Below are 56545 nucleotides of genomic sequence, written 5' to 3' on the forward strand. Positions count from 1 at the left end.
GAAGCCGGCCCTGCGCGTCCAGCGCCCGTGCCGGGCCCGGACGAAAGACCGCGATGCATGGGTGGGGGAGCGTGGGGTAGGCGCGCGCGTGAACGGGGGAACGAAGGTGGATCTGGTGCAGTCAGGTTCCGGCAGCGAGGAAGGCGGAGGCGGGATGCCGGCTTCCCTACCGACCAAGACCTCCGTCGCTCTCGAAGGTGATGGCGCCTGCATCGCCGAGGCCCGACGTTTCGCGGCCGCATTTCTCACCGGCGTCCAGGCCGAACAGGGCATCCCGGTGTCAGCGCGGGCGATGGACCTGACCCAGCTGGTGGTCAGCGAACTGGTCACCAACGCCCGCAAGTACGCCCCCGGGCCCGTGCTGCTGGAACTGCGCATCGTCGATTCCGCGGTGGAGGTGACCGTGTGGGACAGCGATCCGCATCTTCCGGAGGCCCGGGACGCCGACCCCGGCCGGGTCGGACAGCACGGTCTGGAGATCGTCATGGCCGTCACGTCCGGCTTCGAGGTCGAGCGGGAGCCGGTCGGCAAGCGCATCACCGCTCGCCTCGCCCTGTCGGACGAGGCCGAAGGAAAGCCCCGCGCACGCCCGTAGTGGCGAGTCCGGACATGGGCGGCCGACCGGGGCGGCCCGAGCGTACGAGGCCGGCACGGCCGGGCGGCCTGCACGGTGGGCCGTGGGCACGCGTCGGCCCTCCCGTGGGGAGGGCGCGGGAGGGACGGCGCGGTCCCGTCCGGACAACCGGGCACGGACAGGACCAGGTGGTTTCCGCCCCGGAGGGGGAGGATCACCGCGATCCCAGCATGGCACTGCATTCGGCCACACAACAGTGTTGTGACCGAAACCTGTCGCGGGGAGACAGACCGGTCCGCGCGCTCGGAGCGGCCCGGAGCCGGCCGCCGCGGCCGTCCCCGGCGCGTCGTCACCCGGGCGCCGCGCCCGGTCGCGCGGGTCCCGGCGGGCCAGGTGCCGTCAGGTGCGGGCCCGGCGGCTGATCAGCCGCGTACGCAGCCGTTGCAGCGGCGGCAGGAGACCGTAGATGACGATCGGCACCGCTACGGTGGCCAGGACCAGGGTGCGCAGGATCAACGGCGCTCCGTCGAGCAGGCCGAGACCGCGCAGCAGCAGTTGCAGCACGGTGAGGGTGGGGAAGACGGCCAGCCAGATCATCAGCGCCATGTGATGTCTGGGCGGTGGGCCGACGCGCGGGGCCGGTCGGGTGGGGGAGTACTCGCTCATGTCGGGTTGATCCTCACTGGCTGACGGGAAGGTGCGGAGGGACGGGGTCGACGCGCGGGTGCGGTTTCACAAGCCGTGCCGGCGGTCGCCGAGGACGGCTTCGGTGACCTGCCGTTCCATCTCCGGTGAGAGTGCCGGGAGTCGGGCGCTGTGGTCCCCGGGGGCGCGCGGGACGTCACCGCTCGTCGAGTCGGAGTCGTCGACCGTGGCGGTGGACCCGCCGGCTTCGGTGTGGCCATTTTCTGTCATGCCGCCAGGTTGCGTGCCGGGAGGACCCCGTCCCACTTTTGTTGCTGTTTCCGGGACAAGTTTGCTGTTCCGGCGAACAGGGCGGTGCAATGAGTACGTGGAACCCCTGTCCCCTGTCGCCTCAGTCCTGGCCGACGTCGCCCCGCGGCTCAGACGCCTGCGTGCCCGGCGGGGAGTCACCCTGACGGCGCTGGCCGAGGTCACCGGCATCTCCAGGAGCACCCTGTCCCGCCTGGAGACCGGCCGACGTCGCCCGAGTCTGGAACTGCTGCTGCCCCTCGCGCGGGCGTACCGGGTGTCACTTGACGAACTCGTCGCTGCCCCGGACGGCGACGGTCCCCGGGTGGGCCCGGGCCTCCGCCACCGGGTCGGCAGCCGCACCGCGCTGCCGCTGGCGCGGCAGTCCACTGCCCGGGAAGCCTGGAAGGTGATCATCCCGGTGACTGTCCGGGAGCCGGACCTCCGGGTGCACGCGGGCTACGAGTGGCTGTACGTCCTCTCCGGGCGGTTGCGCCTCGTCCTGGGCTCTCACGACCTGGTGCTCGGCCCCGGCGAGGCCGCCCAGTTCGACACCCGGCTCCCGCACTGGTTCGGCAGCACCGGCGGACACCCCGTGGAGATCCTCAGCCTCTTCGACCACCGGGGCGAGCACATACGCGTACGTACCCGGCCCCGCTGACGCGCCCGAAAACCGGTGGAGCGCCGCCGCCCCGCGCCACTACCGTGCTGGCGAACCACGTCGTCTGAGCAAGGACGCCCCGTTGTACACCCTGTGAGACCTCCCGAGCGATGAATCGTCGCGCGTCGCGCATGCGCGCCGCGCTCCTTTTTGCTGCGGACTTCTCACTGAAACCGGTGTACTTCTGTGCTCGAAAACTGGGTGGTCATACCCACCTGCCTGCCGCTCGTTCTCCGTCGTTGCCACGCGTGCGCGTCCGAACGCTTCCGGGCGGACGGCAAGTTCCGCGTCAACGCACATCACAAGCGCATCGACGCCTGGCTCCTCGTGCTCTGTACCGCCTGCGGTGAAACCGCGAAGCTCACGGTCCTGGAGCGCGTGAACGTGCGCTCCGTACGGTCCGAACTGCTCGACCGGCTGCACACCAACGACCCTGTCCTGGCAGCCGAGTTGCTCCAGGACCCGGACATACGGCGTCGCAGTCGCATCGCCCTCGACTGGGACAACGCCTGGCGCCTCGAAACCGGAGGATCGGATCACCCGGACCGTGAGGTGATCGACGTTTCGGTCCGCTTCGCGGTGCGGATCCCTGTCCGGCCGGCCCGACTGATCGCCGAAGGGTGCGGCCTCTCGCGGGCCGAGGTCGAAAGACTCCTCACGGAAGGGAAGCTCGTTTCGGCGGTCCGCCTGAGCGGCAAGCTCTCCGACGACTTCACGTTCACGCTCAAACGCTGAGCCCTCACCGGGACTTGAAGGTCCTGCGGTGGCACAGGTGGAGCGCCCCCCGACCGGCCGGTACCGCCGATGGCCGGTACCGTCCGGTCGGGGCGGCCGTGCACGTGCCGATCACCGTCATCGAGGACGGCTGCGACCTGTCCTCGATGACGGCATCGTGACCGACACCGCCTACCGCCTACCCTCTGCCGCCCGCCGGGCGGCCCAACTCACTTCAGGTGCCGGTCCAAGAACCGGCACCCGTCCTCCAGCTCGAACCACGGGGTGCCGGTGTGCCCTCCCAGATTGGCGTGCAGCGTCTTCTCCTTGCTGCCGAAGGCGTCGAACAGGTCCAGGGCCCGTTGCCGGGGGTTCGCGTGGTCGTCCCACTGCAACAGGAACAGCAGCGGAATGGTGACCTGCCGGGCCTCCTCGCGCTGGGCACGGGGCACGTACCCCCCGGCGAAGAAGCCCGCGGCCGCGATGCGCGACTCGACCACCGCCAGCCGGATGCCGAGGGCGGTCCACCCCCCGGAGTACCCGACAGGGCCGCCGATCTCGGGCAGCTCAAGAAGAGCGTCCAGAGTGGTCCGCCATTCCGGGACCGCGTTTTCGACCAGCGGGCCGATGAAGGACTCGAAGATCTCGTCGACCGGCTCGCCGGCCTGCATCGCCCGCCGGAGGTCGGCACGGGCCTGCTCGTCGGCGGCGGAACGGGGCCGCTCACCGCATCCGGCGGCGTCGATGGTGGCCACCGCGTAACCGCGCGCCGCGGTGTACCGGGCCCGGGCCACCAGCCGGGGTTCCGCCTTGGGCAGGCCGTTGTTGTGGGCCATCAGGACCAGCGGGGCCGGTGCGGCGGATCCGTGCGTCCACAGGGTGCCGGGGATCTCGCCGAGGGTGAATTCGCGCTCGATGACGCCGTCGTCGAGGCGCTTTTCAGAAGTGACGTGCATGGTCGTGCCTTTCGGGAGTGCCCTTGAACGGCGCTCCCGGACGACCTATCGCCCGACCGTGACCCCGGAGGGGAGCACCCATGTCGATACTGCGTTCACGGGTACCACCTCCTCGTTCTCTCGCACGGCCTCCGGGAGACTAGCAACGGTCGCCGTGGTCCGCCAACGATTTCTCGCGAAGGCAGCCGGATGCGACCAGGCGTTGGGGCGACCGCTTGTTACTCCGTGATCCCGCCCCAGACGCTCAGTCGATGCAGAACTCGTTGCCCTCGATGTCCAGCATGGGGATGCACGAATCATTGCCGTCATACAGCGTTTGCACGTGTACTGCGCCGAGCGGGACCAGGCGTGCGCATTCGGCCTCAAGTGCGGCGAGGCGTTCTTTCCCCACGAGTCCGGTGCCGACCCGTACATCGAGATGCACCCGGTTCTTGACGGTCTTCCCTTCGGGGACGCGCTGGAAGTACAGCCGCGGGCCCACACCCGAGGGATCTATGCAGGCGAACCATGAATCCTGCTGCTCAGGTGGCTGCGAACGCTTGAAATCATCCCAAGTGGCAAACCCCTCTGGTGGCGGCGGTAGGACGTACCCCAACACCTCGCACCAGAAGCGAGCGAGACGCTCAGGTTCTGCGCAGTCAAAGGTGACCTGGAACTTCTTGATCGCTGACATCGGTACACCGTACCGAGGGGACATCGAGGGATCGGACCGGACAGCCCGCGAGGGCGACGGGACCCTGGTGGCGGAGTCCACCGGTGGCACCAGGATTTCGAACCCCGGCGACTGTCCGCATGCCAAGGATCAGTTACGGGACAGCCTAAGCTCACCGCATGACCTTGGAATGGGAACAGGTAGTCGTTCACTCCGTGGATCCGATGGCCTTGGGACAGTGGTGGGCCGAGGCTCTCGGCTGGGTTGTCGTCCACTCCTCCGACGAGGAGTTCGAGATCCGCCAGGAGCCGGATCGCCTGCCGGGACTGGACTTCGTCCGGATCGATGAGAGCAGGAAGGCCAAGAGCCGACTGCATCTCGACTTCAGGCCTGATGACCAGGACGCCGAGGTGGCTCGGCTGGTGGCCCACGGCGCACGGCGTGTCGACATCGGCCAGGGCGTTCAGTCGTGGGTCGTACTGGCGGACCCCGAAGGCAACGAGTTCTGCGTCCTCGGCCAACGGCGTCAGTAAGGGCCAACGCCACACTGCGAGGCGGGGTCCCGGACAAGCGGGGGAGACGCCCGGCTGCGAGCGGGGTCCCGGACAAGCGGGCAGACGCTCGGCTGCAAGGCGGGGCCGTGACAGGCGCCGGCGTCACAGGCCGCGGGCGTCGGCGAGGCCCGCGGCCCGACCGAGCACGCGGAGCGGGACGCGACCCGTGCTGTGCGCGTCGTTGAAGGACGCGACCGAGTCGACGGTGTCGCCGAACTGACGGCGGATGGTGTCCAGCACGACGCGTGCGGCGTCCGCTTCCAGGCCCCGGTCGCCGCCCGCCTCCCTGCGGAGCGCTCCGAGCAGACAGACCGCACCGTCTTCGTCGGTCAGCGCACCGGCACACCAGCCGTCCGTCTGCACCCGGTGGTGAGCGCGCTGCAGGAGCGCGGCCACCGGCGTAAGGTACGGCGCTGCCGACGAGGGGAGGGCCGGGGGCAGCGGGACGGTGACGACGTCGGCGAGGTCGACCGGCTCGGTGGGGATGTGGGCGGTGCGCACCTCGTGGGCGACGGCGGCTTCCTCCAGCCGGACGGTCATGGCCGCGTCCGCGGCGGCCATGCGGGCCTCCAGGGTGAGTTCTGCGGACGCCGGAGCGCTGGGTGCCGCGGGCTGCCGGTGCCGAGCGGTGAATGGGGCGTGCGCGGGGTCTGGCATCAGGTCCTCCCGGGACGTCGAGAGCGCTGCCGGGGCCGGTCGTCTCACCTCGTTGTGCTGGAGCGGGCCATTCAGCGGCGTGCGCCACGCTGGTCCGAGAGCGGAAATTCAGCCGGTCGGCGCGCCGGAAGCGGGCCGAGGCAGGTACCGGGACTGCGCGAAGGGGCCGAGCCCACCGGCGGACGGCCGGTGGCAGGCCCTGACCCTTTCGGCAGCGATGCCCGACCCTGCCGTTACCGCACCCTCCACCTAGTCGTTCTTGTAGCGCGTTGCCGACTCAGGGGGCGTCTTCTGCCCCTGTGGTGGGCCGAAGGGCGCTGCTCGACTCACGGAACAGGGGGCTTTGTGGTGAGCGGGTGGGTCACTGTAGGTCTCGGAGTTGCGGCCCTGTGTCCGCTGCCCGGCTTCTCCGGCGCGGCCACCGGCGTCGAGATCGATCACGCCGCCGCCCACATCGTCGTATGCGCTCCAGGGGTGTGGGTCGAGATCGGCGCGACACCGGCCGCCCCGGAGGCCAAGCCCCCCACCCCGGCGCCCGTACCGGCCTCGCCGGCCCCGGCGCCGCCACCGGTTCCTCCCGGCCCGCCCGCGGCTGCGCCCCCGCCGGCCCCGCCGCCCCCGCACGGCGCGCCGCCACGAGCGGCACCACCGAGGACACCGGCGCCCGCTCCCGAGCCGCCGTCGGTCCACCGGGTACGGCCGGCCAGACCCGCACCGCCGGACGCGGCGGTCTTCCGCTGGGTGCCCCGACGCCACTACACCGGCGGCCCACGGCGCCCCGTCCCCGTCGGCATGTCGACGGTCATGACCACGACCGTCGTCACCACACCCGCGATCCTGGCCGCCGCCGCCCTGCGGCCCGGCTCCCGTCGGCGCAGCCGCGGCTGACCGCGGCCCACCACCGTCAGCCGCGGCTGACCGCCGTCCACCACCCCCACTCACGTAGTCCTGGAGTTCTCCCGTGCCGGAATGGATGATCTACACCCTGGCTTCCGTGCTGGTCTGCGCCCTGGTGATCGCGGTCACCGTGATGCGCCATCGCCGCCTCGCCGACGAGGACACGTCGCAGACACCCGACGTGCTGGAGTACATGGTGATGATGGTGGGCGTCGTCTACGCCATCGTCCTGGGCCTGGCCATCGCCGGCGTGTGGGAGGCCCGCAGCGCCGCGGAGGACACCGTCCAGCGCGAGGCGCAGGCCCTCTACGAGATCAACCAGCGCCTGGATGTCTACCCCGCCGCCTTCCGCGGTCAGGTGCGCGACCACATCGACACCTACGCCCGCCATGCCGTCACGGCCGAATGGCCGGCCATCCAGGACGACGAGGACCCCGGAGCCGAGGGCGCCCGGCTGATGGGCCGCATCCGGGCCGACATCGCCCACCACTCTCCCGCCGACGAACTACAGGCCCAGTCCTATCAGCCGTTGTTGGACCAGGTGGCCGCCGCGGACGACGCCCGGCATCAGCGCCTCGACAGCGCCGGCACCACTCTTCCCGGCGTGGTCTGGTTCGGCCTCATCGCCGGGGGAGCCGTCACCCTCGGCCTGCTCTACACCCTGCAGATCCGCCACTCGCCGCGCGAACTGCTCCTGGCCACCACCTTCAGCGCGCTGGTGGTCCTCCTGCTGTTCATGGTGTGGAGCTTCGACGCCCCCTTCGGACACTCCGGAGCGGACTCGGCGCAGCCCCTGCGGGATCTGTACGCCACCAGTGCCTGACGAGCGCCATCGGCTCAGGCGCCGAGGAAGCCGCCCGGGTCGGCAAACGGTCACCGACACCTGCCGGATCACGGTCAACGGGCGGGCATGAACGTCGCTCCTCTCCCTCCTGCGAGGGCGACGTCTGGGGCACGGGTCACCGGGACGACGTAAGGCAAACACGAGCTTCACACGCCGGCGATTCTCGCAAGCCGGCTCTCGAAGCGGACGGGTCGATCCGGCGTTGTTGTTTGATTCGCCCGGATCCGGGTGCTCGTCACAGTGGCCACACATCGCGAACCGATTTTCCGGACGCACTGACCGACTTCGTTCAGGAGTGAACCATGACGACCGGACTGGAACCGCGCCCGCGAGCCGAGGGGCCTCCAGACGAGGACCCGTCCGACGCCCGTCGAGCGCGCAACGGCTCGCCCGGTGTCCTTCGGCACGATCCGCTCGTCCGCCGGCTCGGGTGGGCCAGCGTGCTGCTCGGAGTGCCCCAGGTGGCCAACCCCGGGCCGTTCGCACGCGGCCTTGGCGTGGCCGAAGAGCCCCGCCACCGCCTGGCCACCGTGGCGGTGGGCGTACGCGAGCTGACGGCGGCGGCCGGCCTGCTCGGCCGGCCGCGGCCCGTCTGGCTGTGGGCCCGCGTCGGTGGCGACGTCATCGACCTGACATTGCTGGCCAGAGCACTGAAGAACCAGGACGGCCGCGAGAGTGGCCGCACCGCACTCGCCACCGCGGCGGTCGCGGCGATCACCGCCACCGACCTCTACGCGGCCGTGACCCGTTCGAGCAGGAGCACGCCCATGGAACTCACCGCGAGCACGACCGTGATCCGATCTCCGCAGGAGGTGTACGCGCACTGGCAGCAGTTGGACAGGATGCCGACCTTCATGGCCCACCTGGACGAGGTGCGGTCCACCGGAGGACGCACCAGTCACTGGAAGGCGTCCGCACCGTTCGGCACCAGCGTGGAGTGGGACGCCGAGATCGTCAAGGACGTACCCGGACAGATCCTGGCCTGGCGGTCCCTGGAGGGCGCCGACATCGACAACTCCGGCGAGGTCCGGTTCGTCCCCGCGCCCGGCGACCGGGGGACCGAGGTCCACGTCACCCTCCGCTACGACATCCCGGGCCGCGCGCTCGGCAAGGCCGTGGCGCGCTACTTCGGTGAGGAGCCCTCCCAGCAACTCGACGACGACCTGCGCCGGTTCAAACAGGTCGTGGAGACCGGCGAGGTAGTCCGTTCGGAAGGGGCGCCCGGCGGCAAGCGGGCCCGCCAGGAGTTCCCCCAGCACCCAGCCCAGCCGCTCACCAAGACCGAGCTCAAGGAGGCACTGTCGTGAAGGCGACCTGCTGGATGGGAAAGAACAAGGTCAAGGTCAAGAAGGTTCCCGACCCGTCGATCCTGAACAGTCGCGACGCCGTCATCAAGGTCTCCTCGACGGCGATCTGCGGATCCGACCTCCACCTGCTCGACGGGTACGTCCCCAGCATGCAGAAGGGGGACATCCTGGGGCACGAGTTCATGGGCGAGGTCGTCGAGGTCGGCCCCGGAGTCGACGGCAGCAAGCTCCAGGTCGGCGACCGTGTCGTGGTGCCGTTCCCGATCGCCTGCGGCTCCTGCGCGGCGTGCCAGGCGGAGTTGTACTCCTGCTGTGAGAACTCCAATCCCAACGCGGGCATCGCGGAGAAACTCTTCGGTCACCCCACGGCCGGGATCTTCGGCTACTCGCACCTCACCGGCGGCTACGCCGGGGGCCAGGCGGAGTACGCGCGCGTGCCCTTCGCCGACTTCAACCCGTTGAAGATCGAGTCCAACCTCTCCGACGAGCAGGTCCTGTTCCTCTCGGACATCCTCCCGACCGGGTACATGGGCGCCGAGATGTGCGATATCCAGGACGGGGACGTGGTCGCCGTGTGGGGCGCCGGACCGGTGGGGCAGTTCGCCATGGACAGTGCCCGGATGCTCGGCGCGGCGAAGGTCATCGCGATCGACAAGGTGGGCTACCGGCTCGACATGGCCGCCGCCGAGGGTTACACCACCATCAACTTCGAGGACGTCGACGTGCGTTCGGCCCTGCTGGACCTGACCGGCGGGCGCGGGCCGGACAAGTGCATCGACGCTGTGGGCCTGGAGGCGACCCACGGCTCGGGGCACGTGCATCTCTACGACAAGGCCAAGCAGACGGCGCGCGCGGAGACCGACCGTCCGCACGTGCTGCGTCAGGCGATCATGTCGTGCCGTAGCGGAGGCATCGTCTCGGTCGTCGGCGTCTACGGCGGATTCGTCGACAAGTTCCCGGCCGGGGCCTGGATGAACAGGTCGCTGACCCTGCGCACCGGTCAGTGCCACGCCCAGCGGTACATGAAGCCCCTCCTGGAGCGCATCGAGCGGGGAGAGATCGATCCGACGCGGGTGATCACCCACACCATGCCGCTCAGTGAAGCGCCCCACGGCTACGACATCTTCAAGAACAAGCAGGACAACTGCGAGAAGGTCGTCCTGAAGGCCTGACCGGAACCCGGGCCGACCGCCCGACCGCACGGCAGCACGACCGCACGGCAGCACGACCGCACGGCAGCGGCACGGCCGCACGGGCCGCGACGGCTGACCCGTCACTGCCGTGCGGTCGTGCGGTCTTTTCTGTACTGACAGCACGTGTCCGTCACCCATCGCCGGCTCCTGGCGCACGCTTATAGGATTCATTCGCGAGACGGGTCCGCGGTTCCCCATGTCCGCGGAAACTCGTACCAGTTCGGGACACGCAGGACGCATCCGGTCAGCGGCGGTCCGACCGAGTGCTCGCCCCGGACCTGTGGAGAATCCAATGCGTCGTCCCCTGTTGCCCGTCGCCTTCGCGCTGCTGTGTGCTGGTTGTTCCTCCGCCGGGGCCGAGAACAGCCACGCAGACGCGTCGGCGTCACCGTCCGCCCGCCACCGCTCGGCGGTACGAGCAGCGGTCACCGCAGCCGCCGAGACCACGGTGCGGATCGACCAGAAGATCGAGATCTCGGGTGGTGGCAACGAGTACACCCTCACTGTCGAAGGCGACTTCGACCTGGCGAGAGACCGGGGAAGGATAGCGGTCGACTTTCCCGGGGGCGCGATCAGCCACAGCGACGAGGTCTTCGCGGAGGACAAGATCTACGTCCACGCCGGCGAAGAGGACGAGGACCAGTGGGGCGTGATGCCCCGTGACGAGGCGGAGGCGCACTACCTGCTTCGTGCTCCGCTCAACGACCCCGAACATGTTCTGCATCAGGTGTCCGCGATGCGCGAGATCTCCAGGGAGGGCGAGGAGAACGTCCGAGGCGAGCGCGCGGTGCACTACCGGGGCATGCTCGACCACGCCGCCCTCACGCGGCGGATGGCTCAGGACGTGCGGAAGAAGACGGACCGGGCCCGGCATGCGCTGGGAGACGATCTGCCGGTCTTCGTGGACGCGTGGGTCGCCGGAGACGGCCGGCTGGTGCAGACCCGGATGAACCTGAACATGTCAGGTACGAGTGTGGCCGCGACCATGGGCCTCTCGGGCTTCGGGAAGCCGGTACACGTGACGGTTCCACAGGCCGGGAACACCTTCCCGATGCGGAGCGCCACCGGCGTGCTGAACGGCTGATCCGGTGGCCGGCGCAGCCGGGCCGCGGTCAAGGCCGGCGCTGCCGTGCTACGTCAGGGACGTCTGCGCTCCCAGTCGGTCGGCGCGAGTCCGCGTACGCCGACGTGGCCTCCTCGCCGCTCCCGGCGTCCTCGCGCCGGCGGCGGCCAGCTCGTCGAGTGACAGGTGCAGGGCGTGCGCCAACGCCGCCACGGTAGAAGAAGGCCGGTGTCGGGGCCTCGGCGTCGAAGGTCTCGACCACGATGTCGCCCACGCGGACGGGACTGCCCGTCCACCCAGCCGACATCGATGTCCGAGTCATGGGCGGCAGCGGTGTGCGCGACGAGGAAGCCGACAGCGGCCGGACCGACCAGCACCAGGGAAATACGCCGAAGCCTGGAATCTTCCTTCGAGTGAGGGACCGCCACGATTGTTGCCCAGCCGACGGTCCGCCGGGCGTCGGGTCGACCGGGCGGGTGGCGCCCGGCGCTACCGGTGGCCCCGTGTTCACCCGCCCGGTCCCCCGTCGGACAGCCGCCCGAACAGGCGGCGGCGCGCGCCCGGCAGCCGCGCCCACCGGACCGGGCGCGGAATGTCGGGTCCGGCAGGAGGCGCGCTGCCCGGCGTGGTGACCGGAACGAAGGAAGGAGACCGGGCGTGCTGGAGCGGCTCAACCAGTCCATGGAGCACATCGAGCGTCACCTGGACCAGCCCGTCGACGTGGCGGAGCTGGCGCGGGTCGCGGCCACGTCGGAATATCACCTGCGCCGGATGCTCTCCGCTCTCGCGGGGATGCCGTTGTCGGAGTGCGTACGGCGCCGACGGTTGACTGTCGCGGGCGCCGAAGTGGTCTCGGGGTGAGGGTCATTGCTGGACGTCGCGGTGCGCTACGCCTACGCCTACGGCTACGGCTACGGCTACGGCTCGGGCGAGGCGTTCGCCCGGGCGTTCCGGGCTATGCGCGGTGTCGGTCCTGGCGAGGCCAGGCGCGTCGGCGCCGCTCTCGTGTCCCAGCTCCGGTTGGCCTTCCGCCTCACGGTCGACGGGAACAGCAGCATGCACTACCGCGTGGTGGACAAACGGGACTTCAGCGTCGCCGGGCGGATCGTTGAGCGGACTCACAGGGCGTCACATCGGTGGCCGGAATGACGGATTGGCCTTCGCCCGGCCGGGGGAGGGACTCAGGGAATGTCATGTGCACGACTGCCTATCCCCACAAGGAGGTCGACCATGCACGTCCGAACCACGACCGGCGGACTGGCTGCCGCTCTGTTGCTGTCCCTGCCCCTGCTCGGCGGCCACGCCGCTGCCGCGCCGTCACCGAGTGCCGACTCGGTGACAGCGGCTCGCGTCGTCACCTACGACGCGAGTGGCTCCGCCGAGTTCAGGTCCGCGGTGGACCGGGGTGCCGCCATCTGGAACGAGAGCGTCGACGGCGTCGAACTGCGCCCCGTCGCGTCCGGACAACGCGCCAACATCCGGGTTCTCGCGGACAACGGCTGGCCCCGCGCCCTGACCACCTCCCTCGGCAACGGCACCGTCTACATCGGCAGGGAGGCCGTGAACCAGGGCTACAACACGATCCGTATCTCCTCCCATGAACTCGGGCACATCCTGGGGCTGCCCGATCGCAAGCCAGGACCCTGCTCCAGCCTGATGTCGGGCTCCAGCGCGGGTGTGGCGTGCACGAACCCCTATCCGAACACTGCCGAAAAGGCGGAGGTGGAAGGCAACTTCGGCGCAGCGCTCGTCGGACGGACCGGCTCGTTTGCGCGCGAAACGGTCACCGTCGGCTGACGTCCGCCCCAGCAGCAGTGCCGATCTGACCACGGCCCCGGGGGCGTCCGCGTCCCCGGGGTGCCGGACCCTGCGTCACCAAGGTGACGGACGCCGACAAGCGCTCGAACCGGCCCTCCGGTTCTGGTGCGACCACGGCATCGACGGGATCAGCGTCGACGTCGCGCCGACCATGATCAAGGCCGCTGACCAGGGAGCGCGGCCGCCCACGGCTTCCGGTCAGGACCGGGCGCGCGGCCACATCCGCGACGTGATCACCCACTGACCGCACCACCCGGAACGTTTTCGGCCAGTCCGCCGTCCGTGAAGCCCGCGCCCCGGGGGCGGGCGCGCGTCGCGAAGGCGAATTTCTGTCAACGGCCCTGGCTCGCATGAGGATTGCCCGATGCGGTCACTACGATCAGAGCCCAAGACAACCGATCGACTGGTGCGAGTGGAGAGTGCCGGTCGAGGTCGCCGTCGCCAGGGACCGCTCCCCGGGCTGTGGTGATCTCCCTGCGTAGGAGGACCTTCCGCATGTTCCGAGGTATCGGGAACGCTGTCGTCCGACATCCCGTCTGGACGATCGTGGCATGGCTGATCGCGGCGGTGGCGATCGTCGCCACCGCTCCGAGTCTGCCCTCCAGCAGCGACGAGAGCAGCTTTCTGCCCAGCAGCTATGAATCCATCAAGGCGGCCGATCTTCAGGAGAGGGCGTTCCCCAGCGCCTTCACCCCGTCCGCGATCGCCCTGTATCAGCGCACCGACGGGGGCGAACTCACCGCCGCCGACAAGAAGGATGTCGCCCGCATCACCTCCGAGCTGGGCGACAAGCACATCGACCAGGTGCAGAAGGTCGTCCCCGGCCGGCCGTCCAAGGACGGCAGGTACACCACGACCCTGGTCCAGATGGACAGCAAGAACGCCGGCCAGCCCAAACAGGCCGACGCGGCTGAAACCCTGCGCACGGACGTCAAGAAGCTGACCAAGGGCACCCAGCTCGAGGTCAAGCTCGGTGGTTCCGCCGCGCAGGCCCTGGACCAGGAGGAGTCGTCCAGCCGGGGTCAGGCGCTCATCGGCATCGGCACCTTCGTGATCATCCTGGTGACCCTGCTGATCATCTTCCGGGCACCGATCCTGGCGGTCCTGCCCCTGGTCCTGATCGGCCTGGTGTCCGCCATCGCGAACGGGCTGATCGCGTACGCCACCAAGCTGTTCGACCTCCAGGCGAACAGTTCGATCTCCTCGATCCTGATCGTCGTGCTGTTCGGCGTGGGCACGGACTACTTCCTCTTCCTGATGTTCCGCTACCGCGAACGTCTGCGTGCCGGCGAGGAACCGAAGGAGGCCATGGTCGACGCGGTCGGCCGGGTCGGTGAGGCCATCGCCTCGGCCGCCGGGGCCGTCATCATCGCGTTCCTCGCGCTGGTGCTGTCCACCCTCGGGTTCCTCAAGCAGATGGGTCCGGCGCTCGCCATCGCGGTCGCCGCCACCCTGGTCGCGGGACTGACCCTCATCCCGGCCGTGGTCTCCCTCATCGGGCCCAAGGTCTTCTGGCCGTCCAAGTCCTGGCAACGGGAACCGGAGAACGCCCGCTTCGCCGCTCTCGGCCGCGGGGTGCAGCGCCGCCCGGCACTGACCGCCGCGCTGTCCGGTCTCGTCCTGGTGGCGCTCTCGCTCGGCATGTTCGGGTACAAGGCCACGTTCGACCTGGCTTCGGGGTCCATGCCGGACACCAAGGAGTCCATGGTCGTCCAGGACGAGATGCAGAAGGCGTACTCGGCGGGCGCCGCCGCGCCCACCGACGTCTACCTGGCCAGCTCCGACGGTAAGCCGCTGGACAAGGCCGCCTTCGGTACGTACGCGCAGAAGCTCGGCGCCGTGGACGGCGTCGCGAACGCGCGGATGACCCAGCTGAACAACGACGGCACCACGGCGGACTTCACCGTGACGCTCGAGTACGAGGCCTCGACGGACAAGGCGATCGACGCCGTCGGCGAGGTGCGCGACGTCGCCCACGACGCCGCGCCCGACGGCACCGAGGCTCTCGTCGGCGGCATGTCCTCGATCTACAAGGACATCGGCACCGCGGTCAATCACGACTACCGGACGGTCTTCCCGGTCGCCGCTCTTCTGATCATGGTGATTCTGGGGCTGCTGCTGCGTAGTGTGGTCGCCCCCCTGTATCTGATGGCGTCGGTGGGTCTCGGCTTCGGCGCCACTCTCGGTGCCACCGTCTGGATCTTCCAGGGCGGACAGGGGCACTCGGGACTGATGTTCATGCTCCCGGTGATCATGTATCTCTTCGTGGTCGCCATCGGCACGGACTACAACATCCTCATGATCGCCCGGCTCCGCGAGGAGGCGCGCGAGGGCCGCGACCCGCGGGAGGCGGCCGGTATGGCCCTCCGGTACGCCGGTCCGACCGTGGCAGCCGCCGGTTTCATCCTCGCGGCGACCTTCGCCACGATGATGCTGGCGGGCAACGCTCTGCTCACGGAGATGGGCTTCGCGGTCTCGTTCGGAATCGCGGTCGCCGCGTTCGTGATGTCCATGTTCTTCACCCCCAGCCTCACGGCCCTGATCGGCCACGCCGCGTGGTGGCCGGGGCACGGCGATCGGGCGGAGGGCACCGCGACCGGCGCGGCAGCGGGGTCCGCCGGCTCCGGGCGGCGGGTCTCCGGTGAGGACCGGGGTTCTGTCGAGGAGGAGCCGTCGGGGCGCAGCCGGTGAACCCTGATCCCGGGCATCGGCGTACGTCTGTTCGCGAGCACCGCTGGAAGCCCGCTCGCGGCGCGCTCGTGCTGGGTGGGGCAGGAGTTCACGGCGGTGACCTGCGCGCCGAGGCCGGCCATGCGGGCGGCCAAGGCTCCCTGCGGCCGGCGAGTGCGCCAGCAGGAGCCCCGTCGACCGGGCCGAACTCGGTTTCAAACGCCCGCAGTTGACGGACGGGTACGGCATACCGCTGGTCACCGGCCCCGCGCCGGCGAGCACCCGCGATCCCACCCTGCTGCCCGCTACCCTCAACCGCTTCACCGACCTGGAAGCATCCCTGGGGCCGCTGCCCTCAGCACGCGACCGAGCATGGACGCTGGGTACGACTACAGCATGGTCCACCTCGACCTGAAGGCGAGAGGAATCACAGAGGCCAGATCGCCAAGCGCGGCGCGAAGACCTCGAATCCAGATCGGCGGACGGTGGGTGGTGGAGCGCACGAATTCCTGGATGAACAGCTTCGGCAAGCTCCGCAGCCGCACCGAGCGACGAAGAGCCCCCGTCGAGTTCTTCATCGCCCTGGCCAGCACAATTATCACCGTCCGCTGCCTGATCCGACGTGCCTGGCCTCTCTACCGCTGGGACACCCGCCCACGAAGCTCGCGCGTCCGATGACCCACTGGCGGCCACTTTTAGACGTCCAGTCAATGTTGGCAGCACGAGGAGCCAAGCCGGTTACGAGAAGTAGGTGTTGCCTATCCGGCCGGAGCGGGGAGAGACTGCTTGCGAGCCGAGAGTAGGTGCGCCCGTGGCAGCAGCCGAACCGGAGCACGTCGCCTGGTTGTCCCAGAGGCAGCTGGCCCGAGCCTGGCCGACCATCCGGGCGACCTGCCTGTACGCCACCGCGAAGGCCAACGGAGTCCGGAACAACCTCGGTGTATCGCACTCCACTTGGGGCGAGAGCAAGTGGCGCACGTACCACCCCGCGGACGTCGCCCGGGTGGCCGGGGCGATCGCCGACGGCACCGCGGAGCTCCAGCCGCACTGGCGGAACGACACCCCCGAGGCCAAGCTGCTCGATCAGCGCCTTCGCAGGAAGAACCTGCCCGGTGCCATCGGGTGCGCCCTGCTCGTCGCCGTCCCGTTGGCGATCATCGTCATTCTCCTGATCATTTCCTGGAACGGCTCCGGATCGTCCTCGCCCTCCTACTGGCACTGACCCACAAAGAGTCCGCTCAGTCGAGATCGGCGTCGCCGCCCTCCGCGAACAGCTCTGAGAGCGCATGGGCGAGCAGCAAATGCGTCGCCACCGACTACGAGCCAGACCCGTTTACTGGACAGTCCCCTGCCGGGGGACGGGAGGACCACCTGTCCAGCCGGTGACGTCCCCAGCCGCCCCTCCACCGCACGAGCGCGGAACAGGACCCGGGGTGGGCAAGGGTTATCTGGGGGCCGGGTGGTCCTGCGGTCTGTAGGTGCCCGTGGGTCGCAGGAGCCGGCACGTTGAGCGACCCGGGCGACGGGCCGGTTCGAGGCGCTCAGGGTTCTCTAGGTTCCAGCCCTACAGCAGCAGGGCCGTCACAGTCCACTAGAAGCGGTGCTAGCAGTTGCAGGTCGAGCGGGCGGAACTGACATGCGCAAAGCGGGTGCTGAACCGTTCAGCCGAGCAGGTCAAGGCTGACGTCGAGGCGGTCGCTCCGGTATCGGCGAAGGTGGCCGATGCGGGCGGTACTGCTGATCCCGCATCACAGCGACGCGGCCGACGGCGCAGATCCCGCATCAGCCTCAACCGCATGAGCGTCATCACCAAAGCTGTCCCAACCCTGGAGAGGCAACGCTGAAAACGCTCAGTTTGGCGCTGAGCGTTCCAGTTGGTCGGCCTGGTGCTCGATTACGACGTTGGTGTGTCGGTTCCGCAGCCACGGCACAAGCTGGACAATCCCCCACGTGACCTCGACGCTGAGGAAGAGCCACAGTATCCGCGAGGCATCATGGGCCAGTGCGTATGCCATCCATGTTGAGAACAGGGTGCGCGCGATGCCGTCGAACAGTCCGTGGAGCGGCAGCGGCCGCACGATGCGCAGTGCGGCCCAGACGATCACCACCGAACCCATCAGATTCGCGTACAGGGTCTGCCACACGTCAAGTTCGGGCAGGGCGCCCCACTCGAGTGACTCGCCCAATGTGGAGAGGGTGTCGTGCACCAGCGCGTACGTCCACGGTGTCACGAACCCCGCGGTGACTACGAAGTCGTACCAGGCACTCGCGCGTACGACACGAAGATAGGCGAGGCGTGCGGGGGCATGAACTCGGATCATGTTGAGGCTCCGGCCTGTCAGGAAGTCACCGATGCCTCACGCTAAACAGTGGAGTACGGTCCAAGGTCAAGTTCATCGTTCGAAGGGGGCGCTGGGGGATGCGCATCGGAGAGCTGGCCGCGCAGACGGGGATGACCAGGGACACGATTCGGTTCTACGAGAAGGTCGGTCTCATCGCAGGCCGACGCCTGGCCAACGGTTATCGCGATTTCCCGCCCGAGGCGGTGGCCTGGCTGCACTATGTCCGCACCGCACAGACACTCGGATTCTCTCTGGCGGAGATCGCGCGGACGGGCGAGGAGTTGCACGGGGCGCCGGACGCCGCAGAGGCGCTGTCCGCGCTGTTCGAGGAAAAGATCCAGCTCGTCGACGCACGCATGTCCGAACTCGCCACCCTGCGCGCCGAACTCACCGAGCGCGTCGGCACCGGATGCCCGCTACGGGCAGTGCACCCGGATGAGGACGGCGTCGGGAGCGTGACGGCCCGACCACTGACCAAAGCGCTCAGGCCGGTCAACTGAAGCGCTCAGTCACAACGGCGTGCACGTCTTCACCGGTGAGGCGTCGTCCAAGAGCGAGGCCCTGCGCATCGCGCACGAGGTGTACGACGCGGTGCTCGCCGCGCAGCAGGCCGGACGCGAGATCCCCGGCAAGCAGGCCGGGGGCTGAGGAGCGCCCGGTCGTGTGATCGGCCGGGTTCGAACAGAGGCCTGGTTCGGGTGAGTTGTTCGGTGTGCGGGCATGGAAGAAGGGCCCCTTGGTAGCTCGCGGATGTCGAGTCCAGCCAAAAGCAAGAGGATCTGTTGTCGAAGTGTCGCGTGGTCGTGGTTGCCGAGTCCAGTTCGTCCACTCGTGGGTGTGACTGTCTCGCCCACACCTTCGGGAACGCGGTCGACCGGCCGGATCGCCGGCCCGTACACCCGGCCTCAGCCGACCGCGCAAGGGACCTAGGCTGTCCAACAGGCCCGTTCAACAAGGCGGCTGCACAAGATCATTGTGGGTACCTATGGGTTGATGTGACGTCAGTTCAGCCCGCCCCGCACAGGCCAATCGCCCGACATTGGCCGAACTCTCGGCCGCGAGCGAGTGCGGCCTGGACGGCGAGCGGGGCATCGCCGGGCAGTGCCAGCACTGCGGCGGAACGGGCCGGCCGGGACCATACCCTGGAGACCATGTACAGACAACCGAATCCATGGGCCAGCAGCGGCCTCATCCACCAACTCGGCCCCGGCCTCTACGCCGCAACACCATGGTCTCCAGCCCCCTTGCATGACCTACGAAAACGCCAACTACCCGGCCTTGGGTCAAGGCCCTCTCCGTCAGGCCCTCTCCGTCAGCCTTCTCCCATCTGCCCGCGATCGCCCGCAAGATCGGCTGGCCGAGTGCGCCGAGCCAGCCCGCGAGCGCTCCGAGCGGCCCGATCAGCCCGGTGCTGGCCGTGGCCAGCGCACCCGCCGAGGACAGCAGCCGGGTGATCCGGCCGAGCCGGCCCGCCACTGCCTCCCGGTTGGGCTCCGGCCGGGCGACCTCCTCGTCCAACGAGTCCAGCTCGGCCCTAACCTCGGGCTCGATTGCTGGCGGCAGCGCCGTCCGCTCGATCGACGCCCTGAGTTCCCGGACCAGGCCGCGCACCTCCTGCCCGCCCGCCGTGAAGACGGCCGACTGGCCACCATGAACGGTCTGGTTCCCGGCGACGTTGTTGACTACGCCGCCCTGCTGATTGCCGATGTTGAAGGCCATGGCTCCCCACCTCCTCACCGCTGCCGCCAGGACGCCTGCCGCTCGGCATCCTCGAAGCGGCGGCGCCGGGACGTCGTCACGATGTGCAGAACGATCCCAATGACCGTCAGAACCGTCCCGATAGCCGCCATCGCGAACCCGACCGCCCCTAGCGGCACCCCAGCCACCTTCGGTCCGAGCAGCTCCGGGGAGGAGTCGAAGTTCGAACTCCCCGACGATATCTTGTCGTTGGTGCTGGCAATGAATCCAATGATTACCCAGCCGTAGATTCCGCCCCCGATCAGAAAGAGCAGGAAGCCGAGCATGATCAGGTGTCGCGCCCTGGTACGGGTCGCGGCGACCTCCTTGAAAAAGCTCTCGCGCTGCGCCTGCTGAACGTAGTTGTACTGGTCCCCGGCGACGTTGCTCAGCCGGTCGGCCTGCTGCTCCCCGATGTCGAACCGCCGCTCGCCGCCGGGCGGCGTACGGCCGACCTCGCGCGGTGCCGGGCGGCCCGGCGGGCCGGAGGGTGGCGGTCCTGCGGCGGGAGCGCCGTGACGCGCGGGCCCGCGTTCAGAGGCGGGGCCCGGGCCCGGCCTGGTGTCCGAGGTACCACCCGGGGTGCCGCCGACTCCGGGCTTCGAGGCCTGAACGGTCCGGTCTGCGGGGCGCAGCTCTTCGTAATGCACCTCCAAAGGCCCAAAATCCACCACGTCGCCCGAGTGCAGCACCTGCTGCCCGAGCACCGGGTGGCCGTTCAGCATGGTGCCGTTGGTGGAGGCTAGATCCTCGACGGTGGTCCGGCCCGAGGCCCGCCACACCACCGCGTGCCGTCGGCTGACGCCCGGATCGCCCACCTGGATCTGGCAGTCGGAGTCCCGCCCGACCAGCATCGGCTGGTCGTCGAGGACGAAGACCCGGCCGCGCAGCCGGTCCGGGCGGTCGACCACGAGTTGCGGTAGGTCGCGCTCTCGCAGAGGCGGGTCCATGGCACGACCTCCTGCCTTGGCGAAGCATCCGGCGTCGGGCGAAACGATTCGGTCGCCAATTCTGGTGATCCTCACCTTCCAGTAGAGTCCGATCGGCCCCGTCCTGCCACAGCATCCCGGACGGCCGGAATTCGGCAGTGCGTTCGCTATGTTCACGGCGATGGCGCGGGCGGCCTCCGCCGAAAGGTAGCGGGTTCTGAAAGGACGGATCACCAGGCGGTCAGCAGCGACGAGCGTCTCACGGCTGAGGGCACGACCGTAGTCGAAGGCAAGCAATTCGAGGTGGATCTTCGACCCGTACTTGCCCCGGTCGACAGGATTCGGACCTGCCCGGGCGGTGCATCCTCGGTGCGGACTCCTAGTCTTCTGAGTCAGGAATCCGTTTCAGATAGCCAGCGAGGCGTTCAAGGATTTCGTCTGCGGTCTTCGTCCGGACGTATGGCCTGGGATTGGTGTTCCAGCGGGCGATCCAGGTCCGGATGTCCTTCTCCAGGGCTTGGACGCTCTTGTGGACGCCTCGCCGTATCCGCTTGTTCGTCAGTTCCGCGAACCAGCGTTCCACGAGGTTGAGCCAGGACGATCCGGTGGGTGTGACGTGCAGGTGCAAGCGGGGGTGAGCCACCAGCCAGGTCTTGATGGCCTGAGTCTTGTGGGTGGCGCAGTTGTCGAGCACCAGATGGGCATCAAGGGTCGGTGGGATTTCCCGCTCGAGCTTGACCAGGAACTTCTTGAACTCCTCGGTCCGGTGTCGGCGGTGCAGTGACCCGATCACTGTGCCGGTGGTGACCTCGAGTGCCGCGAACAGGGTCGTGGTGGCGGCGCGGACATAGTCGTGAGTGGTCCGCTGCGGGGTGCCAGGCATCATCGGAAGGACCGGCTGCGAGCGGTCCAGCGCCTGGATCTGGGATTTCTCGTCGATGCAGGACACCAGAGCGCGCTCAGGCGGATCCAGGTAGAGCCCGACGACATCATGCACCTTGTCCACGAAGAACGCGTCCCTCGACAGCTTGAACGTCTCGGTGCGGTGGGGCTGCAGGCCAAAAGCCCGCCAAATCCGTGTGACGGTCGACTGCGACAGGCCCATCTCCGCGGCCATCGCCCGTGTCGACCAGTGCGTGGCGTTTTTGGGCGTGCTTTCCAGTGTTCTCTTCACCACCGCGGTGACCTGCTCGTCGGAAACCGAGCGAGGATTGCCCGGGCGTGGCATGTCGCCAAGCCCGGGCAAGCGGTCGCGGACAAAGCGTGCACGCCACTTGCGACCGTGTGCTCCTCGGCGCTGATCTGGCGTGCAACCTCTCGGTCGGTCATGCCGGATGCGCACGCAAGGACGATCCGGCAGCGCAGAGCCAGCGCTTGCGGCGTCGACCTCCGGCGCACCAACTCCTCCAACCGATCACGCTCTTGAGCAGTCAGAACCAACGCGGCCTTCGGCCGCCCCCCTGACACCGGCGTCACCGGCACGCGGAGGTGTTGATGGGAAAGCCCCTGCCGTCGCCTCCCCCAAGCATGTGACCGAGGCTCACGTCGGTAACGAGGTCGCAGACCCCCCTGAGCCATGCCTGCGGGTCTGCGGATTCCAGGCGCCCGTCCGGGGAGATCCGCCAGGCTTGCGGCAGATCACTTCTTCCACGCAGGAGTGTCACGGTCGAGCTCTGTTTGAGAAGTGCGGACAAGCCGAACCAGCGGTCACGGTCCCAGCGGCGTATCACGAGCGGTTCAGGCATGTACAAGTCGTCGGACGTGTAGCCGATGTACAGGGTGCGTGGATCGGATCCGAACCGCAGCGCGACGGGGCTCAGGCCGTCAAGGGCCGGCAACCGGGCCACCTCGGCGCGGTTGACCAAGTCCATTACGTGGATGGACTTGTCGTCCCATACTTCGTACGCGGCGAAACGCCCGCTGCCGTCGAAGGCCGTCCACAAGGGCCTTCCTGCGGGAATCCGCACCTCGGATCCGGGAATCGGAATCCCGTCGAGGAGTCCCCGGCGCTGGAAGTAGAACCAGCCGAGCTGCGAGTTGAGTTCGACGATGTCGTGCTGGCCGGGGCGGGCCCACGCCTCCTCCGGCTGGCCCAGCGTCGTGCGAGTGGACACCGGGCGGACCGGGTTGGTGTTCCAGACCGCCATGACGGAAGCGCCCCGTTCCGACCTCAGCCCGTCGATCTGGACGTGTGTACGGTCCACGAAACGCACGCTGGTTCCGCCCGTGGACATGCGGCCGGCCGGAGTGAGTTCGGGGATCCTCCACAGGGTCGTGGTGTTGCGAGCCCCAGAGGTACCGGCGAGGAGGCGGCCGTCCGGCGAGACCGCGAGCTGCTGCGGCAGGGAGGGGACCGCATCGCCTGCATGGCGATCGTGCGTTGCGTGCGGGTCGGACCATCCCGGTGCGACTTGACCCGTGCGGCGCCGGCTTCGGATGTCCCACGCTTCGATTCTCCCGTCCGGATGGGTGAGCAGCAGGTGAGCACCGTCGGGCGTGAAGCGGGCGTAGTCGGGGTTCGCGGCGCCGACGTAACGGAGCCGTCCCAAGGTGAGCTCACTGATCGCTCTGTCCAGGCTGTCCGGTGATGCGCTCCGGATGACGAGGGCCGTCTTGTGGGCGGTGACGATGAGCCGGTAGTTGCCCGGGGATACACGTACGAGGCCGGCCAGCCGGTAGTCGGCCGGAATCGACACGCTCTGCAACCTTTCTTGTCCTGCACCACGCGGCCCGAGGTGCACGATGTTGTGGTCGTGGGCGTCGCGGTAGGCCACGTCTTTCGCATCCGAGGTGAACAGGACGGACCCCGCCGCGCAGGAAGGTGTGGATACGCTCGATCCCACCATCACCTCGGATGCCGTGTGGGTGGCGAGGACAGCTCCGTCGGACAGATCACGCAGTCGAAAGCGGACCCCGCCGCCCGGCCACGAGCAGTCCACGAAGCGGTCGGGGCCCCTGCCCTCCAGGGTGTGGCCGGCCGCATGGGCCTTCGGCGGCGCGTACGGCCGTACGCCCGTAGGCGACAGTTCCAGAAGTGGCTCGGTGGGTGTGCGCAACACTGCCGTGCCGGCGGCTGTGACACCGATGAGCCTCGTTCCGGAGACGAAGGTGCCCAGGTCGCCCAGTGGTGGGCTGACCAAGCGCCGTGCCACGGGCCGTGAGGGCGCGAGGTCGTACAGGAGAAGTCCCTCGGACATCGCGCAGAGGAGCCATCGGCCGCTCGGATCCGCCAGCAGGTCGGTCACCGCGTCCCCCAGTTCCAGGCTGCGGACGGTGTGCCCGGTTCGCGCGTCGGCGACGAGGACGACGCTGTCCGCCAGACCGTAGTAGAGCGGATCGGTGGCGAAGGCGAGGCGGTCGTTGCCGAGCCAGACCGTGTGCTTGGGTTCGAAGGTCGACCATGCCTGGAACCCCGAGTGCTCCTGGTACGGCCTCTCTCCCTTCATCGTCGCCACCCGTACGGCCCGTTTTCCGGTGACGTTCCAGACGGCGGCGGAATGCCCTTGTACCACCACGGCTGATCCGTCGGGGCTCACCCTGCTCTCCTCGGACTGCGGCAGTACGTCGAATCCCTGAAGGGGCAGGATCGCGTCCGTGGAGCGTAACCCGCGATACCAGTCCAGCAGTCGCTTGCGGGTGCGTTCGTCGTCGTATGTGCGGAAGGCGGTGAGGTCGGTGAGCAGTCCGTGCAGGCTGCGGTCCGGTGCGTAGGGCTGCAGCAGTGCGTGTGCCAGCGCCGCGGACTGCTCGTCGCGCTTGGCGGACTCGCCGCTGGACACGGTCGTCACCAAGGAGACGGCCAGGAGAAGGACGAGGGCCGCCGCGGTGGCGCGCAGCAGCCATCGTTGGCCGGACGCGAACACGCTCGCGGTGATCAGGGCGCGCTGCCGCGGGGTCAGCTCGTGCGCGTATTGGCGTCTGTTGCGCACCGCAAGGCGGAGGGCCCGGCCACGCAATGGGACGTAGCGTCCTCGGACGCGCCGTCGGCCGCGCAGGTGTCCGTCGAGCCCGTCCTGCCAGGCGCGGAGAGACCTGCGTTCCTCGAATTGCTGCCGCAGAGGCTCCCATGCGTGGACGAGTGCTTCGTGGGCGAGTTCGGCGGTCTCCGGTGCGCCGTTGCCGCCGGCGAGGGTGACGAGCCTGGTGTCCGCCAGGCGTCGCAGCAGTGGCGTACGGTCCCCGAGATCGTCGACCTCGACGACCCGGCGCACGAAACGCTTCCCGGGCAGCGGGCTGATCAGCTGGCACAGTGTCCCGAAAACCTCGGACTCCCCACCCAGTGTTGGCCATTGCTGCTCTGCGAAGGCCTTCATGGCTCCGCCGACTCCGCCCAGCTTTCTGTACTCCTTGAGGAGGAGCAGGCCCGATCGCTGGCGCTCCCACAGCTCGCTCAGAGTGAACTCGGCGAGCGGCAACGGGTGGGGCTCCCTGCCCAGATCCGCGAGGATCAGGTCGACTAGGCCCTGTTGGTAGCCCGGCATGCCGACCACCGCCAGCGGTCTCTCCACCATGGCCCGCAGATCGTCGGGGCGCGGAGGCGGGATGGTCCACGTCGTTTGTTCCAGTCGACGTCCGATGCCGGTGTCTGCGAACAGTGTGGCAAGCGCCCCTGGTCCGACGGTCATGACGACGCGCACGGCCGAAGGCCGTCCGGGGCGGGAGTCCACCAGTCCCACGAGCGTGGCGATCAGGGCCAAGGTCGCGGTCTCGTCCTTCGCTATGGCCTCGTCGACCTGGTCGACGACGAAGACCAGACGTCTGGCCCCTCCGGTCCGCAGCAGGTGGAGCAGGATGTCTTCGCCGTGGTGGGGCAGAGCCGCGGCCAACTGGGACAGCCGCGTCGGCACCCCGTCTTCTGCGTCGGCCGTCACTGCCTCCCGGGTCCCGACGACCGCGTCCAGGCACCGGTCCACGTCCGCGCCGCATTCCGCGAGCAGCGCGCTCGCCAGGACCGACCATGGTGTCCAGCCCTCGGCGGGGCGGACGACGAGGATGGCAGTCTCGGCGTCGCGGATCCTGGGCACCAGCCCCGCCAGCACCAGCGAGGACTTGCCCGATCCGGACGGCCCCAGGACCACCAGCAGGCCACGCTCGCCCAGCCGCGCGAGCGCCGCCTGCGTGGGTTCCTCCCGGCCGAAGAAGACGTCCCGGTGCTCCTCCTCGAAGGGTTCGAGACGGCGAAAGGGGTTCTTCAGTCCCGGCATCGTCGACAACGCCGGCCACGCCGCGTAGATGGCCGAGCCGGAGAGGGCATAGCTGGTCCGCCGCCGTGTATTGCTCTCGGACTTGACGACCATGCCGACGACAGCGCCCAGGTCGGCATCGATCACGGGCCCGCCGCTGAAGCCCGGCTCCACGGCGAGTCCGGTCGAGCGCTCGTCGTCGATCTGGATCTGCCCGCCGGCCCCGGGGCCACGAATCAGCCCCTCGGCCCACACTCCTTCCGGGCGACCGCGTGGGCAGCCGAACAACCGCACCCGGTGGGCTGCCAGATCGTCGTCCGCCACGACACGGACCGCCCTGCACCCCTTGGGCACCTCGGGCAGCCGCAGGCCTGCGACATCGGACGAGGGGTCGGGGCCGAGATGTACGACGGTGGCCCGTCGCCTCCCGCCGACCTGGACCAGGGGGAAATCGATGTCCACGGTGTCGCCCAGGCGTATCGGTTCCCCTCCAAGCGCACCGGCCACCACGTGCCTGCAAGTGACGAGGGTCCCTTCGCCCACCAGAAAGCCGACGCCGACGGGATCCGCTTCTCCCCAGATCCGCACGAGCGAGAGCCGTACGAAGTCGTCCACAGCGGAGACTCCTTCAGTCATGGACACGGTCGGAAGCCGCGACCTCCGGCCGGTCGTGAGGGCCCCGGAGGCCCCGGGCCGACAGGACGAGCACGATCAGCCCCACCACCACACCCGTGGCTGCCTGACCGGCGGACCACATGCCGCCCATCCGTTCCCCGGTGCCGTCCGCGCTCCTCGTGGTGAGCACGAAGAAGAGCGCGAAGAAATCGCATGCCACGGCGAGTGCCGGAGTGAACAGCCAAGCTGCGGCTGCTTGCCGGTGCAGGGGACGCTCCGGTGCAAGGAACACCGCCACCGGAACCACCAGCGCGGCGATCGAGGCAAGGCCCGCGGTCAGGGGCCCGAGTCCCGGTGAGGGTCGCAGGACCGTCCAGCACAGCAGCGCCGACAGGGTGAGAACCGTCGATCGCGGGGGAGGCCAGGCCCAGGGCCGCGGGCGGGCGTCGGTGCGCCACACGTACATGGCGGCCGTCGCGGTGGCCGTTGCGGCGAGCAGGGTGGCGCTCGTACGGACACCGACGGCAGCGGGCGCCGAAGCGAGGCCCAGCCCCCGCCACTCCGCGGGCACGGCGAGGGTGGCGGGCAGGAAGAGCCCGGTCAGCCCGGCGAGGAAGGCCGCTGTCCTGTCCGGTCTGCGCACCACGATCTGGGCGATTCCGGTCAGTAGGAGGACAATATGAGGGAGACTGATGGTGACGATGGCGCCCCAGATCACGGGGTCGCCGGTGGCAGTGCGGAAATCAGGAAAGTAGGCGCGCCACTCAAACGGCCACCAGCCGCCACGGCCAGCCTCCACCATGACGTGCCAACCGACGTGGGGGGCGTCACGGAAGGACACGGCGGCCGCCGAACCGGCAGCGGTGTGCGTGACGGTATCGGTCCAGGTGTACGCCCACAGGACAGCGGAGGAGACAGCGCATATTCCCGCAGCTCGAGGGAGCAGGCCGGCCCGGGACAGGGCGACCCTTTTCACCGGACGGCGCCACCCTGAAGTGAGTCAGGCACAGGATCGGTGGCGGGGCCGGGAGGGGCGGCCGTCGCGGTCCCCACGGCCGAGGCTGGTTCATCGAGGTCTCGCCGGTCTAGGGAATCAGGACTTGCCGCGGCGTCTTCGGGGTCAGCTGGAGCCGTGTCACCGACGACGTACTCCACGCTGACCGTCAAGTGGGCGGCGCTGGTCGCCCGCGCCACCACCACGCCGGCATCCGTGGTCACGTTCACGCCGATCTCGACGGTGACTCGCTCGGGCTGTCCCGGACCCGACCGAGCCCGCTCGGCGACGAGGTGCGCCACCCGCAGCACGCGATCGACGCCCTGCTCAAGGCTTTCCTGCAGCCGCTCGGTGGTTGCCCGCCAACGACGGCCCGCCGGAACGGGAACATCTAGGTCCGCGATCTCGAAGGGGACCGACTCCCCTTCACTCAGGCGGATTTCGACGTACTCGGCCATCAACTCCCCCTTGCCGAAGACACCGAGCAGACCATGCGGACGCCGCGCGCCCGTGCAGACCGGACCTCAGCGTCCGGCGCCTGCCCCACCATAGAACGCCGGATCCCAGTTCCTCACAAGACAGGAAGAGTTGACACCTTTCGACCGACTCTGTCAGCGTCGACCTCTGGATCCCTCTTTGTGAGATGAGACCCAGCCCTGCAGCAACCACCAGGATGACGATGTTGGAGAGCGTCGCGCGTTGGTTCTCCGAGTGGACCGCTGCCTGGCGTTGGTCGCGCCAGATCTCCAGAACTACATCGCTGTCGTCGGCCATGTGACCACACCATGCAGGGACTTACCCGGAAACGGGTCAGGCACCGCCAGCACCGGCGCCCTGCCGGACTGATTCTCCCGTCCCGGCCCTCCCCGGCTGCCGAGTCAGCTGAGCCGGCCGAGTTGGCGAATGTGCTGGCTGAAAGCTGAGCGAGTTCCGGAAGCGAACGCCAGAACGGCAGCCAGGGCAGAGATGACAGCGAGTGCCAGGAGCAAGTGGTGGCAACCGCCACAGGTCCGCCATGGCCGCACCGGCCCAGGGAGCGAGCGCCGCCGCCACGGTGGCCGGAGAGGAGAGCAGAACCGCACAGGCGGCCGTAGTGCGTGGTACCGCAGCGGTCGCTGATCGCGGTGGCCTGGAGCAGGGTGGGGTTTCCGCGTACGACGCCGACGAGCAGGATCAGCAGGGGGAGGGGACCGGATGGCAGCGCACGCACCGCCGTGGTCGTGCCGCCCGCTGCGATCAGCAGGCTCGTCCTGTGACAGTGAACCTTGACCGATTGCCATCGACGTCTGACGACCGGGCGTCTGTGTCATCGAAGCTTGACCGGACGGAGTTCCGCAGCTCATGTCGGACAAAAGGCGGCTAGCGTGGCGTGGTGTCGTCGGGCTTGAACGGGCCGCCGTGGCCGGGGACGATCAGGTCCGCGGCGGTCAGCACTCGGATCCGGGAGGCGCGCAACACCTCGCGGTCGGGGGCTACTGGGTCGTCCGCCGGGCCGTCCGCGTGCCACCACAGGTCACCGGCGAAGGCGACCACGCCCGAGTCTGTGCCCGCCAGCAGTGTGATGTCCTCGGCACTGTGGCCCGGGGTGCGGATCAGCCTGAGCGACGGGGTGAGTTCGTAACCCTCCGCATCCCGGTTCCTCCACTGATCGCCGAGGTATTCCACCTTGTGGTCGTGCACCCGGGCCCGTTCGAACAGGCCCACGTTCATGGTGTTGTCCGGGTGGTGGTGGCTGAGCACCACGTCTGTGATGTCGTCGGGGCCGAGCCCCAACGCGTTCAGCGGGGCGAGGATGTGGTCGCGACTCGCCACCATGCCCGGGTCGAAGATCACGTGCCGGCCGGCGTCGGAAATGTAGGAGACGGTGGCGGCGACTCCGGGGCCGGTGGAGCCGACATATCCGGTGGTCAGGATCGTGTATGTGGCGCTGCGGCCGAGCGGTGCGTCTGTCATGGCCTCAATCCTTCCGGGGAGGCCGATCTTTCACGAGTGGCACAGCTGCCGCTGATCGCAGGATTAGTGCCAGACTGCACGGGTGTCTCCCTTCATGACCGTGGCCGCGTACACCCCGCCCGGAGTCGGCATGCTCGCCGTCGGCATCGTCGGCGAGGTCTTCGGCCCGCACGGCGCGACATTGCCCGGCTTCGACTTCGCCCTGTGCACCGACCGGCCCGGTCCTGTCCCCACTGACCTCGGCGTGCCGCTCACCATCACGCACGGCCTGGACCGGCTCGCCTCCGCCGATCTGGTGATCGCCCTGCCATGGGCCGGCTTCCGCACACCACCCGCTCCCGCCGTGCTCGATGCACTGGCGGCCGCACACGAGCGCGGCTCAGTGGTCGCGGCCCACTGCGTCGGCGCTTTCGCGCTCGCCGCCGCCGGACTGCTTGACGGTCGGCGGGCCACCACCCACTGGCGGTTCGCCGAACTGCTCGCCCGCCGCCACGCCAACGTCACCGTCGAACCCGACGCCCTCTACATCGACGAAGGACGCATCATCACGGGCGCGGGAGCCGCCGCGGGCTTCGATCTCTGCCTGCACCTGCTGAGGCGGGAGCACGGAGCCGCAATGGCCAACGCCGTTGCCCGGGACATGGTGCTGCCCTCCCACCGCGACGGCGGGCAGGCCCAGTACCTGGCCGCCCCCATCCCCGAAGACTGCCGCGACGAGCGTCTCGCCGAGGTACTCGCGTGGGCCCGCGAGAACCTCCATGAGCCGCTTCCTGTCGCGAAACTGGCCCAGCGTGCCGTGATGAGCAAGCGCTCCTTCGCCCGCCGTTTCACCGCCGCGACCGGCACCACCCCCCACGCCTGGCTGCGGAGCCTGCGTCTGAGCAGCGCCGAGGAGCTCCTGGAGACCACAGACCTGCCGGTCGAGGAGATCGCCCACCGCGTCGGATACGGAAGCGCGGCCGTCCTGCGCGAACAGTTCGTGCGCCGCCGGGGAGTGCCGCCCCGCTCCTACCGCCGCTCCTTCACCAACACGCCGTAACGAAGGCGAGCCAACGCCGCTCCGAGCAAGGCCGCCTCCCACTCCCGCAGGACCTGGCTGCGGCATGAGCTGCGGAACTCCGTCGGGTCAAGCTTCGATGGCGAATCGGTATGCCGCCTGGGTCTTTGTCGTACAACCGGCCTCGGCGACGGTCCGCCGCTGCACCACACCGGCGTCGGGCGCCTCACGGGTGGAAGGGTGGGGCGTGAACCGCAGCCGTCCCGGCCGTGCCCTGGGCGCGCAGTCGGCGAACGACGTGACGGGTGCGTGGCCGGCGCGAGGGAAGGGTATCGGACGTCCACGAAAGGCGTGCCATAGTGCCGGCCTCCCCGCTCGCGCGCCCACAGACGCACAAGGCATACCCCCGTGCGGCGCCGAACTCCCCTACAGGAGTGAGGAATCGGCCATCCGCATCCGATGCTCTGGGGTGTGCGGAGGCGGGCGACGGGGGTGAAGAGCGCGATGCCGTTTCCCTCACCCGTATGCCGTGTCGACCCGTGGTTCACCGCCGTGTCACCGCAGGTTTCGTTCGGACCCTCCCCGCGTTCTCGATCAACGCCTTACCATTCGCGTACTTGCCGGGGTGGGCATGGGGGAGGAACTCTTGTTCGGTGATGTTCAGGAGAGCGTGCCGGGTGCGGCTGCCGTCGCGAAGGGCCGGAGCGGGGTGGGGGACCTGCCGGGCGGTGTGCGGCTGTACCGACTGCTGCCCGACGGCTCGATCGTCCTCGCCGACCGGGACGGCGCCCGCGACCTCGGTCCGGAGCGGGATCTCCTGCGGTTCATCGACGACGGGCAGTTCGCCCACTACTTGGTGGGCGACGCCGCCACCTCGCCCGAGCGTCCCTCCAACGCCACGGTCAAGCTCGGTACCGTCGGCCCGCGCAGCGCCTTCACCCCGCACGCGCACGGCGGTGAGCACTTCGTCCTCAGCCTGGGCTACGCGTCCTGCGGCCTGTACGACGCCGACCGCGACCGGGTCACGGAAGTCCCGCTCACACCGGGCGAGTTGATAAGAATCCCCGAGATGATGCCGCATTCCTTCGCCAATCGGGACACTTCTCCGCTGACCATCCTGGCCGCCAACACCGGCTACGGCATCGACCACGAGGACTACGCGATCACCGCCCCCGAGGCGGACCGCAGGGCGGCGGGCCCGGCGGACGGCACGGTCGCGCCTCCCGGCTCCACCGGCACGAGCACCCTTGCCCGCACCGACTACCTGGCGCTGGCCGCCGCGCTGCGTGACATCGAGCGGGTCCAGCGGTTGCGGGGAGCGGGTGTCACCACCGTCAAGGAACGCCTGGCCGCCCGGCTGCGGCGGCTGGCCCACCGACTGGAGGGCCCCGCGTGATCTGTCCGCACTGCGAACAGTCCCTGCTGCGCAAGGAACGCCCCGGCAACGTCTGCGGCAAATGCGGCCGCAGGTACGCACTGGACCCCAAGACCAACCCCCTGCACCTGAACGACCTCCGTGTCCGCCGCGTCGCCGCCAAGCTCACCGAGGAAGGCCGACTGCGCTGCACCACCGGCCAGTTGTGGTACGCCCTGTCGCGCAAGTCGCTTCAGGACACCGATGTGGAGACGGGCTGCGGCGGAGTGGCCGCCCTGTTCGGCCTCTTCCTCGGCGTCGCCGGGCTGATCAGCGATGCGGTGCTCTTCGCGCTGCTGGGGGGTCTGCTCCTGGTCACCGCCCTCGGCTACCTCATCGCGGGGGCGTCGGGATGGAGGCGAGGCCGGCCCCGCGTCTCCCGGGAGTCCTTCCGTACCGAGTTGATGCGGGAGTGGAACGACGTCTACGGCTCGCTCCCGCCGGGGGTGATCAGCGACAAGGGGTATCCCTCACCTCGGCCGTCCCCTCGTACCTCCCGTACCGGCGGGGACCGTTCGACGGTACCGACAGCCGAGCCCGCGTCCGGCGGGCCCGTGCTGCTCTGCCCTGACCCGTCCGTCGCCGTCTTCCTGGATGCCGCCGGCCTGCCCGCCCGCCACGGGCTGCGCCTGGTCGCCACGCCCGACGGACTGCCCGCCGCCCTCGACCCGTCGGGCCCGGGAACGGTCCTGGTCCTCCACGACGCCGACGCCGCCGGCCTCGCACTCGTCCACAGCGTGCGCGCGGCGTACCCCGGACACCGGGTCGTGGACCTCGGACTGCCGCCCGACGTCGCGCGGGACCGTCCCAACGCCGTGCCCGTACGGGGCGAGCCGCCCGGCGACGCTGTCATGGAGGTACTGCGACGCAGCGGGGAGTACCCCCCCGACCAGCTGAAGCGCCTGTCCAAGGGCTGGGGGCTGCCCCTGGTCGCCGTCCCGCCCGCCAAGCTTCTCGCGGTCGTCACCCGAGCCGTCGAGCGCGCCGGCACGGCCACCGACCCGGAACGTCGGCGCGCCGCCTCCCTGGGCTTCATGACCTGGCCCGGCGGAGGCGGTACATGATCTGCCCGCACTGCCGGACCTCCCTGCCGCGCAAGGAACGCACCAACAGCGTGTGCTCCCACTGCGAGCGGGCCTTCGCCCTCGATCCCAAGGTGCACGGCCGCGGCATGCACGACACGAGGATCGAGCGCATCGCCCGCACCCACACCGACGAGGGCCGCCGCACGGTCACCCTCACCCAGTTGTGGTACCTGGCCCGCGCCGAGAACCGCACCTGGGACGCGGCTCCGCGCAGCGGTCGCTCACCATGGGTGGGACGCACGGCTGCAGTGGCGCTCGTCGCCGGACTGGCGGCGCTCGCCGTGCGGCTGCCGGACAGCGCCCACGCCGGACTGCTCTGGTGGGGCAGCGTGGGGGCGGCCGTCGTCGTGTACCTGATGGCGAGGGGGCGGCCACGCAGGCCGGCCCGCCGTGCCGGCGCATGCGTGGTGCCGTACCCGCACGCCTTCCGGACCATGATGCTCGGGCGTTGGGTGGAGGTCTACGGCAGTTTGCCGCCCGGCGTCGTGGACGAGGAGAAGGCCGGCGACGCCGCGTTCCCGCCCGCGGATCGGGACCGGCAGAAGCAGACGGTGGCGCTGCTGTGCCCGGACCGGGCGGTACGCGTCTTCCTGTCCGTCAACGACTTCCCGCACCGGCTGGGACTGACCCTCGCCGCCCGGCTCGCCGATCTGCCGCCCACCGGGCCCGTGGTCGTCCTGCACGACGCGAGCGCCCGCGGCTTCCAGCTGCTGGCCGACGTTCGCGCGGACCGCCCCGACGCGGTGGTTGTGGACGCGGGCCTGCCGGTGAAGGCGGTCCGGGGCAACCGCAGGGCCGTCGTTCTCCATGAGGATCCCCCCGAGAGTGTCGCATCCGGCGGGGCCGACTGGCTCCGGCGGATGGAACGGCTCGCCCCGGAGGACGCCGCATGGCTGCGACTGGGCTGGCTCGGTCCGGTCGCCGCGGTCCCCCCGGCCCTGCTGGAGGCGTCCGTCGCCCGAGGCGTCGAGCGGGCCCGGAGCGCCCCGGAGCCGTCGCGTCGGCGGGCCGCCGAGCTCGGATTCCTGAGCTGGCCGCAGCCGCCCGAGCTGGAGGGGATCTGACATGCGTCACCTCGTCGAGCCGCGCACGGCCGCCGTCTTCACGAGCGTTGCCGCGGCGGTCGTTGTCCGCCGCGCGGCGCCGACGCGTGGGCGGACCCCCGAGCTCGGTTTCCCGAACCAGCCGCAGTCGTCGCCCGGGAAGGACGAAAGCTGACATGCCGACCCCCATCGAGCCGCCCGGGCCGTTGCGCCCGGTCTCGCGGATGGTTCTGGAGCGGGCGATCGGCGTCGCCGCCCGGCGCGCGGCCCTGCCCGGCGGGATTCGCTACACCGAACGTCAGCTGTATTACGAGACGTGCCGCGTCCTGAGGCCGACTCCCGCGCCACTGCGACGCATCCCGCACAGCCCGCGCCCGCCCCTCAGGCTGCCCCGCTTCGCCGAGGCGCTGCGGGGACTGGAGCCGGCCGGACTCCTTTTGCCCCCGCACCGTGCCGCCCGGACGATCGGCGGGCCCGCGCGCGAGGCCGACCTCTACGCCTATGGGCTGCCGCGCCTGCTGATCTGCCAGGACCGTTCCGTCGCCTGGATGCTGCTGGCCAACCACGTCCACCTGGAGGCCGCCTGCCCCGTCCTGAGCGCGGCCGACGACCTGCCACTCGATCCCCGGCTGGTGGCGGCGCTGGAGCGGGCCGAAGGCGCCACTGTGCACGTCCTGCACGACGCGAGCCCCACCGGCGTCACCCTGCCCGCCCAGGTGCGCCGGCAGCTGGGGCCGGTGCCCGGAGTACGGGTGGCCTCGCTCGGGCTTGTGCCCCGGCACGTCCGGACCCTGCGTCTGGTGACCGGGCGCGCACCCGGCCCCGTCCCCCCACTCGGCCCGCCGCTTCCGGGGCTGCGGCCCGAGGAGGTCGCCTGGCTCGCGGGCGGCCGGTTCGCGGAGGTCGCCGCGGTGGCGCCGGCGCGGCTCCTGCGCGCCGTACTGCGCCTGACCCGCGGCCCCCGGCCGTCCCGGCACTCGGTCTGGGGCGAACTGCGCGAGCTGCGCACCGCGGGGTTCATGACCTGGCCCGACGCATGATCGGACGCCGACTCGAGGACCGTATGCCCGACCACCGCAGACCCGAGGACCGATGAGCATGATCCGCCCCCGCGAAATCGGCTACACCGACGAATTGCTCGCCGACGGCAGCGTCCACCGCACCTACGAGGACGGCCGTCAGGAGTGGCGCCGCCGCGGCCCCGGTGGCGTGGTGGACTGGCACGACGACCGGGGCGGCGCGGGCACCGACGAACTGCTCGGGGACCGGATCGTCAAGCGGCTGCTCGCCGACGGCACCGTGACCTACGGGCGGGACATCGGCTACGGCCGGACGCTGTGGGGCAGCGGTGACACCGTGATGATCAACCGGACGTCGTTCGGCGGCCGGATGGGAGCGATCCTCGTCGGCCTCGGCGTCACCGGACTCGCGGTCACCGCCGCTCAGTTGCCGCCCGCGCACCTGACGCCGGAGGAGGAGGAAGAACTGCGCCAGCAGGCCCAGAACTCGTCCGCCTCGGGCGGCGACGGCGGCGGGGACGGCGGCGGGGACGACTGGGACGGCGGCGACTGGAGCGAAGGCGAAGACGGCTGGAGCGACGACGACTTCGGCTGACCGGGTGCGTCGCGGCGGTCCGGACCAGGGCGCCGCGTACACACCATGACGCACGTACGGGCACGGTCCACCTCCCCGAAGAGCGCGCGGGCGCAGCCGGACACAACGACGAAAGGACTCCCTCGCTCCATGGCACGCTTCTGCGTCTGTCTCGGCCCGGATCCCGGCCACTCCGACGTTCGGCCCGCGGCCGCCGACGCCCACCTCACCGCCATGGGGGCCCCGCCTCTCGCGCCGGGACTGGCACTGCTGCCCGACGAACCCGGTCACGCCGAGGGGCCGTTCGAGGCGTCCGGAATGCGTGCCGTCGGCGAGGTCACCCTGCACAACCGCGCCGACCTGCTCACCGCGCTCGTCACGGCCGGCGCCCCCGCCCCGCCCGGCTGCGGCGACGGCGAGGTGCTGCTGCGGCTGTGGGCCCGGCTCGGCGCACCGGGCGTCGCGCTCGCCGAGGGCCTGTTCGCGCTCGCCGTCCTCGACGGCCGCGACCTGGTGCTGATCCGCGACCACGTCGGCGCCCGCACCCTCTTCTACGCCCGCGCCGGCGACACCTGGGCGGCCGCCACCTCCCTGCGCGCCCTGCGCCGCTGGCCCGCACTGGGCACCCGGATGAACCTCTCCGCCGTGCGCTCCTTCCTCACCTTCGCCTACCTGCCGGGCGAGGAGACGCTGCTGGAGGGCGTGCGTGAAGTGCTGCCCGGACGCGTGGTGCGGCTGGCAGTTGACGGGACCCTCAGCCAACAGGCGTACTGGGAACCGCAGGAGAGCCACGGCGAGCCGGGCGGGCCACGACCCGATGACACGTACGCCCTGACGCTGCGCGCCCTGCTCGAAGAGGCGACCGCACGCCGGCTGCCCGAGGCCGAAGCCGTCGCGGTCCTGCTGTCCGGGGGCGTCGACAGCTCCCTCGTCACCGCGCTCGCCGCGAAGCTGCACAGTCACCCCGTGCACACCTACTCCATCAGTTTCGGCGGCGAACTCCCCAACGAACTGGGCTACTCCGGGCTCGTCGCCGCCCACTGCCACACCCGGCACCGGGTGCTGACCGTGTCCGGTTCGGCGGTCGCGGCTCGGCTCGCCGAGGCCGCCGCCCTGCTCGACAGCCCGGTCGGCGACCCGCTGACCGTGCCCAACCTGATGCTCTCGGAGGCAGTCGCGGGGGACGGGCTCGGCATCGTCCTCAACGGGGAGGGCGGAGACCCCGTGTTCGGTGGTCCGAAGAACCTGCCGATGCTGGTCCACGAGATGCACACCGGGGCGCCGGGGGCGGCAGACGCGCCCTGGTACGAGGACCGGGCCACCGCCTATCTGCGCTCCTACCGCAAGTGCTGGACCGACCTGCCCGACCTGCTGACCCCCGACGTGCTCGCCGCGTTGGACTCCGCCCCGGCCCCGCAGCGCTTCGTCGAGCCCTACCTGACCGGCCCGGACCGGATGACCCACCTGCTCGACCAACTGCTGCACTGCAATCTGCGGACCAAAGGCGCCCACCACATTCTCACCAAGGTCGAACGGCTCACCGCCTCCCAGGGGCTCCAGGGCCGTGCCCCCCTCTTCGACCGGCGCGTCATCGACCACGCCTTCGCCACGCCTCCCGCCCTCAAACTGCGGGGCACGGCCGAGAAGTCGGTGCTGAAGGAGGCCGTACGCGATCTGCTGCCCGCCACCGTGGTGGACCGGCCCAAGAGCGGGATGCGGGTCCCGGTGCAGCAGTGGCTGAGCGGACCGCTGCGCGAACTGGGCGGCGACCTGCTGCTCGGGCGCGCGGCCCGGCAGCGCGGGCTGTTCCGGCCCGACACCGTCCGCACCTGGATGCGCGGCGAGGGCACGCTGCTGCCGCGCCAGGGCGGCAAGCTGTGGCTGGTCCTCACCCTGGAGCTGTGGTTGCGGGCGTACGACCTGTGACCGCCGGAACCCTGACGGACGTACCGTCCGCAACCGCGACGGACGTACGGCCGATGACCCCGCAGCCATGCCGACCGCTCGGCGTGCGGCGAGAACCAGCCGTGGAGGCAAGCGCACCGTGAAGACCACTCTCATCGACCCCCGCACCGGCCGGGTCCGTGGTACCGCCCCTGTCACACGGGAGGAGGGGATTCGGTCCGCGGTCGGCGCGGCCCGCGCGGCGGCGCCTGCCTGGCGCGCCCTGACACCCCGGGAACGCTCCCGCCGACTGGAACGGCTGGCGGCGCTGGTGACGGAGAACGCCGCCGCGTACGCCGTGCGGGAGGCGGCCGGGACCGGCAAACCCGACAGCGAGACCGCGGGCGAGGTGGAGCAGGTCGCCGACCTCCTGCGGTTCTATGCCTCCGCCGTCCGCGCCCAGTCCGCGCCGGCCGCCGGAACCCTCGTCGAGGGGCACGAGAGCTGGGTGCGTTGGGAGCCCCTCGGGGTGGTGGGCGTGGTGGTGCCCTGGAACTACCCGCTGATGATGGCCGCATGGCGGTGCGCCCCCGCACTCGCCGCCGGCAACACCGTCGTGGCCAAGCCCGCCGAGACCACCCCCGACACCCTCGAACTCCTCGCCGAGCACGCCGCCGAGGCACTCGGACCCGGCATCCTGACCGCAGTACCCGGGGACCGGCAGACCGGCCGGCTGCTGGTCGAGGCGGGCGTCGACATGGTCGCCTTCACCGGCAGCACGACCGCCGGCGCCGACGTGACGACGCGGGCCGAAGGACGCCGCGTCAGTCTGGAGCTCGGCGGCAACGCCCCCGCCCTCGTCCTGCCCGACGCCCCCGAGGACACCTTCATCCACCTGGCTCGCGCCAGCACCTACAACGCCGGGCAGAGCTGTGCCGCTCCCGCCCGCGTGATCACCCTGCGCGAGAACTACGAGCAGGCCGTGAGGAGGCTGGCCGAGGCGGCTCGCCAGTGCCTCGCGGGACGCGACTTCGGTCCGCTCAACAACGCCGATCAGCTGGCCCGCTACGACGCCATCGTCGAACGCTCGGCCGCCGGACGGAGCATGGCGGGCGACATCGCCCCGGGGCCGGGCGAGGAGAACGGCTTCTGGCGGCCCGCGCGCATCCTGGCCGACCTCCCCGACGACGACCCGGCGGTGGTGGAGGAGGTCTTCGGCCCCCTGCTTACCGTGCAGCGGGCCGATGACGCGGACGCGGCCGTCGCCCTGGCCAACGGCGTTCCGCAGGCATTGGCGGCCAGCGTGTGGACCCGGGAGCTGGGAGCGGGGCTGGAACTTGCCGGGCGGCTGAACGCCGGCGAGGTCTGGCTCAACTGCCACCTCGTCCAGACCGCGGAACTCCCGCACGGCGGCCGGGGCGCCTCCGGCCACGGCACGGACCTCAGCACGCTCGCCCTGCACGAGTACCAGCGCCCCAAGACGATCACCGCCCGGCTGGCGTACGGCGGTTGAATGCCCGCGCGGGTCCGCCGCACGGTGAGGGGGGCAGGGAGGAGTGACTGCGGACGAGCGGTTCTGTGCCTCTTCGTCGCGGTCGTCGGCATCAACGCCGGCCAGCGTCCCGCAAAGGCCCCAGGGGCCCTCACCCGCCTCGCAAAGCAGACCGGCGTCGTGCTTCCACGCGCAGGTGGTGGCCGATCTTCAGGTAGGCCAGGCCGTCGAGGTTGGCCAGGGAGACGCGGACCGACCATTCGGGGCCCTCGAACCCGCCGCCGTTCAGCACGTCGCGGGAAACCGCCGGACGCCTGAACGTTGCGCGTCCGGCGGCGTCTGCGGCTGCAGAACTAGTTCCCGGCTTCTGCTCGGGCCTTGTTGCGGGCCTGGCGCTGGACCTCGGGCAACGGGCGTAAGACGGCGCGGCAGCCCGCCACTGCCGGGAAGCAGCCACCGCGCCGAGACACGGCGTGCCCTTGAGGCCGCAACTGCCCGCTTGCACGTGCGTCGGAGAGCTTCCTGGTCATCGCCGATGTCGCTTTCAACGTCGAGGCCGCCCGGCGGGCAGGCACGCCGACGCATCTGTTCGAGAGCAACGCCGGACCACTACGGGCACCGCGGCTCACCTGGACGCCGGTCCCCGGGTCCCAGGGCATGTCCAGCTCGCGTGACGTCGTTGAAGAGCCACCCCGCAGGGCTCCTCCTCGGGAGCCCGGCTCATCAGGCCAGCGGCAGCCGCCCGAGCCGGCGGCCGGGGTCGGCCTGCCGTCAGCAGGGCAGCCACGGCTGGACTCCGGGGCAGAACGGGACCCTCCCAACGCGACGGGACCTCCACAGCCGTCAGGCGCACCTCGGTGCCGTGTTCGTGTGCGGCGTCGAAGAGGGTCTGCAGGACCTGTACGCCTGCCAGGTCGAGAGCGCCGAGGCGGGCATGCCATGTCTGCGTCTGGGGGTCGTAGGAGGCGACCTGGCGGAGCCGGTCGCGTTGTTTCTGCCATGACGGGTCGGCGGCGGACGCTGTGTGAATGCTGGCCTCCAACACCCACGCGTGTTCCGCGGGGTTCGGGAGTACGGTCGGGGGCGACTTGTTCGCTCGTCCCGTTCCGGCCGTCGTAGTGCAAGACCCGCGCGGTGGATGTGGAGGTGAAGATCCCGCCGTGCGTGTCGGCGGCGGCATGGGCGAACTCATCGCACACGCTCGAGTCGACCACGCTCACCCACCTATGCCCGTCCCAGCGCACCGCGATGGGCCTGGTCACCCCCTCCACTTGGCCCGTGCGGCCGACGGCCCAGAGCTGCGTCGGCGACTGTGCAGTGAGCCCATTCAGCTCTCCGCTCGGCGCTGCGACCGCGGGCTGCAGCGGCACCGTGCGCCAACTCCCGCCGTGCCAGTGCAGGGTTAGCGGTTTGCCCCGATCACCGCCGACGGCCGAGACGTCCCGGGGCGACAGCGCATGGAGGGCGCGCACGCACACCGTCGATGGCAGGCGACGGCCGACCATCCCGCGGCGGTATGGCGCCGGAGGAACGAACGGCATGTGCCGTTACCGCCCTGTCGCCGGCCCGCCACCCACACGTCGCCCGGCCCCGCGACGGTCGCCGCGTCCACCACAGAGTTGGGCTCGTGCCAGATGAGTGTCCACTGACTTCCGTTCCAGCGCGCCGCACGGGCCTACTGGTCCCCGCCGTCACCGGAACGCTGCGCGCGTCCAAAGACCCACACGATGTCCGGTCCCGATGCTGTCACGACGCGCAGGTCCCGCCAGGACACCGGGCGAGCGACTGTCTGGTCGGCCGCGATGACCAGGTCCTTCATGGTCCGCGGTGGGTCGGGATACTTCATTTGCGGCGGCCGGCCTGTGCCCGCACAGGTCGGCTGGACGGTCCGGGCGTCGGCAGGGTGAGTGCTGTGGCGGGCCGCGCGTCGGCAGGGTGAGCGCTGTGGCGGCCGGAAACACCGACCGCGTAGGGGAGGTTGCGTTCCTCCAGGCCGCTGCGGAAGGCGGCGGCGTCGCCGTATCCGGCGTCCGCGAAGACCAAGGGATCCCGTCCGGGCACGAGCCGAAGCGGCTTCAAGCGCATGTACTCGCGTTTCGTCGCCCTCAGGGGCCGGCCCGCCGGACGAGGCATCCGCAGGCCGGCCCATGATCCCGAACTGCCCGAGCGCTGGCTGCTGGCCGAATGGCCCGCCACCGAGCCCGAACCGGTGCAGTTCTCGCTTACTAGTGCTCCCGCGCCCATGGCCGCAGTTTTTCCGGGTTGCGGATCGCCCAGATACGGGTGACGCGCCCGTCGGAGACGTCGAACGCGGCCACGGTCATGACGACACCGGACCGCTGGGCCACCAGGCCCGGGACACCGTTGACCGACCGTTGCAGGAGTTCGAGCCCGGGAGCCCTGTCGGCGACGGCGACCATGTACTCGGCGATACGCGCGCCACCCTCGACCGGGCGCAGGACGGTCCCGACCATGCCGCCACCGTCGGCGGTCAATACGGCGGCCGGGTCGAGAAGACCGACCAGGGTTGCGATGTCCTTGCTCTCCCAGGCCTCCTTGACGTGCCTCACTACGTCGGCTTGGCCGGTCGCCGGCACCGGAGCGCTTGCGGGGCGTACCCGCCGCCGGGCCGAGGCCGCGAGCTGCTTGCAGGCCGCGGCGGTCCGGCCGAGCACGTCGGCGATCTCGGCGAACGGGTACCGGAAGACGTCGTGCAGGACGAACGCCACACGTTCGGCGGGCGTCATCGACTCCAGGACGACGAGGAAGGCCATAGCCACTGACTCGTCCAGGACGATCTGGTCGGCGGGGTCCGTGGGGCCCGTGGGGCCGGGCCCGGAGGGACCGCTGCCCGCGTTGGCCCACTCGGTGCGGTCGGGCAGCGGCTCGGGCAGCCACGCGCCGACATAGCGTTCACGGCGGGCCCGCGCCGAGCCGAGCAGGTCCAGGCAGATGCGACCGGTCACCGTCGTCAGCCAGGCGCCGGGGGACAGGATCTCCTCCTGCCGGCTCCGGGGTAGCCCGTACCAGCGTGCGTAGGCGTCCTGCACGGCGTCCTCGGCCTCGGTCACCGAACCGAGCAACCGGTAAGCCACATTGATCAGTTGGCGTCGCTCGCCGGCTACCGCGTCCGTGCCGCCCCCGACAGTCCCCATGCTTCTGGCCCCCGCCTTACCTTTCGCAGCCCTGTGTCGTCGGGCTGGTGAGACCTTATCGATCTGCTGCCCTAGGGCGGAAAAGGAGACTGTGACATGGCCACTCAGGTGACGGCGACGACGACAAACGCGCGGCGCGGCCCCTCGTTCCTGCGGATCGCGATCGCCCTGCAGACCCTGACCATCTTCCTCCAGGCGGTTTCCGCCGGACTACTGCTGACCTCGTCCTACGGAGCGAGGCTGCACGATGTCGGCGCCCGTGTGATGTACGGGTCGTCGATGCTGTACCTGCTCGCCGCCGTGCTGGCGTGGAAGCCGGGCGGCGGCCCGGCCCGGCCCGTCGGGCATGCGTCGGGGTTCCTCGTGCTCGCCTCGGTCCAGGTCGTGCTCGGCATCGCAGACGTCCCATCGGTGCATCTCCCCTTGGGAGTGCTGATGTTCGGCCTGAGCATGCTGGCGCTGGCCCGGCGCTGAGGCCCGAAACGGCGTTCTTAGGTTCCAACTTCTCCGGTGGACCGGCGCCACCACTTCCCAGTGCTTTCTGTAGGACCCGTACCGTTTCCGTGATCGCTGGTCGGCGGGCCGCGCCCGTGCGCCATAGGGCGTACGGCGTACTTGCATCGGGTCGAGGGGGACCTCGACGACACCCGGGGGGGAGGGGGCCCCGGCCGAGGCGGGGGATGAGGGCGACGCCGAGGCCGGCGGCTAAGGGTGCGGCTGTGGTCGCGACCCCTATGGCCCTCAAGCACACCGACGGCGCAGTTCCGCTGCGACAGAGCGACGTCCAAGCCGTCGCCTGACAAGAGGCTCGCGCGGGCCCACGGCCTGTCGTGGGTGCGTCCTAGGGTGGGGGTCTGCCCCGTCGCCTATGGGTGCCGCCCGAACCCTACGATCTGTCCCGCACGCTGCGGGTGCTGCGTCGCGGTGCAGGGGATCCGACCTGCCGCTGGGAAGCGGACGGCACCTGGTGGCGCACCTGCCGCACACCCGACGGCCCCCGGCCGAAGGAACTGTGATCGCCGGGGACGCCTGGGGCCGGGGAGCCGACTGGACCCTGGAATCACTCCCTGCACTGCTCGGCGCGAACGACGACCCCGCCGCGTTCATCCCGCGACACCGGACCGTCGCCCGGGCACACCGCAGACACACGGGCCCGCGCCTCCCACGCACCGGCCTGGTCATGGACTCGCTCGTGCCCACCGTTGTGGAGCAGCGCATCGCCACCGGCAGCGCGCACTACACCTGGCGCTAGGGCTCTGACCGGGAAGGTTGGCCGGGTTGGCGGGTCACTGGCGGTGGGATGATCGCGCGGTGAGTGATGAGAGGGTGTTGGCTGTGAAGGCCGTCGAGTCCCATGTCCGGGCGTTCTTCGAAGGGCACTCCGTGGAGGTCGTCGACTACGACCTCGGGGCGGAACGTCGAGAGGTGGCGCCCGATCTGCGAGTTCTCGTTGTGGAACCCGGTCCCCGGAGCGACAGCTGGGCCTATGTGACCGCCGGGTGCTGGGCCCTGATGGAGAAGGACGGTCACGGCCTTGAGTTCGTCATGACCGCCCACGTCCGCGACCAGCGGTTCGTCGAGCTCATGGCGCTGATCGCTTACTACCACTGCGGAGGACATCAGCTCGACTTGGAGCACAGCATGCCGATCGGTGAACCGTGGGTCCCCGGGTCGACCTGCGATCACCTGCTGATCAGCCTGCCCTATCTCCACGGACCAGACCTTGAGCACTGTCCCGTGCCCGGGGGCCACGCCCGCATCTTGTGGGCCCTGCCCGTAACGACAGCCGAGGTCGACTTCCGCAGGCGTCGCGGGCACGAGGCGTTGGAGCAGCTCTTCGACGAGGCAGAGATCATCCCGACCGATCCTTTCAGGGCGTCGGTTGCCTGAGATTCCGTCATGCGGCGGTCACCTATTGTGATCATCAGGGGCGTATCGGCTCAAGGTTCCGCCGGCCTCGGTGACCAGACGGGTTTGCGCCCCGCCGTAGATCCCGAAAGCCACCAGCGCGGGGAACACGAGAGCCGCGGCGAGCAGGGACAACCGGACGTTGCGGGTATTCTTGAACGTCACGGGCCCCAGAGAAAAGGTGTTCCGGCCCCGTACCGTGCTGCCCTGCAACGTGATGCTGCCGATCGTGGTGCGCGTGGGTTCGGCGGCCGTCGGGGCGGCAGCCAGGGCCGTGGCGATACTCTCGGCGAAGCCCGGATCGGCGTCCACTTCAGCCTGGAGCAGCGCGCGCAGCTCGTCAACCGCCGCAGGGTCTTCGGGCCGGTCCTCGACCGCGCGCAGGGCCGTGGACCTTCGATCGGTCTCCCGAGCCGGTCGCGAACCATCGTGGAGATCGTCTGTCCCACTTCGGTACCGGCCGTAGCGGCGACCCCGCTCGCCATCTGCATGATGATCTGTAGCCCTGTGTCGCCCCCCGGAGCATCGAGTCGTCTGAATCCCACTTTCCCTGGACACGTCAACAACAACGGGAAGCGCCCAACAGTATCGGGGCAGAATACCCAGACCGGAGGGATCCGGAGCAGACCGAAATCTGGCCCCGACTCGGACCGCCGGGCACGGCCCGACGTGGAGCTATCCCACGACGCTTCCCGTGGCAAAAACAGCTGACGTTGTCGTGGTAAACCACCGCAATTCCCCATGGGCAGGCCAGCTTCATCGCCGCGTACGGAACAATGGCCAGCGTCCCCGCCCAGGCGGCGAGTTGGACGAGCTGTGGAGCGTCGGACGGCGCTCGTACGGCAGTACCGGCGGGCGGCGGTCGGACCGGGTCGTGGCCGCGAGCAGGACCCTCCCGACCGCCGCCAGGGCCTTTGTTCGCGGCAGCGGCCTGGCTGTCCACTCCCTGACCGGGCATCAGCGTGATCGCATCCATCGCACAAGAAGGTCGTGCCCGGGCCACCTTGGGGACCTTCCCCTCCAAGCGGGGCCCTGTCGACGGTGCGGCAATGCGAACGACCGGCATGCTGCCTGCGCGCGTCCCTCTTTGGGGGTGCGGGCCCTGCGGTGTGCGGTGTTCCCCCGCGCCGACCGGGGTGTCGTCGCATCCCCACGCGCGTCGATGGCGCCGTTGACCGTGACAGCCTCGGTCGGAAGTGCACCTCTCTGCGTCGATCAACGTCGTCCCGTCTCGCTGACCGGCCGCTGGCAAGTCCGGACGACGGGGCTGCCTCGATTTGAACCAAGGTGACCCCGCCGCGCACCTGGGCTTCTGGCGGATTTGGTGCTCAATCAAACGCCTGCAAGCGTTATATGACTAGTTCGTACCCAATTGATCCCGCTCCGGCACGCAATTACTGTGTGCTGTCAGATGGCTGCTGTCAGTAGTCACGGGTTTGGAGGATCCATGCGTAGGTCCATGACGGTATGCACGGTGCTCGCGCTCGGAGCGAGCCTGCTGGTAGGAGGTATGGTGCCCGCGGCCACCGCTGCGACCACGTCCGGTGGGATCATGGCGGTCCGGGCGCCGACCCCCCCGTCTACTGTCCCCGACCTTGACGCCCCGGGGCCGGCCAAACCCGTCGACTTGCCACCGGACCAGCAGGTGCACGACCCGGGGCGGGTCACCATCCAAGCCCCGCCATACACACGCATCACCCAGGTGGACCCCCGCTGCAGGGGCCACAACTGTCCGGTGACCATCGCCGCCGACGGCTCGTCCGCCGCCTTGGACTTCCAGGTCCGCAGCCACTGGATCTGGCCGTGGACGGTCTACATCGCCGCCAACGCTGATGCGCCCCTGGCAGGCGGCCGCTTCAGCGGAAGCTTCACCTTCGAAGGCGTGACGGTCCCGCTGGACGTCAACATCACCCCGGGCACCCCGGGTGATTTTGGCGGGTCTGTCAACAACGTCCCTGGGGGAGGAGGTGCCCGAGTCCGGTTCGTGGACCCTGACCTGAATGCCGCCGCCGCAGGGTTCATGGTCAACGACATCATCACCTCCGCCGACGGGCAGCCCGTCACGTCGCGCGCATCCCTCGGTGCCGCCCTCGCAAGCAAGCGAGCTGGGGCCACCGTGCCCGTGAGTATCAGGCGTAGCGGCACCCCCATGACCCTGCAGTACACGATCGACCAGTGATCACTGCGGCCCAGCCCGCCGGTGTCCGCGCGACTCGCCGCCCGGCGTAACGTGAGGACTGCCCTCCGCCCGCCGTGTCCCAGTCGCCCAGGAGAGCGGCTGGGGCGCGGCGTTGCGCGTTCTCGCAGGCAAGCCGGCGTGGCATTGCCGGATCGGGCGTTGGCCGCCACCCCTGCTCGGGGTGCGTCGGTCTGATCCGGGTCGCCGCCGAGCCGAGGAGCTTCACGTCCGGGCGTCGGCGAGGGGCGTCCGGTTCGGTGCCTTGTCACCGTGCACCCCAAACCACCCGGAAGTGGACTTGCCGTACTCAGCGCTCTTATGACTTTCTGGAACCAATCGACAACTGTCCGCCGTGGACGGTCGGCGAAGCGGTGAAGGGATGACGATGAGCACAGCCCACGCGGCAGCCACAGATGGTGAGCACCCCGCCCCTCCGATCAGGACGATCGCCGGGACCGGTGACGCGGGGTCCAAAGGTGACGACAAGCCCGCGCTCTCAGCTCAGTTGAACCGTCCGTGCGGGGTCGCGGTGGACAGCACCGGCACCCTCTACTTCTCCGACCACGAAAACCACCGGGTCCGGAAGATCACGACCGACGGGAAGATCACCACCGTCGCGGGGACCGGGGTCGCGGGCGACGGGGGTGACAGTGGCCCTGCCGTCTCGGCACGGTTGAACGGCCCGCGTGGGGTGGCGGTGGACAGCACCGGCACCCTCTACATCGCCGATGGCGAGAACCACCGGGTCCGGAAGGTCACGGCCGATGGGAAGATCAGCACGGTTGCCGGGACGGGCGCCGCGGGTTTCAGCGATGACGGCTGCCTTGCCACCGACGCCGAGTTGAACTACCCGTACGGGGTCGCGGTGGACAGCAGCGGCACCCTCTACTTCTCCGAGCACGACAACCACCTGGTCCGGAAGATCACCACTGACGGGAAGATCAGCACTGTCGCGGGGACCGGGGTCGTGGGCGAGGAGGGGGACGACGGTCCAGCGGCTTCAGCCCAGCTGAACTGCCCTTACGGAGTGGCGGTGGACGGCGCAGGCGCCCTCTACATCGCCGATGCCGAAAATCACCGGGTCCGGAAGGTCGCGGCCGACGGGAAGATCAGCACGGTTGCCGGCACGGGCGCCGCGGACTTCGGCGGTGACGATGGCCCGGCCGTTTCGGCCCAGCTGGACTACCCGTTGGGGGTGGTGGTGGACAGCACCGGCACTCTATACATCGCCGACCACAACAACCACCGGGTCCGGAAGGTCGCGGCCGACGGGAAGATCAGCACGGTCGCCGGCACGGGCGCCGAGGGCTCCGATGGTGACGGCGGCCCGGCCGCTTCGGCCCAGTTGAACTACCCGTTCGGGCTCGCTGTGGACTGCGTCGACGCCCTCTACATTGCCGACTACGGCAACCACCGGGTGCGTAAGGTGGCGGCGGCGGAGATGGCCGGGCTGCCCGATTCGGGAACGGTGGTCTCCTGGGCGAATGTCCGCAGCAGGCTGCGGATGGGGGTCGCGCGTGAGTCCGCCAAGGACGGTGCCGAGATCCACCAGACTCTCGCCGCCTCCAGGGACCACCAGCGGTGGCGGCTGGTCGTGGCGGGCCAGGACGACGGCGACGTCCTGTACACGATCGAGAACGTGCGCAGCGGCAAGGTCCTGGAAGTCGTCGGAGCGGGGGAGGCGCCAAGCGCGGTGATCGCCCAGCGCACGTACGAGGGCGACGACGCGCACCACCAGCACTGGAGGCTGATCCCGGTGGGCCTGGTGGGCCCGGCGAACGGCACGCCGCGGGTGTACGAGATCGCGAACCGCAACAGCGGGCTGCTCCTGCAGGTCGACACCAACGCCCGCGCGGTGATCAAGCAGCACGGGTCGCAGGGCGATCACCAGGGCCGGCAGTGGCAGTTGTTCCCCGTGTAACGCACGTGGGGTCAGAGGCGCCCTCGCCTCTGACCCCACGCAAAGCCGGGCCCTATTCGGACTTGGAACGGGGGGGTTCCTCGGAACGGGGAGGTTTCTCGGCGCTCGCCTGGGGCGCCTTGCCGGGCTCCGCGGCCTTGGGTGCTTCGGGTGCCTTGGGGGGCTTGGTGTAGTCGCTCTTGTTCGGCTTGCTCTCCAGGTCCTCGTTCTTCTTCAGGCCGGGGTGCTGTGTCACCGTCTCACTCGCCTTCCCCATGCCGCCTGCGGCGGCGGCGGACACCGAGCCGGGATCCTGGGCGTACTTGGCCTGCTTACCGGCCGATGCCTGGGCGGTCTGGATGAAGGAGCCGAGGAAGCCCAGCATGGTCCGCGCTTCGGGCGACTGCTCGCGTACGGCCTTCGCCTGAAAGGAAGCCCCGTGAATGGCGTTGTTGAACAGGCTCGTGCTCTTGTCGTCGTATGCGTCAGCTTCGACGTCCTCGAAGTCATCGACGCCCGCCGCCGGCTGGGGCTTGTCTTCGTCGATGGTCACCGAGAAGAGCTTCGCGCTCTCACCCGCGGAGTTGAAGATGTTGCCGAACACCATGGTCGTCACCCTTTCTTGTCGTCGTGTGGCCGGTCAGGGCTGCTTGTGCAGAGTTCGCGGGTCGTCGATCAGGTTCTCGCCCTCGAACATCGTGTGGTGGACGTCCAGGGAGGAGACGACCTCGGCCAGCCCCTTCATACGGAAGCCGCCGCCGGCCAGGTCGATGTCACCGATGTCGCGGGCGACCAGCTTGTCGAGACCGGGATAGCTGCCGGGCTGCGGGGGAGACAGCACCGCCACCGGCACCGGGTACATCACCGCGATCAGCCCGGAGAAGGTCACCGGGATCTCGTAGCAGTAGTGCTTGCGGCAACGCCGCTGCGTGGCGAGGGTATCCACGCGGGAGCCCGGCGGGACCTGGCCGGAGATCTGCGATTTCGAGGCCCAGCTGGTGTTCAGGGAGCCACCGACGGAGCCCGAGATGCCCAGCAGCAACGAGGCATTGAGCGTCGCGCTGCCGGTGGCGGTGCCCTGGGTCGTGAACGCCACCGAGTTCGTCACGGAAGCCGTCGCAGAGTTCGTCGCCGCGTTCCGCACGCCTGTCTCGGTGGCGTTGGCGTTGTCCACCCCCACGTTGTCCTTGCTGTTCTTGTTCGTCATCGTGTTGGCGTTCTTGTTCGCCATCTCGTTCTGGAGCTGCGTCTGGAGCTGCGCCTGGAGGTCCATCTTGAGCTGGTTCTGCAGCATCAGCTGGAGCTGTGCGGTGACGCTGCCGCCGAAGGTGAGCTTGGCTTCCCCCGAAAGCGACCAGGTGACCCCGTTCGACACGGTGAAATCGACCGAGTCGGTGAACGTCATCGGGGACGCCTGGCTGCGGTTGACGTAGGTGCGACAGGAGAACGTGTCGGGCGGGGGCTGGTCGATATCACACCGCTCCTCGATCAGCGGCTCGCCGAGGTTCATGTAGGCGAGCCAGCCCAGCTGGAACGCGGTCCCGGGGAAGGTGCCGAAGCTCGTTTTGTTGACGGAGAACCCGACGGGCTTGTGCCGCACGCCATCGTCGTCGACATAGACCAGGTTGGGGTGGTCCAGGATGGGCCGCCAGGTCTGCTCGTCTTGGACGTTGATGTTGAGTTCCCGCAGGTTCTTCTTCGTCAGCGGCCGGCGCTTGGCCTGTCCCAGGTTGTACGCGTTGGAAGACATTCCCCGCCCTCGATTAATCTGGCTGAAATTCACTCAGTGAAATGTGAACGAGAATCTGCGCGCGTTCTGGAAAGCGAAGCTAGCACGGGCTCTTGTCGCCCGGGAAGATGCCCAAATGCTTTGCGCTCGATCGAGTGAGAAAGGCCCGATGGCTGTTCCAACTTGCATTCTGAAAGGGTAACTTGAGGACCTGCCGGGCCGCTCGGCGAATCACCTTGCCCGCGCGAACTTCATAGCTTCGGATTTGCGAGTGGTGAGGTATTCGCGGCAGTCATTCAATCGTCTTCGAAGTCGTTTTTGTCGAATGCGGCTGGGTGTGCAGAAATGTCGCGCGGCAGGCTGCTGCATTGAGCGTCCGACGCGTTGTTTTCAACATTCAGGACAGGTGGGGTTTCGCGATGTACACCCAAGAACGCACGGCGATGTCGAATCTGGTGGTCGGCGGCCCGGTGGCCGTGAACAGCTACGACAACGCGATCGTGGCTGCGCTGGTGGAGAACCGGCCGGTCATGCTCGTCCACGCCTTCAACGGCGGCTACCTGCGGCCTGTCGAGCTGGGGGAGAATGACCACGACAAGGGGGTCAAGCTGGACACCGCCCTCGGCTCGGCCACCAAGGAGGCGAAGGGCCACCTGTGGTACATCACCCCCGCGGGCTTCTTCGGGCAGCGACCGCTGTATTTCATCGAGAGCGCCGCGGGCCAGGTCTCACCCAAACCTATCGGCGCAGCTGACGCCGACGCCGGTCGCGGCGACGACGGTGCGCCCAAGCCGCAGCGCAGGCGCATCACCGTCCACCAAAAAGCCCCCGAGAGCACGGCCGACACCGTTCAGGTGGGCCTGCCCGACAAGGTCGGCGCACTGTGGCGCGGGAAGAACGGTGCGCCCGAGGACACCCAGCTCTGGGTCGTCACCGTGACGCCGTGGGGTGGGATCACCTTCGTGCCGATCACCCATCCCGACGCCATCCTCGGGTTCAAGGACCACGCGGTGACGGGTGACAGCGAGGTGCGTCTCACCTACAACTGGGGCGGGGACTTCACCGGCACGGTCATCAACACGTTCTACCCGCGGCTGCCCAACGAGTGGAGCGTGCCGTACCACCACGTCTTCACGTGATCTGCAGCCGCCGCGCCCCCGTCCCGAGCCCACGCCCAACCGCCTGGAAGAGGCACCACGATGGCCGTGCCCACGCAAGAACTGAAACTGGAGATCGTCAACGCCGCCACGGGGAAGACCCTCGGCGCCAAGCCCGCGCTGGGCGCGGACGAGGCGCTCGTCGTCCGCGACTTCCCCGAAGGCGGGCGAAGCCCGGAGCAATGGCACCTCACCCCCGTACAGGCCCCGCAGGGCGGACAAGCACAGGAGGAACAGGCGTATGTGATCCGCAACGCGGCCGGCGACAAGGTGCTCGACAACCCCGCCGCCGCGGACCGCGGCGTCCGGCAGTGGGACGCCACCGCAGGCAGGAAGGACCAGCAGTGGTACCTCGTCCCCGTCGAGGGTGAAGCGGGCCTGTACTTCATCGAGGCCGCGACCGACGGCGCCGTTCTCGACCTCGCCGACCCCGCTGATCCCGACGTGGACGACGTGGAGGACACCCGGGTCGTCCTGCGCGAGCACGACGACAGCGCGGAGAGCCAGCGGTGGCGGTTCGTCGCGGCCGAGCCCGAGCGCGTCAGCGACCCCGCGCTGCCCTGGGCGTCCCTGGATCACTGGAACGGCCGCCGGTCCTGGCGCCTGAGCCGCCCTACCGCGCTGCGGCCGGCACCCGGCGCGACGCCCTGCTTCAGCGACATGCTGCTGGTCCTCGAGAAGTTCGGCAGCGACCAGGACGCCGGCGGGTGGAAGGGTTACAAGGCCAACCACTCTCCCAGCGGGCAACCGGGCCGGTGGGCCGGGCTCGGTGACCGGTTCCTCGCCGACACCACGAAAGCAGGGCGAAAGGACATCGTCGGGCTCAAGCCCGCGAAGGGGGCTGTGACGTCGTCCGGCAGGGGCGACGGTACGTTCGACGACGACGAACGCGTCCTGCACCAGTCCGCGCCCTCCTCACATCCCGCGGACCTGTGGACCCTCGTCGACCTGACGGGCGACGGCAAGCCCGACGTCGTCGTGCTTGCCACCGACGGAGTCCAGGTGTCCCCCCAGAACCAGGACGGGACGTTCCCGCCCGCGGGCGGCGAGCCGGTCCTCAAGGCGTTCGGGCACGGCCAGCAGGCCGGCGGGTGGCTCGCCGACAAGCATCCCCGCTTCCTCGCCGACACCACCGGCGACGGCAGGCTCGACGTCGTCGGCTTCCACGACGACGGCGTCTGGGTCTCCCTCCAGAACGAGGACAGAACGTTCGCACCGCTCCCCGACGAACCGGTCCTCCGGGCGTTCGGCCACGACGAGAAGGCGGGCGGCTGGCTCGCCGACAAGCATCCCCGCTTCCTCGCCGACACCACCGGCGACGGCAGGCTCGACGTCGTCGGCTTCCACGACGACGGCGTCTGGGTCTCCCTCCAGGACGAGGACGGCACGTTCGCCGACCCTCTGTACGTCCTCGACGACTTCGGGGTCGACCAGGGGTGGAGCTCGGTCGAGGAGCATCCCCGGTTCCTGCTCAGCACCACTGATGGTGCAGCCGTGGACATCGTGGGGTTCGGCCCACAGGGCGTCGTCGTCGCACGCGGGCGGGGCGACGGCACGTTCGAGCGCACCAAGCTCGTCCTGAACGACTTCGGGCACGCCCAGGGGTGGACGAGCAAGAAGCACGTTCGGCTCCTCGCCGACGTCACCGGCGACGGCAACCCGGACATCGTCGGCTTCGGCGACGAGGGAGTCTGGGTGTCGCACAACCGCGGCGACGGCCGGTTCGAGCAGGCCCAGCTGGTGTGCCGAGGCTTCGGATACAACGACAACGCCGGCGGCTGGCGGGTAGACCGCCACCCCCGCTTCCTCGCCGACGTCACCGGCGACGGACGCGTCGACATCGTCGGATTCGGCGGCCCGGGCGTGTACGTGGCCCGAAACCTGTACCGCCGCTTCCGCACCCGATGATTTCGGAGGACCTTCACAACCGCACCACGGCGAACCACCAACGGCGTGCCGGCACCTTCCATCCGGCCGACGTGCGGCTTGGCAGGCCAGCGGTACCAGCCCATCGCGGGGGCGCCTGCGCACAGCACTGGACGCCCGTCCCGCCAGCAGGAACTGACCCGGGAGGGCCGACGCGAGCTGGCCCTTGAGGGTGCCGTTGACCGACTCGATCAGCTGTCGCACCGACTTCGCAGCCTGGCCGGCCAGGCCCACCCCCACCTGAGCTCCACCGGTGGGCTCGATGACCGCCCTCGCGCTACGGGACAACGAACTGGGCGGCATCCTCGCCTACTACTCCACCCACCACACCCCGACGGAACGACTCCCCTCCCTGTACGCCGAGTTCCACCGCACCCTCGTGCCCGGCGGCCTCCTGATGCTGGCCGGGCACGTGGGAGACGACGAGTATCTCTACGTCCGACCCAGGCGTACGGCGGCCATCCGGTGTCCTACGAGTCCGCCTGCTCCCGGCCGAGCGGATCGCCGAACTACTGAGCCGGGCCGGACTCGATCACGGCGCGACTTGTGCAGGAGCCCGACGAAGGCGCGCAGGCCAGTCGCCACCTTCCTGGCCCGGAAACCCGAACGCCCCTCGCGCCACAGTGGTTGTCACGTTCCCGAGCCCGGCGGTGTCTTCATGCCAACAGGCTTACAGGCCAACGGACATGGAGAAGAAGGAGCACACCGTGACACTGCGCATCCCGAAGGCAGAACTCCCCGCCGAGCTCACCGAGAACATGATCAAACAGTTCGGTGCCGTGCCCGAGCCCTTCGAAGTGACGGCGCACAACCGTAAAGTCGCCCAGGACTCCACGGAACTCGGGCGCCAGGTGAGCGAGTGGGACATGGCCGACGAGGGGCTCAAGACGTTCGCACACATGGCGGTTGGCGCGCAGGTCGGCTGCAGTTGGTGCCTCGACATCAACTACTTCCTGGCGCTGCACAAGGACCTGGACTTGGCCAAGGCGAGCCAGGTGCCGCGCTGGCGGGAGTCGGAGGTGTTCACGCCGCTGGAGCGGGACGTGCTGGAGTACGCCGAGGCCATGACGAACACGCCGCCGACCGTCACCGACGAGCTGTACGCGAGCCTGCTCGACCGGCTCGGCCCGGCTGCGATGGTCGAGCTCACCGCGTCCATCGCCTTCGCCAACCTGTCGACCAGGAACAACACGGCCCACGGAATCACCTCGCAGGGCTTCTCCGACGCGTGCGGGACTCCGCTGGCCGCGCGTTCGGGGAACTCCGGCACGGCATCGTCGTCGGCGATATGACCGAGGACCCCTTCGTCACCCACCGCAGCCTGCTCTTCACCGTCGCCTACGAGATGCTCGGCTCGGCGGCCGACGCGGAGGACGTACTGCAGGAGTCCTGGCTGCGGTGGGCCGACGTCGACAGGTCGCAGGTGCGTGAACCGCGGGCGTACCTCGTCCGAACCGTCACACGGCAGGCGCTCAACCGGCTGCGTACGTTGTCCCGCAGCCGTGAGGAGTACGTGGGCGAGTGGTTGCCGGAACCCCTGCTGACCAGCCCTGATGTCGCCGAGGACGTCGAACTCGCGGAGAGCGTCTCGATCGCGATGCTGACCGTCCTCGAAACGCTGGGGCCGACAGAGCGGGCGGTTTTCGTCCTGCGGGAGGTCTTCGAGATGCCGTACGGCGAGATCGGCGAGGCCATCGGGAAGTCCGCGGCGACGGTACGGCAGGTCGCGCGGCGGGCACGCGAGCACGTGGCCGCCCGGCAGCCGCGCATGCGGGTGAGCCGGGCCGAGCAACGGACCGTCGTCGACCGCTTCCTTCTCGCCCTGCGCACCGGGCAGTTGCAGGACCTGCTGGAGGTCATGGCGCCGGACGTCGTCCTGATCGCCGATGGTGGAGGGGTCGTGGCCGCCGTGCTTGCGCCGGTCCACGGGGCCGAACCGGTGGCGAGGCTGCTTACGCGCGCGAACCAGGTCGCGGTCCCGTTCGAGATGACGCCCGTGTGGCTCAACGGCGCTCCCGCGGGCCGGATCGAGATGAACGGCGAGCCGACCGCGGTGAGCCTCGTGGTGGAGAACGGGCAGGTCAGCCGGATCTACATCGTGCGGAATCCGCAGAAGCTGACACGGCTCGACGAGCCGGCCGAACTCGCCAGGTGAACCCGCCGCCCCGCACAGGGGACGGCCCGCTCCGGCCGGAATTCGTTTCGTTCCCCGCAGCGGGCGCCCTAGCTGTATTGCCCTGACAGAGGGACGCGGCTGGCGGGTGGTCGACCGTTCAGCGCGGTGTGTCCGCGGTGGTGATGGTAGGTGTGTAGCCACTGGGGGAAGGCATCGCGTCGTTCGGTCTGCGTCAGGCGGGCCAGGCCGAATCGGGTCAGCACCCGGTGCACGGTCGAGGGCGCCGGTGCAGCAGGTGCGTGATGCGGGGGCCGGTCCCCACCGTCGCAGGACGCGGACCTTGACGATCCGGCGCTCGGTGCGGGTCGGCGTCCTGCGCGGGCTGGTACGAGGGCGGGGGGAACGGTCGCACATCCCGGCCTCGCCGAGTCGCCGGTAGCGGTCGGCCCAGCGCTGGGCGGTGGCGGGCAACTCGGAGCGTGATCCACTTTGCGGTCACGCCTTTGGCACCCCGCTCTCCGCACCGTCCGCGCCTGCCTACGCAGGCGCGAGTAAGCACACGGCCGGGCGCCTCGGCCGACGCCCGGCCCAGCCGTGCGAAGCCTGTACCGCCACGGCGCCGAAATTGGCAGGATGGCGGCGATGACCACTGAACCCTTCTCCCTCGACCTTTCCGTCTCCCGTTCCTTCGACTCCGGCTTCCTTTCTCTCGACCACCGTTCCGTCGCTCGTGACGCTCTGCGCGGGCTGGCGGTGGGCGACGCCTTCGGTGCCCAGTTCTTCGTACCCGACAATCTCCCGTGTCTGCGGGAGCGCCGGCTGCCGCCTGCCGAGTGGCCGTGGACGGACGACACGGAGATGGCCTGCTCGGTCTTCGACGTCCTGCGCAGCCGCGGCGCCGTCGACCAGTACGACCTGGCGCACGGCTTCGCCCGCAGGCACGACTTCGACCGAGGCTACGGTCCGGCGATGAACAGGCTGCTGCGTCCGTGAGGGCGGACGGTGGGCCGAACTGGCCGCGGGACTGTTCGACGGCCAGGGGTCGTGGGGCAACGGGGCCGCGATGCGCGTTGCGCCCCTGGGCGCCTGGTTCGCCGTGGACCTGGGCGAGGCGGCTGCCCAGGCCGGACGGTCGGCGCGGGTTACACACACCCATCCGGAGGCGGTGGCCGGGGCGGTTGCGGTCGCGGTGGCCGCCGCCTGCGCCGCGCGCGGGCGCGTACGGCCGCTGACCGGAGCCCAGTTGCTCGCCGCGGTGGAGGAACTGACCCCGCCCGGACGGGTCCGCTCGGGCGTGACCGAGGCACGCCGACTGCTGGAACAGCCGCACGCCGAATACGCGGCGCACCGTTTGGGCAACGGACGGCAGGTGAGTGCGGTGGACACCGTGCCGTTCGCCCTGTGGTGCGCGGCCCGGCACCTTGAGGACTTCGAGGAGGCGCTGTGGGCATGCGCATCGGCCGGCGGGGACGTTGACACCACCTGCGCGATCGTCGGCGCCATCGTCGCCTCACGGGTCGGCACGGCGGGCATCCCCGCAGCATGGCACGCCGCTTGCGAAGCACTGCCGGACTGGGTCAACGAAGACGTCCTGGGCGAGGACCTCGACGGCGCCGCGCTCCGCCGCGAGATGACACCGCCGCACCGCCCCGAACCCATTCCGGTTCCGGACCTGGAGTTCAGCCCCGGGCAGTGGCAGCGGGTCCGGCACGGCATCCGGG

General features: G+C 69.8%; 48 protein-coding genes and 6 pseudogenes. 34 read left to right on the top strand and 20 right to left on the bottom strand.

The window, feature by feature from the left end:
* The first annotated feature begins 154 nt into the window (after positions 1 to 154).
* On the top strand, positions 155 to 595 hold the full coding sequence (locus AC0ZLC_RS04250; protein WP_476750504.1) for an ATP-binding protein: 441 nt from the start codon (positions 155 to 157) through the stop codon (positions 593 to 595).
* 378 nt (positions 596 to 973) lie between these two features.
* Here AC0ZLC_RS04250 and AC0ZLC_RS04255 read toward each other — a convergent pair whose 3' ends face one another.
* Entirely contained in the window at positions 974 to 1240 is a 267-nt protein-coding gene (locus AC0ZLC_RS04255) for a putative antibiotic biosynthesis monooxygenase (protein ID WP_476750505.1), read from the bottom strand.
* Positions 1241 to 1306: 66 nt separating this feature from the next.
* The gene (locus AC0ZLC_RS04260; protein ID WP_476750506.1) at positions 1307 to 1489 is read right to left on the bottom strand and encodes a hypothetical protein; all 183 of its coding nucleotides are present in this window, start codon (positions 1487 to 1489) and stop codon (positions 1307 to 1309) included.
* 97 nt (positions 1490 to 1586) lie between these two features.
* On the opposite strand from AC0ZLC_RS04260, the gene AC0ZLC_RS04265 reads away from it, so the two are divergent.
* Positions 1587 to 2168, top strand: coding sequence for a helix-turn-helix domain-containing protein (locus AC0ZLC_RS04265; RefSeq protein ID WP_476750507.1), 582 nt, complete (start codon positions 1587 to 1589; stop codon positions 2166 to 2168).
* 186 nt (positions 2169 to 2354) lie between these two features.
* Positions 2355 to 2903, top strand: a complete 549-nt coding sequence (locus AC0ZLC_RS04270; protein ID WP_476750508.1) for a DUF1062 domain-containing protein — start codon at positions 2355 to 2357, stop codon at positions 2901 to 2903.
* 209 nt (positions 2904 to 3112) lie between these two features.
* On the opposite strand, the gene AC0ZLC_RS04275 is transcribed toward AC0ZLC_RS04270, so the two are convergent.
* The gene (locus AC0ZLC_RS04275; RefSeq protein WP_476750509.1) at positions 3113 to 3838 is read right to left on the bottom strand and encodes a dienelactone hydrolase family protein; all 726 of its coding nucleotides are present in this window, start codon (positions 3836 to 3838) and stop codon (positions 3113 to 3115) included.
* 244 nt (positions 3839 to 4082) lie between these two features.
* Positions 4083 to 4511: a VOC family protein gene (locus AC0ZLC_RS04280; protein ID WP_476750510.1), complete on the bottom strand. Its 429-nt coding sequence runs from the start codon at positions 4509 to 4511 to the stop codon at positions 4083 to 4085.
* 158 nt (positions 4512 to 4669) lie between these two features.
* On the opposite strand from AC0ZLC_RS04280, the gene AC0ZLC_RS04285 reads away from it, so the two are divergent.
* On the top strand, positions 4670 to 5023 hold the full coding sequence (locus AC0ZLC_RS04285) for a VOC family protein (protein WP_476750511.1): 354 nt from the start codon (positions 4670 to 4672) through the stop codon (positions 5021 to 5023).
* 123 nt (positions 5024 to 5146) lie between these two features.
* Here AC0ZLC_RS04285 and AC0ZLC_RS04290 read toward each other — a convergent pair whose 3' ends face one another.
* On the bottom strand, positions 5147 to 5701 hold the full coding sequence (locus AC0ZLC_RS04290) for a DUF6197 family protein (protein WP_476750512.1): 555 nt from the start codon (positions 5699 to 5701) through the stop codon (positions 5147 to 5149).
* A gap of 755 nt (positions 5702 to 6456) precedes the next feature.
* Positions 6457 to 6639, bottom strand: coding sequence for a hypothetical protein (locus tag AC0ZLC_RS04295; RefSeq protein WP_476750513.1), 183 nt, complete (start codon positions 6637 to 6639; stop codon positions 6457 to 6459).
* Positions 6640 to 6662: 23 nt separating this feature from the next.
* Here AC0ZLC_RS04295 and AC0ZLC_RS04300 point away from each other — a divergent pair, with 23 nt between their 5' ends.
* The 9 genes and pseudogenes from AC0ZLC_RS04300 to AC0ZLC_RS04340 all read left to right on the top strand — a co-directional run bounded on the left by AC0ZLC_RS04300 (position 6663) and on the right by AC0ZLC_RS04340 (position 16715).
* Entirely contained in the window at positions 6663 to 7421 is a 759-nt protein-coding gene (locus AC0ZLC_RS04300; RefSeq protein WP_476750514.1) for a bestrophin-like domain, read from the top strand.
* Between the two features lie 323 nt (positions 7422 to 7744).
* Positions 7745 to 8749, top strand: coding sequence for an SRPBCC family protein (locus AC0ZLC_RS04305; RefSeq protein ID WP_476750515.1), 1005 nt, complete (start codon positions 7745 to 7747; stop codon positions 8747 to 8749).
* Positions 8746 to 9921: a zinc-dependent alcohol dehydrogenase gene (locus AC0ZLC_RS04310; RefSeq protein ID WP_476750516.1), complete on the top strand. Its 1176-nt coding sequence runs from the start codon at positions 8746 to 8748 to the stop codon at positions 9919 to 9921. Before AC0ZLC_RS04305 ends, AC0ZLC_RS04310 begins: the two co-directional genes overlap by 4 nt.
* Before the next feature lie 313 nt (positions 9922 to 10234).
* Positions 10235 to 11026, top strand: coding sequence for an SCO4651 family lipoprotein (locus AC0ZLC_RS04315; protein ID WP_476750517.1), 792 nt, complete (start codon positions 10235 to 10237; stop codon positions 11024 to 11026).
* Between the two features lie 636 nt (positions 11027 to 11662).
* A pseudogene (locus AC0ZLC_RS04320) lies at positions 11663 to 12106 on the top strand (helix-turn-helix domain-containing protein); the annotation flags it as partial.
* Positions 12107 to 12235: 129 nt separating this feature from the next.
* Entirely contained in the window at positions 12236 to 12802 is a 567-nt protein-coding gene (locus AC0ZLC_RS04325; RefSeq protein ID WP_476750518.1) for a snapalysin family zinc-dependent metalloprotease, read from the top strand.
* A 516-nt stretch (positions 12803 to 13318) separates the two neighbouring features.
* On the top strand, positions 13319 to 15514 hold the full coding sequence (locus tag AC0ZLC_RS04330; RefSeq protein WP_476750519.1) for an MMPL family transporter: 2196 nt from the start codon (positions 13319 to 13321) through the stop codon (positions 15512 to 15514).
* Positions 15515 to 15647: 133 nt separating this feature from the next.
* A pseudogene (locus tag AC0ZLC_RS04335) lies at positions 15648 to 16171 on the top strand (transposase); the annotation flags it as partial.
* A 133-nt stretch (positions 16172 to 16304) separates the two neighbouring features.
* Positions 16305 to 16715 carry a hypothetical protein gene (locus AC0ZLC_RS04340; RefSeq protein WP_476750520.1) on the top strand — a complete coding sequence of 137 codons (411 nt, stop codon included), beginning with the start codon at positions 16305 to 16307 and terminating at the stop codon, positions 16713 to 16715.
* A gap of 628 nt (positions 16716 to 17343) precedes the next feature.
* Here AC0ZLC_RS04340 and AC0ZLC_RS04345 read toward each other — a convergent pair.
* Positions 17344 to 17814, bottom strand: coding sequence for a hypothetical protein (locus AC0ZLC_RS04345; protein ID WP_476750521.1), 471 nt, complete (start codon positions 17812 to 17814; stop codon positions 17344 to 17346).
* A 98-nt stretch (positions 17815 to 17912) separates the two neighbouring features.
* Between AC0ZLC_RS04345 and AC0ZLC_RS04350 the strand changes: the two genes are divergently transcribed.
* Both AC0ZLC_RS04350 and AC0ZLC_RS04355 read left to right on the top strand, forming a co-directional pair.
* A complete protein-coding gene (locus AC0ZLC_RS04350) occupies positions 17913 to 18335 on the top strand; it encodes a MerR family transcriptional regulator (RefSeq protein ID WP_476750522.1) in 423 nt (140 codons plus the stop codon).
* 19 nt (positions 18336 to 18354) lie between these two features.
* Entirely contained in the window at positions 18355 to 18483 is a 129-nt protein-coding gene (locus AC0ZLC_RS04355; protein WP_476750523.1) for a hypothetical protein, read from the top strand.
* A 540-nt stretch (positions 18484 to 19023) separates the two neighbouring features.
* On the opposite strand, the gene AC0ZLC_RS04360 is transcribed toward AC0ZLC_RS04355, so the two are convergent.
* The 7 genes and pseudogenes from AC0ZLC_RS04360 to AC0ZLC_RS04390 all read right to left on the bottom strand — a co-directional run bounded on the left by AC0ZLC_RS04360 (position 19024) and on the right by AC0ZLC_RS04390 (position 29246).
* Positions 19024 to 19554 carry a hypothetical protein gene (locus tag AC0ZLC_RS04360; RefSeq protein WP_476750524.1) on the bottom strand — a complete coding sequence of 177 codons (531 nt, stop codon included), beginning with the start codon at positions 19552 to 19554 and terminating at the stop codon, positions 19024 to 19026.
* A 14-nt stretch (positions 19555 to 19568) separates the two neighbouring features.
* On the bottom strand, positions 19569 to 20798 hold the full coding sequence (locus AC0ZLC_RS04365) for an FHA domain-containing protein (protein ID WP_476750525.1): 1230 nt from the start codon (positions 20796 to 20798) through the stop codon (positions 19569 to 19571).
* Between the two features lie 82 nt (positions 20799 to 20880).
* Positions 20881 to 21968 (bottom strand): annotated as a pseudogene (locus AC0ZLC_RS04370) (IS630 family transposase).
* Between the two features lie 5 nt (positions 21969 to 21973).
* Positions 21974 to 26299 carry an nSTAND1 domain-containing NTPase gene (locus AC0ZLC_RS04375; protein WP_476750526.1) on the bottom strand — a complete coding sequence of 1442 codons (4326 nt, stop codon included), beginning with the start codon at positions 26297 to 26299 and terminating at the stop codon, positions 21974 to 21976.
* Positions 26300 to 26312: 13 nt separating this feature from the next.
* The gene (locus tag AC0ZLC_RS04380) at positions 26313 to 27017 is read right to left on the bottom strand and encodes a hypothetical protein (RefSeq protein ID WP_476750527.1); all 705 of its coding nucleotides are present in this window, start codon (positions 27015 to 27017) and stop codon (positions 26313 to 26315) included.
* 254 nt (positions 27018 to 27271) lie between these two features.
* Entirely contained in the window at positions 27272 to 27751 is a 480-nt protein-coding gene (locus tag AC0ZLC_RS04385; RefSeq protein WP_476750528.1) for a CU044_2847 family protein, read from the bottom strand.
* Positions 27752 to 28652: 901 nt separating this feature from the next.
* The gene (locus AC0ZLC_RS04390; protein WP_476750529.1) at positions 28653 to 29246 is read right to left on the bottom strand and encodes an MBL fold metallo-hydrolase; all 594 of its coding nucleotides are present in this window, start codon (positions 29244 to 29246) and stop codon (positions 28653 to 28655) included.
* 94 nt (positions 29247 to 29340) lie between these two features.
* Between AC0ZLC_RS04390 and AC0ZLC_RS04395 the strand changes: the two genes are divergently transcribed.
* The 8 genes from AC0ZLC_RS04395 (at position 29341) to AC0ZLC_RS04430 (ending at position 38775) form a co-directional block, all read left to right on the top strand.
* Entirely contained in the window at positions 29341 to 30285 is a 945-nt protein-coding gene (locus AC0ZLC_RS04395; RefSeq protein ID WP_476750737.1) for a GlxA family transcriptional regulator, read from the top strand.
* Positions 30286 to 30874: 589 nt separating this feature from the next.
* The gene (locus AC0ZLC_RS04400) at positions 30875 to 31639 is read left to right on the top strand and encodes a cupin domain-containing protein (RefSeq protein WP_476750530.1); all 765 of its coding nucleotides are present in this window, start codon (positions 30875 to 30877) and stop codon (positions 31637 to 31639) included.
* Positions 31636 to 32721 (top strand): hypothetical protein, encoded by a 1086-nt coding sequence (locus tag AC0ZLC_RS04405; protein WP_476750531.1) that lies wholly within the window; start codon positions 31636 to 31638, stop codon positions 32719 to 32721. Before AC0ZLC_RS04400 ends, AC0ZLC_RS04405 begins: the two co-directional genes overlap by 4 nt.
* Positions 32718 to 33806 carry a hypothetical protein gene (locus AC0ZLC_RS04410; protein WP_476750532.1) on the top strand — a complete coding sequence of 363 codons (1089 nt, stop codon included), beginning with the start codon at positions 32718 to 32720 and terminating at the stop codon, positions 33804 to 33806. The genes AC0ZLC_RS04405 and AC0ZLC_RS04410 overlap by 4 nt, the downstream gene beginning before the upstream one ends.
* A gap of 155 nt (positions 33807 to 33961) precedes the next feature.
* A complete protein-coding gene (locus AC0ZLC_RS04415; protein WP_476750533.1) occupies positions 33962 to 34825 on the top strand; it encodes a hypothetical protein in 864 nt (287 codons plus the stop codon).
* A gap of 58 nt (positions 34826 to 34883) precedes the next feature.
* Entirely contained in the window at positions 34884 to 35399 is a 516-nt protein-coding gene (locus AC0ZLC_RS04420) for a hypothetical protein (RefSeq protein ID WP_476750534.1), read from the top strand.
* A 129-nt stretch (positions 35400 to 35528) separates the two neighbouring features.
* Entirely contained in the window at positions 35529 to 37304 is a 1776-nt protein-coding gene (locus AC0ZLC_RS04425; protein ID WP_476750535.1) for an asparagine synthetase B family protein, read from the top strand.
* Positions 37305 to 37422: 118 nt separating this feature from the next.
* Positions 37423 to 38775: an aldehyde dehydrogenase family protein gene (locus AC0ZLC_RS04430; RefSeq protein ID WP_476750536.1), complete on the top strand. Its 1353-nt coding sequence runs from the start codon at positions 37423 to 37425 to the stop codon at positions 38773 to 38775.
* Positions 38776 to 40596: 1821 nt separating this feature from the next.
* Here AC0ZLC_RS04430 and AC0ZLC_RS04435 read toward each other — a convergent pair.
* Positions 40597 to 40887 (bottom strand): transposase, encoded by a 291-nt coding sequence (locus AC0ZLC_RS04435; protein WP_476750738.1) that lies wholly within the window; start codon positions 40885 to 40887, stop codon positions 40597 to 40599.
* Here AC0ZLC_RS04435 and AC0ZLC_RS04440 point away from each other — a divergent pair.
* A pseudogene (locus tag AC0ZLC_RS04440) lies at positions 40796 to 40999 on the top strand (IS701 family transposase); the annotation flags it as partial. The gene AC0ZLC_RS04435 and the pseudogene AC0ZLC_RS04440 sit on opposite strands and share 92 nt — an antisense overlap.
* Here AC0ZLC_RS04440 and sigJ read toward each other — a convergent pair.
* Positions 40980 to 41909 carry an RNA polymerase sigma factor SigJ gene (gene sigJ, locus AC0ZLC_RS04445; protein WP_476750537.1) on the bottom strand — a complete coding sequence of 310 codons (930 nt, stop codon included), beginning with the start codon at positions 41907 to 41909 and terminating at the stop codon, positions 40980 to 40982. The pseudogene AC0ZLC_RS04440 and the gene sigJ overlap by 20 nt on opposite strands.
* A 96-nt stretch (positions 41910 to 42005) precedes the next feature.
* Here sigJ and AC0ZLC_RS04450 point away from each other — a divergent pair, with 96 nt between their 5' ends.
* The 3 genes from AC0ZLC_RS04450 (at position 42006) to AC0ZLC_RS04460 (ending at position 43799) form a co-directional block, all read left to right on the top strand.
* Positions 42006 to 42383: a hypothetical protein gene (locus tag AC0ZLC_RS04450; RefSeq protein ID WP_476750538.1), complete on the top strand. Its 378-nt coding sequence runs from the start codon at positions 42006 to 42008 to the stop codon at positions 42381 to 42383.
* Positions 42384 to 42921: 538 nt separating this feature from the next.
* Positions 42922 to 43161 (top strand): hypothetical protein, encoded by a 240-nt coding sequence (locus AC0ZLC_RS04455; protein WP_476750539.1) that lies wholly within the window; start codon positions 42922 to 42924, stop codon positions 43159 to 43161.
* A gap of 59 nt (positions 43162 to 43220) precedes the next feature.
* Positions 43221 to 43799: a suppressor of fused domain protein gene (locus AC0ZLC_RS04460; protein ID WP_476750540.1), complete on the top strand. Its 579-nt coding sequence runs from the start codon at positions 43221 to 43223 to the stop codon at positions 43797 to 43799.
* Between the two features lie 18 nt (positions 43800 to 43817).
* Here AC0ZLC_RS04460 and AC0ZLC_RS04465 read toward each other — a convergent pair whose 3' ends face one another.
* The gene (locus tag AC0ZLC_RS04465; RefSeq protein ID WP_476750541.1) at positions 43818 to 44129 is read right to left on the bottom strand and encodes a hypothetical protein; all 312 of its coding nucleotides are present in this window, start codon (positions 44127 to 44129) and stop codon (positions 43818 to 43820) included.
* Positions 44130 to 45552: 1423 nt separating this feature from the next.
* Here AC0ZLC_RS04465 and AC0ZLC_RS04470 point away from each other — a divergent pair.
* Both AC0ZLC_RS04470 and AC0ZLC_RS04475 read left to right on the top strand, forming a co-directional pair.
* Positions 45553 to 45996 (top strand): PDZ domain-containing protein, encoded by a 444-nt coding sequence (locus AC0ZLC_RS04470; protein WP_476750542.1) that lies wholly within the window; start codon positions 45553 to 45555, stop codon positions 45994 to 45996.
* A gap of 385 nt (positions 45997 to 46381) precedes the next feature.
* Positions 46382 to 47917 carry an NHL domain-containing protein gene (locus tag AC0ZLC_RS04475; RefSeq protein WP_476750543.1) on the top strand — a complete coding sequence of 512 codons (1536 nt, stop codon included), beginning with the start codon at positions 46382 to 46384 and terminating at the stop codon, positions 47915 to 47917.
* Positions 47918 to 47969: 52 nt separating this feature from the next.
* On the opposite strand, the gene AC0ZLC_RS04480 is transcribed toward AC0ZLC_RS04475, so the two are convergent.
* Together AC0ZLC_RS04480 and AC0ZLC_RS04485 are read right to left on the bottom strand one after the other, a co-directional pair.
* Complete coding sequence (locus tag AC0ZLC_RS04480; RefSeq protein ID WP_476750739.1) at positions 47970 to 48503, bottom strand: hypothetical protein; 534 nt, start codon at positions 48501 to 48503, stop codon at positions 47970 to 47972.
* A 33-nt stretch (positions 48504 to 48536) separates the two neighbouring features.
* Complete coding sequence (locus AC0ZLC_RS04485; RefSeq protein WP_476750544.1) at positions 48537 to 49646, bottom strand: hypothetical protein; 1110 nt, start codon at positions 49644 to 49646, stop codon at positions 48537 to 48539.
* 398 nt (positions 49647 to 50044) lie between these two features.
* Here AC0ZLC_RS04485 and AC0ZLC_RS04490 point away from each other — a divergent pair, with 398 nt between their 5' ends.
* The 4 genes from AC0ZLC_RS04490 (at position 50045) to AC0ZLC_RS04505 (ending at position 54863) form a co-directional block, all read left to right on the top strand.
* The gene (locus AC0ZLC_RS04490) at positions 50045 to 50764 is read left to right on the top strand and encodes a hypothetical protein (protein WP_476750545.1); all 720 of its coding nucleotides are present in this window, start codon (positions 50045 to 50047) and stop codon (positions 50762 to 50764) included.
* Positions 50765 to 50824: 60 nt separating this feature from the next.
* A complete protein-coding gene (locus AC0ZLC_RS04495) occupies positions 50825 to 52690 on the top strand; it encodes an FG-GAP-like repeat-containing protein (protein ID WP_476750546.1) in 1866 nt (621 codons plus the stop codon).
* A 725-nt stretch (positions 52691 to 53415) separates the two neighbouring features.
* Complete coding sequence (locus AC0ZLC_RS04500; RefSeq protein WP_476750547.1) at positions 53416 to 54000, top strand: carboxymuconolactone decarboxylase family protein; 585 nt, start codon at positions 53416 to 53418, stop codon at positions 53998 to 54000.
* Complete coding sequence (locus AC0ZLC_RS04505; protein WP_476750548.1) at positions 53997 to 54863, top strand: RNA polymerase sigma-70 factor; 867 nt, start codon at positions 53997 to 53999, stop codon at positions 54861 to 54863. The genes AC0ZLC_RS04500 and AC0ZLC_RS04505 overlap by 4 nt, the downstream gene beginning before the upstream one ends.
* Positions 54864 to 55042: 179 nt before the next feature.
* Here the strand turns inward: AC0ZLC_RS04505 and AC0ZLC_RS04510 are convergent.
* Positions 55043 to 55286, bottom strand: a pseudogene (locus tag AC0ZLC_RS04510) (helix-turn-helix domain-containing protein); the annotation flags it as partial.
* Between the two features lie 180 nt (positions 55287 to 55466).
* On the opposite strand from AC0ZLC_RS04510, the pseudogene AC0ZLC_RS04515 reads away from it, so the two are divergent.
* Positions 55467 to 56403 (top strand): annotated as a pseudogene (locus AC0ZLC_RS04515) (ADP-ribosylglycohydrolase family protein); the annotation flags it as partial.
* Between the last annotated feature and the right edge of the window lie 142 nt (positions 56404 to 56545).

The organism is Streptomyces sp. GLSS-08 (assembly GCF_056387915.1).

Excerpts from the sequence above, each read along its gene's own strand:
- AC0ZLC_RS04360 (WP_476750524.1), bottom strand. The coding sequence starts at position 19,554 with ATGGCCTTCAACATCGGCAATCAGCAGGGCGGCGTAGTCAACAACGTC.
- AC0ZLC_RS04325 (WP_476750518.1), top strand. The coding sequence starts at position 12,236 with ATGCACGTCCGAACCACGACCGGCGGACTGGCTGCCGCTCTGTTGCTG.
- AC0ZLC_RS04410 (WP_476750532.1), top strand. The coding sequence starts at position 32,718 with ATGATCTGCCCGCACTGCCGGACCTCCCTGCCGCGCAAGGAACGCACC.
- AC0ZLC_RS04420 (WP_476750534.1), top strand. The coding sequence starts at position 34,884 with ATGATCCGCCCCCGCGAAATCGGCTACACCGACGAATTGCTCGCCGAC.
- AC0ZLC_RS04350 (WP_476750522.1), top strand. The coding sequence starts at position 17,913 with ATGCGCATCGGAGAGCTGGCCGCGCAGACGGGGATGACCAGGGACACG.
- AC0ZLC_RS04255 (WP_476750505.1), bottom strand. The coding sequence starts at position 1,240 with ATGAGCGAGTACTCCCCCACCCGACCGGCCCCGCGCGTCGGCCCACCG.
- AC0ZLC_RS04330 (WP_476750519.1), top strand. The coding sequence starts at position 13,319 with ATGTTCCGAGGTATCGGGAACGCTGTCGTCCGACATCCCGTCTGGACG.
- AC0ZLC_RS04490 (WP_476750545.1), top strand. The coding sequence starts at position 50,045 with ATGTACACCCAAGAACGCACGGCGATGTCGAATCTGGTGGTCGGCGGC.
- AC0ZLC_RS04290 (WP_476750512.1), bottom strand. The coding sequence starts at position 5,701 with ATGCCAGACCCCGCGCACGCCCCATTCACCGCTCGGCACCGGCAGCCC.
- AC0ZLC_RS04475 (WP_476750543.1), top strand. The coding sequence starts at position 46,382 with ATGAGCACAGCCCACGCGGCAGCCACAGATGGTGAGCACCCCGCCCCT.
- AC0ZLC_RS04485 (WP_476750544.1), bottom strand. The coding sequence starts at position 49,646 with ATGTCTTCCAACGCGTACAACCTGGGACAGGCCAAGCGCCGGCCGCTG.
- AC0ZLC_RS04260 (WP_476750506.1), bottom strand. The coding sequence starts at position 1,489 with ATGACAGAAAATGGCCACACCGAAGCCGGCGGGTCCACCGCCACGGTC.
- sigJ (WP_476750537.1), bottom strand. The coding sequence starts at position 41,909 with ATGGGGACTGTCGGGGGCGGCACGGACGCGGTAGCCGGCGAGCGACGC.
- AC0ZLC_RS04280 (WP_476750510.1), bottom strand. The coding sequence starts at position 4,511 with ATGTCAGCGATCAAGAAGTTCCAGGTCACCTTTGACTGCGCAGAACCT.
- AC0ZLC_RS04285 (WP_476750511.1), top strand. The coding sequence starts at position 4,670 with ATGACCTTGGAATGGGAACAGGTAGTCGTTCACTCCGTGGATCCGATG.
- AC0ZLC_RS04390 (WP_476750529.1), bottom strand. The coding sequence starts at position 29,246 with ATGACAGACGCACCGCTCGGCCGCAGCGCCACATACACGATCCTGACC.
- AC0ZLC_RS04315 (WP_476750517.1), top strand. The coding sequence starts at position 10,235 with ATGCGTCGTCCCCTGTTGCCCGTCGCCTTCGCGCTGCTGTGTGCTGGT.
- AC0ZLC_RS04250 (WP_476750504.1), top strand. The coding sequence starts at position 155 with ATGCCGGCTTCCCTACCGACCAAGACCTCCGTCGCTCTCGAAGGTGAT.
- AC0ZLC_RS04385 (WP_476750528.1), bottom strand. The coding sequence starts at position 27,751 with ATGGCCGAGTACGTCGAAATCCGCCTGAGTGAAGGGGAGTCGGTCCCC.
- AC0ZLC_RS04505 (WP_476750548.1), top strand. The coding sequence starts at position 53,997 with ATGACCGAGGACCCCTTCGTCACCCACCGCAGCCTGCTCTTCACCGTC.
- AC0ZLC_RS04345 (WP_476750521.1), bottom strand. The coding sequence starts at position 17,814 with ATGATCCGAGTTCATGCCCCCGCACGCCTCGCCTATCTTCGTGTCGTA.
- AC0ZLC_RS04425 (WP_476750535.1), top strand. The coding sequence starts at position 35,529 with ATGGCACGCTTCTGCGTCTGTCTCGGCCCGGATCCCGGCCACTCCGAC.
- AC0ZLC_RS04495 (WP_476750546.1), top strand. The coding sequence starts at position 50,825 with ATGGCCGTGCCCACGCAAGAACTGAAACTGGAGATCGTCAACGCCGCC.
- AC0ZLC_RS04395 (WP_476750737.1), top strand. The coding sequence starts at position 29,341 with ATGACCGTGGCCGCGTACACCCCGCCCGGAGTCGGCATGCTCGCCGTC.
- AC0ZLC_RS04415 (WP_476750533.1), top strand. The coding sequence starts at position 33,962 with ATGCCGACCCCCATCGAGCCGCCCGGGCCGTTGCGCCCGGTCTCGCGG.
- AC0ZLC_RS04400 (WP_476750530.1), top strand. The coding sequence starts at position 30,875 with ATGGGGGAGGAACTCTTGTTCGGTGATGTTCAGGAGAGCGTGCCGGGT.
- AC0ZLC_RS04480 (WP_476750739.1), bottom strand. The coding sequence starts at position 48,503 with ATGGTGTTCGGCAACATCTTCAACTCCGCGGGTGAGAGCGCGAAGCTC.
- AC0ZLC_RS04275 (WP_476750509.1), bottom strand. The coding sequence starts at position 3,838 with ATGCACGTCACTTCTGAAAAGCGCCTCGACGACGGCGTCATCGAGCGC.
- AC0ZLC_RS04435 (WP_476750738.1), bottom strand. The coding sequence starts at position 40,887 with ATGCCTCGTCCGGCGGGCCGGCCCCTGAGGGCGACGAAACGCGAGTAC.
- AC0ZLC_RS04305 (WP_476750515.1), top strand. The coding sequence starts at position 7,745 with ATGACGACCGGACTGGAACCGCGCCCGCGAGCCGAGGGGCCTCCAGAC.
- AC0ZLC_RS04450 (WP_476750538.1), top strand. The coding sequence starts at position 42,006 with ATGGCCACTCAGGTGACGGCGACGACGACAAACGCGCGGCGCGGCCCC.